The sequence below is a fragment of the Lactobacillus rodentium genome, from assembly GCF_003423665.1.
In the GTDB taxonomy this organism is placed as follows: Bacteria; Bacillota; Bacilli; order Lactobacillales; family Lactobacillaceae; genus Lactobacillus; species Lactobacillus rodentium.
In genome coordinates, this window is record NZ_BFBY01000012.1 from 1 (window position 1) to 40,780 (window position 40,780).

At 33.5% G+C, this 40,780-nt stretch carries 36 protein-coding genes; 32 read left to right on the plus strand and 4 right to left on the minus strand.

Annotation, left to right across the window (positions count from 1 at the left end; translation table 11 throughout):
• On the plus strand, nucleotides 1-229 hold a 229-nt coding region (locus tag LrDSM24759_RS06555), incomplete at its 5' end, for an IS3 family transposase (RefSeq protein WP_157964250.1).
• A gap of 44 nt (nucleotides 230-273) precedes the next feature.
• On the opposite strand, the gene LrDSM24759_RS06560 is transcribed toward LrDSM24759_RS06555, so the two are convergent.
• Both LrDSM24759_RS06560 and LrDSM24759_RS06565 read right to left on the minus strand, forming a co-directional pair.
• Nucleotides 274-891, minus strand: coding sequence for a DsbA family protein (locus LrDSM24759_RS06560; RefSeq protein WP_117118695.1), 618 nt, complete (start codon nucleotides 889-891; stop codon nucleotides 274-276).
• 82 nt (nucleotides 892-973) lie between these two features.
• Entirely contained in the window at nucleotides 974-1,597 is a 624-nt protein-coding gene (locus LrDSM24759_RS06565; protein WP_117118696.1) for a CYTH domain-containing protein, read from the minus strand.
• Nucleotides 1,598-1,688: 91 nt separating this feature from the next.
• On the opposite strand from LrDSM24759_RS06565, the gene yjbM reads away from it, so the two are divergent.
• The 3 genes from yjbM to LrDSM24759_RS06580 are packed head-to-tail and all read left to right on the plus strand — an operon-like array spanning nucleotide 1,689 to nucleotide 4,020.
• Entirely contained in the window at nucleotides 1,689-2,315 is a 627-nt protein-coding gene (gene yjbM / locus LrDSM24759_RS06570; protein ID WP_194008000.1) for a GTP diphosphokinase, read from the plus strand.
• Entirely contained in the window at nucleotides 2,315-3,124 is an 810-nt protein-coding gene (locus LrDSM24759_RS06575) for an NAD kinase (protein ID WP_117118698.1), read from the plus strand. The genes yjbM and LrDSM24759_RS06575 overlap by 1 nt, the downstream gene beginning before the upstream one ends.
• On the plus strand, nucleotides 3,124-4,020 hold the full coding sequence (locus LrDSM24759_RS06580; RefSeq protein WP_117118699.1) for an RluA family pseudouridine synthase: 897 nt from the start codon (nucleotides 3,124-3,126) through the stop codon (nucleotides 4,018-4,020). The genes LrDSM24759_RS06575 and LrDSM24759_RS06580 overlap by 1 nt, the downstream gene beginning before the upstream one ends.
• A 27-nt stretch (nucleotides 4,021-4,047) precedes the next feature.
• Here the strand turns inward: LrDSM24759_RS06580 and LrDSM24759_RS06585 are convergent, their stop codons facing one another.
• Nucleotides 4,048-5,064 (minus strand): lactonase family protein, encoded by a 1,017-nt coding sequence (locus tag LrDSM24759_RS06585; protein ID WP_117118700.1) that lies wholly within the window; start codon nucleotides 5,062-5,064, stop codon nucleotides 4,048-4,050.
• Between the two features lie 155 nt (nucleotides 5,065-5,219).
• Here LrDSM24759_RS06585 and LrDSM24759_RS06590 point away from each other — a divergent pair, with 155 nt between their 5' ends.
• The 12 genes from LrDSM24759_RS06590 (at nucleotide 5,220) to LrDSM24759_RS06645 (ending at nucleotide 19,138) form a co-directional block, all read left to right on the plus strand.
• Nucleotides 5,220-6,407, plus strand: a complete 1,188-nt coding sequence (locus LrDSM24759_RS06590) for an AI-2E family transporter (protein WP_117118701.1) — start codon at nucleotides 5,220-5,222, stop codon at nucleotides 6,405-6,407.
• Nucleotides 6,408-6,478: 71 nt separating this feature from the next.
• Nucleotides 6,479-7,045 (plus strand): tRNA (cytidine(34)-2'-O)-methyltransferase, encoded by a 567-nt coding sequence (locus LrDSM24759_RS06595; RefSeq protein WP_117118702.1) that lies wholly within the window; start codon nucleotides 6,479-6,481, stop codon nucleotides 7,043-7,045.
• Nucleotides 7,035-7,469: a DUF1149 family protein gene (locus LrDSM24759_RS06600; RefSeq protein WP_117118703.1), complete on the plus strand. Its 435-nt coding sequence runs from the start codon at nucleotides 7,035-7,037 to the stop codon at nucleotides 7,467-7,469. The genes LrDSM24759_RS06595 and LrDSM24759_RS06600 overlap by 11 nt, the downstream gene beginning before the upstream one ends.
• A 12-nt stretch (nucleotides 7,470-7,481) precedes the next feature.
• Nucleotides 7,482-9,980, plus strand: coding sequence for a DNA translocase FtsK (locus LrDSM24759_RS06605; RefSeq protein WP_117118704.1), 2,499 nt, complete (start codon nucleotides 7,482-7,484; stop codon nucleotides 9,978-9,980).
• A gap of 2 nt (nucleotides 9,981-9,982) precedes the next feature.
• Complete coding sequence (locus LrDSM24759_RS06610; RefSeq protein ID WP_117118705.1) at nucleotides 9,983-11,197, plus strand: insulinase family protein; 1,215 nt, start codon at nucleotides 9,983-9,985, stop codon at nucleotides 11,195-11,197.
• Nucleotides 11,198-11,208: 11 nt separating this feature from the next.
• Nucleotides 11,209-12,432, plus strand: coding sequence for a M16 family metallopeptidase (locus LrDSM24759_RS06615; RefSeq protein WP_245953353.1), 1,224 nt, complete (start codon nucleotides 11,209-11,211; stop codon nucleotides 12,430-12,432).
• Nucleotides 12,429-13,157, plus strand: coding sequence for an elongation factor P 5-aminopentanone reductase (gene ymfI / locus LrDSM24759_RS06620; protein WP_117118707.1), 729 nt, complete (start codon nucleotides 12,429-12,431; stop codon nucleotides 13,155-13,157). Before LrDSM24759_RS06615 ends, ymfI begins: the two co-directional genes overlap by 4 nt.
• Nucleotides 13,158-13,210: 53 nt before the next feature.
• On the plus strand, nucleotides 13,211-14,329 hold the full coding sequence (locus LrDSM24759_RS06625) for a helix-turn-helix domain-containing protein (RefSeq protein WP_117118708.1): 1,119 nt from the start codon (nucleotides 13,211-13,213) through the stop codon (nucleotides 14,327-14,329).
• Nucleotides 14,329-14,904, plus strand: a complete 576-nt coding sequence (gene pgsA, locus LrDSM24759_RS06630) for a CDP-diacylglycerol--glycerol-3-phosphate 3-phosphatidyltransferase (protein ID WP_117118709.1) — start codon at nucleotides 14,329-14,331, stop codon at nucleotides 14,902-14,904. Before LrDSM24759_RS06625 ends, pgsA begins: the two co-directional genes overlap by 1 nt.
• A gap of 163 nt (nucleotides 14,905-15,067) precedes the next feature.
• A complete protein-coding gene (gene recA, locus LrDSM24759_RS06635) occupies nucleotides 15,068-16,141 on the plus strand; it encodes a recombinase RecA (RefSeq protein WP_117118710.1) in 1,074 nt (357 codons plus the stop codon).
• A gap of 125 nt (nucleotides 16,142-16,266) precedes the next feature.
• On the plus strand, nucleotides 16,267-17,898 hold the full coding sequence (gene rny / locus LrDSM24759_RS06640) for a ribonuclease Y (RefSeq protein WP_117118711.1): 1,632 nt from the start codon (nucleotides 16,267-16,269) through the stop codon (nucleotides 17,896-17,898).
• 118 nt (nucleotides 17,899-18,016) lie between these two features.
• Entirely contained in the window at nucleotides 18,017-19,138 is a 1,122-nt protein-coding gene (locus LrDSM24759_RS06645; protein WP_117118712.1) for a glycosyltransferase family 4 protein, read from the plus strand.
• 27 nt (nucleotides 19,139-19,165) lie between these two features.
• Here LrDSM24759_RS06645 and LrDSM24759_RS06650 read toward each other — a convergent pair whose 3' ends face one another.
• A complete protein-coding gene (locus LrDSM24759_RS06650; protein WP_117118713.1) occupies nucleotides 19,166-19,831 on the minus strand; it encodes a YigZ family protein in 666 nt (221 codons plus the stop codon).
• 49 nt (nucleotides 19,832-19,880) lie between these two features.
• On the opposite strand from LrDSM24759_RS06650, the gene LrDSM24759_RS06655 reads away from it, so the two are divergent.
• From LrDSM24759_RS06655 to whiA, 16 genes are all read left to right on the plus strand, one after another.
• Entirely contained in the window at nucleotides 19,881-21,164 is a 1,284-nt protein-coding gene (locus LrDSM24759_RS06655; RefSeq protein ID WP_117118714.1) for a helicase-related protein, read from the plus strand.
• A gap of 2 nt (nucleotides 21,165-21,166) precedes the next feature.
• Nucleotides 21,167-21,850 carry a ComFC family protein gene (locus tag LrDSM24759_RS06660; RefSeq protein ID WP_117118715.1) on the plus strand — a complete coding sequence of 228 codons (684 nt, stop codon included), beginning with the start codon at nucleotides 21,167-21,169 and terminating at the stop codon, nucleotides 21,848-21,850.
• A gap of 72 nt (nucleotides 21,851-21,922) precedes the next feature.
• Entirely contained in the window at nucleotides 21,923-22,468 is a 546-nt protein-coding gene (hpf, locus tag LrDSM24759_RS06665; RefSeq protein WP_117118716.1) for a ribosome hibernation-promoting factor, HPF/YfiA family, read from the plus strand.
• Nucleotides 22,469-22,608: 140 nt separating this feature from the next.
• A complete protein-coding gene (secA, locus tag LrDSM24759_RS06670) occupies nucleotides 22,609-25,008 on the plus strand; it encodes a preprotein translocase subunit SecA (protein ID WP_117118717.1) in 2,400 nt (799 codons plus the stop codon).
• Between the two features lie 42 nt (nucleotides 25,009-25,050).
• A protein-coding gene (gene prfB / locus LrDSM24759_RS06675; protein WP_117118718.1) for a peptide chain release factor 2 occupies nucleotides 25,051-26,167 on the plus strand; the annotation gives its coding sequence in 2 pieces (ribosomal slippage) (nucleotides 25,051-25,122 and nucleotides 25,124-26,167; 1,116 coding nt in all).
• A 49-nt stretch (nucleotides 26,168-26,216) separates the two neighbouring features.
• Nucleotides 26,217-27,161 carry an HPr(Ser) kinase/phosphatase gene (gene hprK, locus LrDSM24759_RS06680; protein WP_117118719.1) on the plus strand — a complete coding sequence of 315 codons (945 nt, stop codon included), beginning with the start codon at nucleotides 26,217-26,219 and terminating at the stop codon, nucleotides 27,159-27,161.
• 11 nt (nucleotides 27,162-27,172) lie between these two features.
• Nucleotides 27,173-28,012, plus strand: a complete 840-nt coding sequence (gene lgt / locus LrDSM24759_RS06685; RefSeq protein WP_170133369.1) for a prolipoprotein diacylglyceryl transferase — start codon at nucleotides 27,173-27,175, stop codon at nucleotides 28,010-28,012.
• Between the two features lie 24 nt (nucleotides 28,013-28,036).
• On the plus strand, nucleotides 28,037-29,047 hold the full coding sequence (locus tag LrDSM24759_RS06690) for an NAD(P)H-dependent glycerol-3-phosphate dehydrogenase (protein ID WP_117118721.1): 1,011 nt from the start codon (nucleotides 28,037-28,039) through the stop codon (nucleotides 29,045-29,047).
• A gap of 64 nt (nucleotides 29,048-29,111) precedes the next feature.
• Nucleotides 29,112-30,065, plus strand: coding sequence for a thioredoxin-disulfide reductase (trxB, locus tag LrDSM24759_RS06695; RefSeq protein WP_117118722.1), 954 nt, complete (start codon nucleotides 29,112-29,114; stop codon nucleotides 30,063-30,065).
• A 126-nt stretch (nucleotides 30,066-30,191) separates the two neighbouring features.
• Nucleotides 30,192-31,919, plus strand: a complete 1,728-nt coding sequence (locus tag LrDSM24759_RS06700; protein WP_117118723.1) for a phospho-sugar mutase — start codon at nucleotides 30,192-30,194, stop codon at nucleotides 31,917-31,919.
• Between the two features lie 95 nt (nucleotides 31,920-32,014).
• A complete protein-coding gene (gene uvrB / locus LrDSM24759_RS06705; RefSeq protein WP_117118724.1) occupies nucleotides 32,015-34,060 on the plus strand; it encodes an excinuclease ABC subunit UvrB in 2,046 nt (681 codons plus the stop codon).
• Nucleotides 34,050-36,893 carry an excinuclease ABC subunit UvrA gene (gene uvrA, locus LrDSM24759_RS06710; RefSeq protein WP_117118725.1) on the plus strand — a complete coding sequence of 948 codons (2,844 nt, stop codon included), beginning with the start codon at nucleotides 34,050-34,052 and terminating at the stop codon, nucleotides 36,891-36,893. The genes uvrB and uvrA overlap by 11 nt, the downstream gene beginning before the upstream one ends.
• A gap of 41 nt (nucleotides 36,894-36,934) precedes the next feature.
• Nucleotides 36,935-37,477 carry an HdeD family acid-resistance protein gene (locus LrDSM24759_RS06715; RefSeq protein WP_117118726.1) on the plus strand — a complete coding sequence of 181 codons (543 nt, stop codon included), beginning with the start codon at nucleotides 36,935-36,937 and terminating at the stop codon, nucleotides 37,475-37,477.
• A gap of 117 nt (nucleotides 37,478-37,594) precedes the next feature.
• Complete coding sequence (gene rapZ / locus LrDSM24759_RS06720) at nucleotides 37,595-38,479, plus strand: RNase adapter RapZ (protein WP_117118727.1); 885 nt, start codon at nucleotides 37,595-37,597, stop codon at nucleotides 38,477-38,479.
• 11 nt (nucleotides 38,480-38,490) lie between these two features.
• Nucleotides 38,491-39,525 carry a gluconeogenesis morphogenetic factor MgfK gene (gene mgfK, locus LrDSM24759_RS06725; RefSeq protein ID WP_117118728.1) on the plus strand — a complete coding sequence of 345 codons (1,035 nt, stop codon included), beginning with the start codon at nucleotides 38,491-38,493 and terminating at the stop codon, nucleotides 39,523-39,525.
• Entirely contained in the window at nucleotides 39,525-40,475 is a 951-nt protein-coding gene (gene whiA / locus LrDSM24759_RS06730) for a DNA-binding protein WhiA (protein ID WP_117118729.1), read from the plus strand. Before mgfK ends, whiA begins: the two co-directional genes overlap by 1 nt.
• The last annotated feature ends 305 nt before the right edge of the window (nucleotides 40,476-40,780 follow it).

A 40,780-nucleotide genomic window follows, 5' to 3' on the forward strand; every position in this document is an offset into this window, starting at 1 on the left:
CCAGAGTATGTCTAGAAGAGGAAATTGTCATTACAATGCGGCTATGGAGAGCTTCTTCCATACTATGAAAGTTGAAATGTACTTTAATCAACATTATCAAACTAAAGAAAAGTTAATCAAAGCAATAAAGAAATACCTAAGATATTACAACTTTGAGAGAATTCGCCATACATTAAAAGGCAAGACTCCAATGGAATATTGGAATCTTGCCTTAGAAAAATATATTTAAAACTAACGTCCAGTTTTAGGGGTTAGCTTCATGTCCTTTTATTATTACAATAAATGTAAATTAGTTTGTCCGCCAAATTGACTTGCGGTATTAGCCAAATCATCTTCATGTAAGACAATATCAACATCGTCTTCCGTTACTTTACCCTCAATACGATAATTACAATTAGCATGATCATAATCATAAAATAATGTAGTTGGGGTAGTTTGAACATTAAATTTTTTGGCCAATTGTGAATCCTTATTCATTGAAAAGAGAACGTATTTTGACATTCTGGTCTCTTCAAATGCAGAAGGATTTATACTATATTTTTGCAAAAATTCGTTGACTAAATCCTTTGAGTATTTTTTATCGTTTTCATTAACAGCAGTCTGCAAATCGAAAATAAATTTTCTCGCAGTCTTGTTACCCTTAATTAGCTTTACTGCATGATAGTCTTTAATAGCATTAAAGGTACGGCGACTAAATTTGTTAAACAAATTTAAATCGCAAGTCGGCAAATTCCGCGCTAGAAGATCATTGCGTATGGTAGTCATATTTGCCATTGGAATAAAATGATAGTCGACCTTTTTCTGTGAATCATCAATACCATTAAATATTGCTTTTTCATTTTGATAGCAATTAATACCTAAAGGATTCATAAAGAAGAAGATTTCAAACATATCTTTTCCTCCATATGTTCTTCCACGATATAATCTACTTAATACTCTATCAGATTTTTAGTCAAAAATAAACCTAAACGGCTTATTTGGCATGACTATAGGCACGCTGAACTTTATTTTGATTAGTATTTTCTGGTGTAGATTTAAAATCAAATTGTTTTTCTAATTCATTGAGAACCTTCTTTATTAGTTGTGGATCATCATTTTCAATTTCTAATTCAAAATCAGTAAAACCATCTTCATAGATTGTCATATCTAATGTAAGATCACAATTATCAGGACCAGGTGCAATAATTCGGCGAGTTTTGCTCCAAGTGCGTAATTCTAAATCATTAGCAATATCTTTACCAAAATGTTCAAGTAAATATTTTTCTACATCTCCACCAAAGCTAAAGTGTTCACCACGTTGAGCTGCATTTACCATTTGTTCTCCTTGGGCAAGAGAAAGGAGATCATTTATTTCGACTACTTCATGATAAGTATTTTGTTGTGGTTTTTCTTCTTTTGCTTTTAATGTTTGTTCAGCGCGGTCAACGTAAATTCTAATGCGAACACTAGCATCGTTATTAGCCAAGTCTAAACTTGGGGTATCAAAATAAAAATTTTGTTGATTATAATCTGAACGAGAAGCAAATTTGGCTCTCATTTTTTCATATGTTCCTTGATCAATCAAAGTTTTTGATTCTATTTCAATATTTTTTGACATAATTTTAACCTCCAAAGTCAAAACATCTTCTTCAATATGTCTTCCTCTATATGTTAGAATAATTTTGGCAAAAACGGAAAGGATATAACTGATGAAAGATTGGGATACATTTCTCTGGCCGTATAATGAAGCTGTTTCAGAATTAAAAGTTAAGTTTCGTTCATTGAGACAAAGTTTTTTGAATAAAGGTGAACATTCACCTATTGAATTTGTGGTTGGCCGAGTAAAAACTGTAGATTCAATTAAAGAAAAAATGGAAAGACGCGTTATTGCGCCTGAAGTAATTGAAACAGATATGCAAGATATTGCTGGTATTAGAATTATGTGTCAATTTGTGGATGATATTTACAAGGTGGTAGATTTAATTCATGAACGACAAGATATGCAAGTTGTCGAAGAACGGGATTACATCAAAAATGCAAAACCTTCTGGATACCGTTCATATCACATGGTTATAGAATACACAGTTTATTTGCCAGAAGGTCCCAAAAAAATTATTGCAGAAATTCAAATTAGAACTTTAGCGATGAATTTTTGGGCTACGGTCGAACATACTTTAAATTATAAGTATCAAGGTGAGTATCCTGAAGATATATCTGAAAGATTAAAAACAACTGCTGAAGCTGCTTATAAACTTGATGAAGAAATGTCGTCAATCAAAGATGAAGTTCAAGAAGCACAAAAAATATTTACTAAAACAAAGGGAAAAGAGCACTAATGAAAGTTGCAATTGTAAATAATGATCGGGTTGAAACACAAGCTGTAGTTAAAAATCTAGAAAAATTACTTGCTAGTAAAAAAATTGAAATTGATGAAGAAAATCCAGATGTCATAATTAGTGTTGGTGGTGATGGAACTTTAATCTCTGCCTTTCATAAATATGTAAATATCATAGATCAGGTGCGTTTTATTGGCGTTCACACTGGTCACTTAGGTTTTTATACTGATTGGCGCAATTATGAATTAGGAAAGTTAGTTGATAACTTAACTAAAAAGCAACCATCTACTTCTTCTTATCCTTTACTTGAATTAGTAGTTACACGAAAAGATAAGAGCAAGAAAAAAATACTAGCTTTAAATGAAGCAACTATTAAACGAGTTTCTAAAACTCTTACTGCCGATGTGTTTATTCGTGACCAATTTTTTGAAAGTTTTAAGGGAGATGGATTATGTGTATCAACTCCTACTGGGTCAACAGCTTATAGTAAATCACTTGGGGGTGCGGTAATTCACCCACGGTTAAAAGCACTTCAAATGACAGAAATTGCATCTATTAATAATCGAATTTTTAGAACACTTTCATCCCCAATTGTAATTTCACCTGATGAATGGATAACTATTAAACCGGCTGAAGCCCATCATGATGATTATGTGGTAACTTATGATGGATATAGTATTCGTGGTAAAGATATCAAAAAAATCGAGTATCGTATTTCCCAGCATGTAATTCGTTTTGATAAATATCAACATACTCATTTTTGGAATCGAGTAGAGGATGCCTTTATTGGTCATGATCGAGAAGTATAATGCAATATTTTAAATTGATTTTTAAACAAAAAACTCCCCAACAATTGGGGCGTTTTTTAATGAAAAATGGATTTTCCCATCGAGCACTTACTAATAGTCGGCATCATGGAGGTATGATGCTTGTTAATCATAAACGTCGCTATAGTAAATATTTGCTGCATGAGGGAGATGAAGTGATTTTTATTGTGGGGCGTGAGAAAGAGAATAAATGGTTAAAAGCCTCTTATAATCCAATTAATATTGTACTGGAAGAAAAAGACTATTTAATTTTGAATAAACCAGCCGGAGTTTTATCTATTCCGTCACGTTATGAAGATAGTGACGCTTTGGTAAATCGCTTATTAGGGTATTTTGACCAAAAAAATATTGATATTAAACCTCATGTGATTACTCGCTTAGATCGTGATACTTCAGGGTTAGTATTAATTGGCAAAAATGCAATTGCTCACGCGCGTTTTAGTGAATTAGGAAAAGACAGTTTAATTAAAAAGTATCATGCCATTGTTCATGGAAATTTTGCGGAAAATGAGTTGAAAGGTATCATCGATGCCCCGATAGGGAAAAAAGATAATAGTACTAAGCATTATGTTTTGGCTAATGGAAAAGCATCACGAACTAAATATCGGGTCCTAGATCAAACTAAAGGTGCTTCTTTAGTAGAATTACAATTATTTACTGGACGTACACATCAAATTAGAGTACATATGAACTATCTTGGACATCCACTTTATGGTGATCATCTTTATGGTGTAGAGGATAATTTTGCTCGTCAAGCCTTGAACTGTTTCTTTTTAAGTTATGATGATCCGTTTTCAAATCAAAAAAAAGAGATAAAAATTCCTGAACCCGCAGATATGAAAAAATTATGGAAACAACTAAAAAATCCATCATGTTAATTACATGATGGATTTTTTGTAGGTATTTTAAAGAAATTGAACACAAGTAGCTTCAGGAACATAGATATCTTTTTGAAGCACGGTTAAGGTGCCAGTATCTGAGTTACGGCGATATAGAGTAGCATTATTAGTCGTCTGATTAGCTACTACTACAAAATCTTGATGGGTATCCCAGTTAAAATCTCTTGGGAAGGAACCAAAGGTTGAAATTCTTTGAACAAGTTCTAATTTTTGAGTTGGCAAAACTTTGAAAACAACTAATGTATCTTCACCACGATTAGATGCATATAAAAATTTGCCATCGTTTGATAAACGAATTGCAGCCGCTCCATTTTTATCAGTAAAACTGTTAGATATGGTTTTATAGGTACCAATATTATTAAAGGACCAATCTGTCTCGTTTAAATTCACGACATTAATTTGACTCGATAGTTCGCCAATAATGTACATTGTTTTGCCATTAGGTGAAAAAGACAGATGACGAGGACCGAATCCCTTTTCCAATTGATAACCAGCTAGATGGATTAAAGTGCCATTTTGTAATTCGTAAAAATCAACTGTATCGGTTCCTAAGTCACAAGAAACTAAATGTCCACCAGGTGTACGATCAAAAAAGTGTGGATGAGCAGTATCTTGTTCTGGACGAGGACCGTGTCCGGTATGTTTAGTTTCAGTAATAAAGGTTAATTTTCCTTTGTTATTATACTGAAAGACACTGAGGGTTCCTAAGTGATAATTAGCTGTATAAATAAGTTGATTGTCCTCATCTAGACCAATATAAGCGGGTGCAGCTCCCTTATGAAAATATAAATCTTGTTGTTCATATTGATTATTTTTCTTTAAATAAGTTGCAATACCAGCTTGATCACCTTTTTGAGCAATTGTGATAAGTAAATCTTTGGTTACTCGAAAATATGATGGCCTATCTACAGTAATAATATTTTTGATATTTTGAAGTTGAGGTGAAGAGTCATTGGTTTTTAAATTACCTGCGTATATTCCCTTTGAAGCATTATTAGTATAACCACCTAGTAAAACTTTCATGAAATCGCTTCTTTCTATTTTTACAATTTATTAGCAGTATAGCATAAAGAAGGCTTTAGAGATTATTACCGCCAGAAGCAGAATACTAAAAATTAGGTTTATGGTAAAATTTATACAGATATTAGAAATTAAGCAAGATATGGAAGATTTAACTAATGGAAACTAAAAAAAATAAAGAGCAATACAAAAATAATGTATTTGTAAAATGGTTTTTAAATAATCGTTTAAGTATAGCTCTATTAAATATTCTCTTACTATTTTTGATTCTTTTAGTATTTAATAAAATATCATTTATTTTAAATCCAGTATGGACATTTTTTAATGCAATTTTGCCACCGCTTTTAGTAGCATCAATTCAATTTTATTTGATGAACCCTATAGTAGATTTTCTTGAAAAGAAATGGCATATTCCACGGATAATTACTATAATTTTGCTGTTTTTAATTGTGATAGGTTTAATTATCTGGATTATTGCAATTTTAGTTCCAATTGTGCAAAGACAAACTACATCATTAATTAATAATTGGCCTGATTATTGGAAAGAAGCACAAAAAAGTTTTAATCATATGATTCGGGATCCCCGTCTTAGTGGCGTCCGTAGTAATATTAATGATGCGATTGCAAATGCTCAAAGTAAGTTATTTACAACTAGTAAAGATAGTATTGATATTGCGGTAGCTAATGTAACTAATGCAGTAAATGTTATCACTATGATTGTAATGACTTTATTAACGGCTCCATTTGTTTTATTTATCATGTTAAAAGATGGACATAAATTTAAACCTTATTTAGCCCAATTTGCTCCTCAACGCTTACAAAAAAGTTTTGCTAGCTTGCTTCATGATATTAATAATGCGATAGCATCATATATTCGAGGTCAAATCACTGTCGCATTTTGGGTTGGAGTAATGTTTAGTATTGGTTACTCAATAATTGGGTTACGTTATGGCATTACACTAGCTGTTTTAGCTGGTTTTCTTAATTTAATTCCTTATTTTGGTACTTTTATTGCCCTTATTCCCGCATTAATAATTGGAATCATGACATCACCATTGATGTTGTTGAAAGTAATTATTGTTTTTGCCATTGAACAAACTATCGAAGGGCGACTTATTTCACCATTAGTTATGGGGAATAAGATGAATATGAATCCAGTAACAACAATTTTACTTTTAATTGGTGCTAGTGCTGTTTCTGGTTTATGGGGAGTAATTTTTGCTATCCCTATTTATGCCGTAATTAAGATTATCCTAGTTCGACTATTTAATTATTATCGTGATATTTCTGTACTTTATAATGAAAAAGATAATTCGACTAGTGATAAAAAATCATTAGAAGAGTAAAATTGTAATAGACAAATCAACGTGGTACTTGATTATTCCAAGTGCTACGTTTTTTTACGAGGAGAGGCTTTATGACTAATCATGTAGTTTTATTTGAACCAGTGATGCCAGCCAATACTGGTAATATCGCACGTACTTGTGCCGGTACTGATACGGTACTAGATTTAATTGAACCACTAGGTTTTCAAATTGATAATAAAAAAATGAAGCGGGCTGGTTTGGATTATTGGGATAAGGTAGATATTCATTTACATGATGATCTTGATGCGTTTCTTAATACCTTGGGTCCTAATGATGAAATGTATTTAATTTCAAAATTTTCATCAAAAAATTATGCTCAAGTTGATTATACCAATCCAAATAAAAATTATTATTTTGTATTTGGAAAAGAGACGACAGGCCTACCAGAAACTTTTATGCGTGAATATTATGATCGCAATTTAAGAATTCCGATGTCTGATAAAATTCGTTGTTATAACTTATCTAACTCTGTAGCGATGGTGCTTCTAGAGGCACTTAGACAACAAGGATTTCCAGATTTAGAAACTTCCCATCATTATGAAAATGATAAATTAAAGGATGATTATAATCGTCCTGAACGTTATGAACGGAATTTAGGAGAAAATAATGGAAATTAAAAAAATGACGCCAGTTTTGGCTCAACATTTTCACTATGATTTAAATGAAGAACCACATATCAAAAACGAATTAAATGTGTCTTTGCGTCAAGTTTTTCAAACTGATGAGCAAGGAAATCAAGATGAAGGTAAAGAGGGACATTATTTTGAAATTGCAATTCCCTTTGAAATTGCGCCTGCTCCAGGTCAATTTTCTGTTTCTGGATTAGTAAGTCAAGTTGTCCAATTAATTGATTATTTTGGTGAAGGAAGAGATTTAAACCCAAATGATTATGAATTAATTTCACGTCCTCTAGTTGAAGAAATAGAAACCTTAACTTATCAAATTACACAAATTACTCTGGATCAACCAGTAAATTTAAACTTTAAATCAAATTTTGACCAACTTAACTTTCAAGAAAATCAAAATACAGATAAAAACTAGGAAGGATATCCTATGCCTAAAAGCAAGAAAAGAAAAAAGAGAAGAAAAACAACCAAAAAACAAACTCAGGATATGACAAATGTTTTAATTGGGATAGTTTTGGTCTTAATTAGTCTCTTCTCTTGCTTACATTTTGGTATTTTTAGTCGACAATTAGTTAATTGTTTACGTTTTTTAGTAGGAAATACCTATTATCTAGCAAGTTTTATTTTGGCTATCTATGGGTTAGTGATGATTATTTATAATCAAAAACCCAATTTAGGAATTAAACGAACATGTGGTGTACTGCTTGCTTATGGTGGCATCATGTTATGGCAAAGTGGTAATTTTTTTACCAATTTAATGATTAATCATGGATTTGTTAATAGCTTCGTGAATATTATTGATGATGAATTTCGTCGCGGGCAAAATACTGTTAGTGTAGGTGGAGGAATAATTGGTAGTGTCTTATATCAAATTGTTTTTCCAATTTTTGGCCATTTTGGAGCATTAACACTTGCCGTTGTGGGAATGATTTGTGGAGTTTTAATGATATTCAATGTAAAATTTGCAGATATTGTTAGAATTTTTCAAAAGTTTTCTCAATTATTTATTCAAAAAAATAAAGCTGCTGGTAGTGCTTTAAGTGATAAGATTCAAGATACATATTCTGATTTTGTGGAGAAAAGAGAACAGAGAAAAGATAATCGTGAGAAGTTAAAGGATCCATATAATTCTAACGATGAGTTTTTCCCTAATACTGAGGATTTTCAGAACTCTTCAAAAAAAGAAGATTTATCTGACGTATCAAAAAACGAATCTGAGTTAATAGATGATCCTTTTCAACCTGTTCCAATTGAGGATTCGAATGAACGTCATAATGAGCAATCAGAATTAAGCTCTAATTCTCAATTGCCTAAAGAAAATGCACTAGAAGAATCTACTGGTGGAGCGATAATACAGCATCAAAATAATGGAGGAAATCTGCCTAGATCCCACTCATTTGAAGACGAGGATAATAAAATTCGTCAGGAACTTAGTGGAATTAATCATGGTGATTTTGATCAAAATAATACGCCTAAGAAATCTAATAAAACTTATGTTTTACCCCCATTGAATTTACTGGCTCCTATTCAAAATGTTGATCAGTCACAAGATAAGCAGTTAATTCAGCATAATACTCAAGTTTTAGAGTCTACATTTAAGAGTTTTGGTGTTGATGTAAATGTTAAAAAAGCAGTTTTGGGCCCTACCGTTACACGATATGAAGTTCAACCTGCAGTGGGAGTAAAAGTTAGTCGAATTGTTAATTTGGCTGATGATTTGGCCTTAGCTTTAGCAGCAAAAGATATTAGAATTGAGGCTCCAATTCCAGGTAAGCCTTTAATTGGAATCGAGGTTCCTAACCGTACAACTTCAGCTGTTTCATTCAAAGATGCCATGTTGCATCAAGATAGAAAGGCAAAGGCTTCTGATTTAACTGTTCCTTTGGGGAAAAATGTTTCTGGTGATATTATTTCGGCCGATTTAAGGAAAATGCCCCATTTGTTAATTGCTGGTTCAACTGGATCTGGTAAATCAGTTGCTATTAATACCATAATTACAAGTATTTTAATGAAATCACATCCAGAAGATGTCAAATTAGTTTTGATTGATCCCAAGATGGTTGAATTATCAGTCTATAATGGTATTCCTCATCTGCTAATTCCAGTGGTGACAGATGCGAAGCTCGCAGCTAATGCATTAAGAAAAACAGTTAAAGAGATGGAGCGACGTTATAAGCTATTTGCTGCAAGTGGCGTTCGTAACATTACAGAATATAACCAAAAAGTTGAAACTAATAATCAAGATAAAGATAATCCAGTAATGGAAAAATTGCCCTATATAGTTGTAATTGTTGATGAGTTAAGTGATTTAATGATGGTTGCAGGTCACGATGTAGAAGATGCGATTGTTCGTTTAGCTCAAATGGCGAGGGCAGCTGGTATTCATATGATCTTAGCAACTCAACGACCAAGTGTAGATGTAATTACAGGTTTAATTAAAGCAAATGTTCCTTCTCGAATTGCTTTTGCAGTATCTAGTGGAGTGGACTCGCGAACAATTTTGGATCAAGTTGGGGCCGAAAAATTACTTGGTCGAGGAGACATGCTCTTTCTGCCGATTGGTGCTTCAAAACCTGAACGTGTTCAAGGTGCCTTTATTTCTGTAGATGAAGTAGAGAAAGTAGTGGATTGGGTAAAACAACAACAAGAAGCAGAATATGATGAAAACATGATTCCTTCCCAACAAGATGCCAATGGTAGTGGGGATGATGAAGAACCTGAAGATGAATTTTATGATCAGGCTGTTGAGCTAGTGCGCAAACAGCAATCAGCTAGTGTTTCAATGTTACAACGACGATTTAGAATCGGCTATAATAGAGCTGCAAGGATTGTAGATACAATGGAAGCTAAAGGAATTGTCGGTCCATCTGAAGGTTCCAAACCACGACAAGTTCTCTTGCCTCCTGAAGAAAGTGGAGATAGTTAATAATGACCAATATCCAAATTGAACCTAATTATAAATTTAAAACAGCCAGTGTTGGCTGTTTTTTGCGCTTACCCTTAAATCAAAAAAATCTTGCTCTAGCAAATGTTTTATGTGTCATGCAAAGTAATGCCAGTTTGCTTTATCCTGGGGTTAGTTTGCAGGCAAAGGCTTTAGAGGAGAAGTATGATTCGCAATTAGAAATTTTTCCTCAGGTTTTTGGAAATCAGATTATTATTTTTTACTCACTTAACTTTATTGAGCCAAGAGAAATTTTAAATCCTGATTATAATTATGCAGAAATAATTAAAATGTTTTTGGGCATAATTAAAAAACCACTTTTTAATCCATCATTGTTATATTTGGCTAAGAGTCAATTATCTAGTGTGCGCGCACAATATTTAGACATTCCATCAAATTATGCCTTAAATCGCTTTTTTGAATACTGGTACCGTAATGAATCTCAATATAAAGATAATATGTTTGGGGATATGGAAGTAATAAAAAATTGTACAATTGAACAAATAAAGAGTTTTTTTGATAATTTGAAAACTTACCCGGCAGTATGTTTAGGATTAGTTGAAAATCCAGATATGATGACAGATTTATTACAGGAACAACTAGATTGGCCAGGCTTCTTCAGATCCTTTGACACAGATGAACTAACGATTCCAGCTCATTTTGCTCCTTTTACAAAAAATGAAGAGGGAGAGCATGGGCAAACTCAGTTATTAATGGGATTTGGTTATGATGCAAGCTTACCTTTGGATTTACGGCAATTTGGAGGATTAATTCTCAGTCAATACTTGGCGGGTGATGAATCTTCTAAACTATTCACATCAATTCGGGAAGATCTAGGCGCTGCCTATGCAATTGAAGTTAATAATTTATTAGATGATTCATTATTATTGATTTCTGCCGGAATTGATAAGGATAAATTACTTGCAACTAAAGCAAAAATCAATCAATCCATTAGGGAGGTTGCAAAGGGAAATATTGATAAAACTTTATTTAAAAGAGCACAAAATGCTTTAAAAAGGACTTATCAAAGTAATGAAGATCAAGAAAGTTTATTATTAATGCAATTATTGGCTAATACCTTGCGTGGACGCAGTTTAACAATTGAAGAACGGATAAAAAAAGTGGTAAACTTCACTCCTGAAAAATTAACTAGATTTGCCCAGTCATTATTTTTAAATGAAAGTTATTGCTTACAATGAGAAAATTAGAAATGTTTACACGTGCTTATCCCTCCGGATTTAAAGCAAAAGTGATTCAACGACCAAATTTTTACAAGAAATTTATGGGAATTATTGTGGATTTTGGAGGTAGTGATCCTCAAAGTTTAAGTGGAGGAGCACACTTTTTGGAACACAAGTTATATGCCAAAAAAACAGGAGACATTTCTCAAAAAATAGAGGCACTTAATGCGACGACTAACACTTTTACCTCCTATAATGAGACAATGTTTTATGTGGAATTTTTGGAACATTGGCGACAAGTGCTACCCTTATTATTTGAATTAGTTGGAACTACACATTTTACCCAAGAAAATATTGCAAAGGAAGCAAAAATTATTTCCCAGGAATTAGCGATGTATCAAGATGATCCTAGTTGGCAAGTAACACATGATTTACTAGGAAAAATGTTTCCTAAAAGTAAATTAGCGGAAGATTTAACGGGGACACAAACTTCTTTGCAAGAAATGACACCCCAAATCTTGAGTGAGATATATCAGAAAAATTATTATAGTGGAAATCTTGAATTTGTTGCTTGTGGTGGATTTAGTGATAACCAAGCTAAAAGTATTTTGCGTGAAGTTGGGAAACTGCAAAAACAATATTTTAGAAATGAAAAAAAGCAGAGAATTGCAGAGCAAGCTTTTACCGCTACGACAGAAAAAGAAAGTAAAATTGCTGGAAATGTAACAATTCCATTGGTGGGAGTGGGAATAAAACTTCCTAGTTTTGAAACTTTAAATTCGAATTTAACAAAAGGACAACTTCAAATTCTTATTGAGATGATGCTTGAAGCCAGACTTGGTTCAAGTAGTAATTGGTTTGAGAATAGTCAAAAATCTGGACTTGTTGATATCCCTCTCTCGATCAGTGTAACTTATACTAGACAAGGAAATTTTGCCATTATAAGTGGTAGTACCCATAATCCAGGCGATTTAGTAACACAAATTAAGCAACAAATAAAATTTGGAAGAATTGTTGCAAGTAATTTTGATCTACAAAAAAAGAATTTTATTTCTAACAGTATTCGTGAACTTGATCAAGTTGAAAACTTGGCAATTGAAGAGGCTGAATACTCGCTAGATAACGAAAGTAGAAGTAAATTATATCAGAAAATTCAAACTTTAAGTTTTAGTGAATTTTGTGAGGTTTATGAAGAAATAGTAGCGAAAAGTGATATATTTACTACGATTCTTGAAAGTGAAAATGAAAAATGAAACGAGCAGTAATTTTTGGAGCAACAGGTGGAATTGGAAAAGAAATTGCTCTTGATTTAGCTAAAGCCGGTTGGTCATTATACTTACATTTTGATAAAAGTAAGCATAGGGCACTAGCTTTGCAAAAACAATTAATAAAATTATATCCGCAACAAGAATTTTTTCTCTTACATTTATCATTTCTTGATCAAGATAAAAAATTATTAAACTTAGATAAGACGTTATTTCCAATTAATGCCCTGATTTTTGCCCAGGGAATAACCGATTATGATTTTTTGGGTAACCAATCTTTAAAAACTATTGATAATATTTTAAAGGTGAATTTAATTACTCCTATTAAGCTAACCCGTTTATTAGAACCGTTACTCTTAAAACATGAGCATAGTCGAATTATTTATTTGGGCTCTGTTTATGGTCAGCAAGGAAGTGCTTTAGAAAGTGTGTATAGTGCAAGCAAAGGTGGAATCACCCGCTTTGCTCAAGCCTATGCTAGAGAAGTTGCGGCTAGTAAATTAACTGTTAATGTTCTAGCTCCTGGTGCTGTAAATACACCGATGAATGAAATTTTTTCAACAGAAATTTTAAATCAAGTAAGAGATGAAATTCCAGCGAATCGTTTAGCTAATCCCCAAGATATATCTTTTTGGGTTGAGAATTTACTTGCTCCACAATCAGATTACCTTACAGGGCAAACTATTTATATTGATGGCGGCTGGCTTGTTTAATCAGGGAGCAATTTGTTATACTCTAAGTAAATACGCAGAATTGAGAGGTTATTATGTCAGATATTGGTGATAAACTTCGTAAAGCAAGAGAAGAAAAAGGAATGTCTCTTAAAGATATTGAAAAAATCACTAAAATTCAATATCGTTATCTTGAAGCGTTAGAAAAAGATGATTTTGATCAGCTTCCTGGAGATTTTTATGCACGGGCATTTATTAAACAATATGCTCAAGTAGTAGGTCTCAATGGAAATGAATTATTAAATGATTTACATGCTGATGTTCCAGAATCGAAACCTGAAGAATATGTAGAAAACTCAATCGATAATAAACGTGAAGAAGTACGTCGAACCACTAATAATAAAAAAGGATTATGGCGGGCTTATCTTCCTAAGGCAGCAGCAATAATCGGTATCTTTTTAGTGATTTTTGTTGTTTATCTTTTATATAGTCATTTCTTTGCAGGTAATAGTAATCAACAATCGGCCAACCAGGCTAATAATATTACTGTTTCTTCTTCATCAGAAGCTACAAGTAAATCTGTCAAAACATCTAAAAAGCATTCAGCTACCTCAAAAATTCGACTTGAAAGTTTAGGAAACAATACCTACCGAGTAAGAGATTGGAGTAAGGCAAAGAATCGCGACTTGAAACTCTCTACGGGGGCAACATCAACCTATGCACAAGTTACAGTTGATGGGAATGTAGTTTGGCAAGGTACAATTAATAGTAATGATTCACATACTGTTAAATTAGGTAAAGATATTGGAAATGTGTCAGTTCTTTTCGGCAACACCCAATCTACTAAATTAATCTTAGATGGTAAAAAGGTTAAGGCACAAGATGAAAGTAATCCTTCTGCTTCAATGACTATTAACTTCATTTTTAGAAACTCAAGTTCTAGTCAAGATTCAAGTGGAACTAGTTCAAGTACTTATAGTCAAAGCAGTAATTCGGCTTTAACAGGCTCACAAAATACAACTTCATCTCAAAACAGTCAAACAACTAGAAATAATGGTAGTCAAGCCAGTTCAGCTACTAGTGGTTCACAGTCAAGACAACCTGTGCAATCGGAGCAGCCACAACAATCAGCGGCTACAACTGAACAACCTACTCAAAATACTCAAACTACTGGTCAAACCCAGAATACTACTGGAGGAAATACTAATAGATAATGAATTTACCAAATAAACTTACAGTTTTTAGAATCTTTTTAATCCCCGTCTTTATGCTTATTATTATTTTTGGTGGTCATGCAGGAGTTGATATTGGCCAATGGCATCTCACCTGGAGCTGGGTAATTGCTGCGATTGCATTTGCAATTGCTTCATTTACTGATTGGTTAGATGGCCATATTGCTAGATCAAGAAACTTAGTTACTAATTTTGGTAAATTTGCTGATCCCATTGCTGATAAAATGTTAACTATGACAGCTTTTGTATTTATAGTTGATTTATATTCTAAATCAAGTTGGCAAGCTCCTGCATGGGTTATTGCAATTATAATTTGTCGTGAACTTGCTGTTAGTGGATTGCGCGAAATAGTAGTTGAAAATAACGGTGAAGTAATTGCAGCAAAAATGCCTGGTAAAATTAAAACAACTTGCCAAATGTTATCAATTATCTTTTTATTAGTAGGAAACTTTTTCTACATCGGAACTATCTTACTTTATCTTGCTTTAATATTTACTATTTATTCTGGGTGGGATTATTTCCATAGTTCTTGGAACATTTTTAAAGATTCAATGTAGCAATAAAAAGAAGTCGATTATTCGACTTCTTTTTTAGTAGAAAAAATTAGTTTTTGCGTAATTAAAATTAGATAAAAGTAGCGAAAAAACATTTGTTCGCTTTTGTCTTGATTTTTATAATAGAAACCAAGTATAATTAAAAAGTATATTAAGGAGGACTAAATTGGCTAAAGATGAAAAACAAGCGGCTTTAGATGCTGCACTTAAAAAAATTGAAAAGAATTTTGGTAAGGGCGCAGTTATGCGAATGGGTGCTAAAGCTGATACCCAAATTTCTACCGTACCTAGTGGATCTTTAGCACTTGATGCTGCATTAGGTGTAGGTGGATATCCTCGCGGAAGAATTGTTGAAATTTATGGCCCTGAAAGTTCTGGTAAAACTACAGTTGCCTTACATGCAGTAGCAGAGGTTCAAAAACGTGGTGGGACAGCTGCGTATATTGATGCTGAAAATGCAATGGATCCTGCTTATGCAGAGGCTTTAGGCGTAGATATTGATTCTTTGATTTTATCTCAACCTAATACTGGAGAAGAGGGACTGGAAATTGCTGATACTTTAATTTCAAGTGGAGCTATTGATATTGTAGTTGTCGATTCAGTTGCTGCACTTGTTCCTCGCGCAGAAATCGAAGGCGATATGGGAGATTCTCATGTTGGTTTGCAAGCTCGATTAATGAGTCAGGCTTTAAGAAAATTATCAGGAACAATTTCAAAGACTAAGACAATTGCTTTGTTTATTAATCAGATTCGTGAAAAAGTCGGAGTAATGTTTGGTAATCCTGAAACAACTCCTGGTGGTAGAGCTTTGAAGTTTTACTCGACTATTCGTCTTGAAGTAAGAAGAGCAGAACAAATTAAACAAGGTTCAGATGTGATTGGTAACCGAGTTAAGTTAAAGGTGGTAAAAAATAAAGTTGCCCCTCCATTTAAAGTGGCTGAAGTTGATATTATGTACGGTCATGGAGTTTCTCAAACTGGTGAATTGATCGATATGGCTGCAGATAAAGATATTATAAACAAGGCTGGTTCTTGGTATTCATATGGCGATGATCGAATTGGTCAAGGACGTGAAAATGCCAAACAATATCTTGCAGATCATCCTGATGTTTATGATGAAGTGATGGCAAAAGTACGAGCAGCTTACGGTATTGATGAGGAATCGATAGCTGAACGTGAAAATCCAACTAAAGAAGAAAAAGATAAAGCGAGTAAAGCCAGCAAAACAAAGTCAGAATAAAGAAATTAATTTAGATCTTGGTATTTAAACCAAGATCTATTTTTCTCTATGATTGACTTTATTTGTTTGGACTCTTATTATATTTATTGTGTGAATAATTCTAATTAAAAAAGGCGATAGTAAATATGATAAATACAATTTTTATATCCTGTGCTGTCGCTATTGTTTCAATTCTGATCGGTGGTTTTGTAGGTTACAGTATCCGTAAAAATAAATGGGAAAAGGCTGTTCAAAATGCACAAAATGATGCCGCCCATATAATTGCAGATGCTCAAACTAAGGCTAAAGCTGTACAAGATGAAGTAGAACATCAAAAGCAATTAACTGCCTCACTAAAAAAAGAAGCAGAAGATACAAAAAAAGAAAAAATATTAGAAGCTCAAGAACAAATTCATCAATATCGAGAACGGATCGATAGTGAACTAAATGAGCGGAGACAAGAAATTTCTAAACAAGAAAACCGTTTATTGCAACGTGAAGATGCAATTGATCATAAGGACAATTTATTAGATCAAAAAGATGCTCAACTCACACAAAAAGAAAATCAAGTTAAGCAATTACAAGTCAAGGTTTCCGAAAAGGAACAACAGGCCGATGACTTAATAGCACAACGACGCGAAAAATTATATGAGGTAGCAAAATTAGATCCTTCAGAAGCAAAGAAAATTATTCTGGATGATTTATCTGATCAATTAATTACTGAAAGAGCAGAACTAATTAAAGAAAGCAACGAGCAAGTAAAAGCAAAGGCTGACCGTTTTGCTCAAAAAGTAATTATAGATGCTATCCAAAGTAGCGCCGCAGATACTGTGTCAGAAAAAACTGTTGCAGTTGTAAATTTACCAAATGATGATATGAAGGGACGAATAATTGGTCGAGAAGGCCGTAATATTCGATCATTTGAAGCTTTAACGGGTGTAGATTTAATTATTGATGATACACCGGATGTTGTAGTTTTAAGTGGATTTGATCCTATTAGACGTGAAGTCGCTAAAAGAGCGTTAGAACGCCTAATTAAGGATGGAAGAATTCATCCAGCTCGAATTGAAGAGATGGTAGACAAAGCAAGAAAAGAAGTAAATGATGATATTTATGAAGCTGGGGAAAGTGCATTAATGGAACTTGGTATTCATAAAATGCATCCTGAACTTGTAAAGTTGCTAGGTCGCTTAAAATATCGGACATCCTATGGTCAAAATGTTTTAGCCCATTCTATTGAAGTTGGTAAGTTAACTGGTGTAATGGCAGCTGAACTTGGATTAGATGAAAAAATAGCCGTACGCGCGGGATTATTACACGATATAGGAAAGTCAATCGATCATGAAATCGAAGGCTCTCATGTAGAAATTGGTGTAGAGCTTGCCCGTAAATATCATGAATCTGATATTGTTATAAATGCAATTGCGGCTCATCATGATGATGTACCAAAATTATCATTTATTGCAGAATTGGTAGTAGCAGCTGATACCATTTCATCTGCTCGTCCTGGAGCAAGAAGTGAATCTCTTGAAAATTATATAAAACGTTTAGAAGAACTTGAAACGATTGCTAAAGGCCATCAAGGTGTAAGTCAAGCTTATGCAATTCAAGCTGGTCGAGAAATTAGAGTAATGGTAGAACCAGATAAAATTTCGGATGAACGAACAGTAATTTTAGCAAGAGAAATTAAAAAACAAATAGAAGCAAATATGGAATATCCTGGTAATATTAAAGTTACCGTGATTCGTGAGAAACGGGCTATTGCGATAGCCAAATAGAAAAAAGTACTAAGTTACAAACTTAGTACTTTTTTTATAGAGTAATTTTCATGACTTTATTGTGTTTGTTGAAACCTCTTTGTATAATAAAAAAAGATATTTAAGAAAGTAGCAAATTATGTTTCAGACAATTGTTAAATTATTTTTACTTGTTATTATTTCGGCAGCCATTACGCCTTTTATTCGAAAATTAGCTTTTGTTCTGGGAGCTGTAGATAATCCTAACGCTCGACGTGTGAATAAACGCCCAATGCCAACAATAGGTGGTCTTGGGATATTTATTGCCTTTAATATCGGAACATTCATCCTTTTACGGAATAAATTTCCAACTCATGAACTTTTTTCAATTTTACTTGCGGCCAGTATTATAATACTAACCGGGTTAATTGATGATATTAACGAGTTAAATCCCAAGCAAAAAATGTTTGGAATTTTATTGGCAGCTTTAGTAATTTACTTTTTAGCTGGCATTAAAATGAATGAGATTTCTTTGCCTTGGCTTGGTACCATTCAGTTAGGTTGGTGGAGTTTGCCAATTACAGTTTTCTGGATTTTGGCTTTAACTAATGCCGTAAATTTAATCGATGGACTCGACGGTCTGGCAACAGGGGTCTCAATGATTTCACTTATTACCATGGGCATAGTGGGATACTTCTTTCTTCATACTTGGCAACATTATGTTCCTTTAATGTGTATCATGCTGGCTTGTTGTTTGTTGGGCTTTTTACCTTATAATTTTCATCCCGCTAAAATATTTTTAGGAGATACCGGTGCATTATACATTGGATTTATGATTTCAATTCTTTCTGTAAAGGGTTTAAAGAATGTAACTTTTATTTCAATGTTAGTACCAATTATTATTTTGGGAGTACCAATAACTGATACTGTTTATGCAATGATAAGACGGAAGCTAAATAAAAAACCAATTTCATCAGCTGACAAGCACCATTTACACCATCAATTAATGAAAATGGGTTTATCTCACCGTCAAACTGTATTAGCTATTTATGGTATTTCCTTAATTTTTTCTTTTGTTTCTTTACTCTTTATAAGTGCTCCTAGTTGGGGAATTTGGCCTTTAATTCTAGGACTGTTATTTGCATTAGAACTCTTTGTAGAAACAATTGGCCTTTTAGGGGAAAAATATAAACCTTTATTACATTTTTTACAGAAAAATATTAATAAGATGATGCGTGCGGATCCGGAAGTTAAACCCAAGGATCACAATGATGACAAATAAAAGACCTGAGTATAATGCTCAGGTCTTTTATTTGTCGTGAAAATTATTATTTTTGAGAAGAGTTTCGTTAAAACGTTGTTCTCCCAACTTGAAACTGACATTACCAGATAAAAAATTAGTAAGCTTTTTCTGAAAATCATCAATTTTTTCAATATCAAGAAAAATTGTATAAGTGACATCAGTACCATAGGTTTGGTCCACAATAGCAATATTTTCTTGCTGTAAAAAATGATTGACAGAATCAACATTAGAATAACTAATCGTAAAATTTAGTTCTTGTTGTAAACTGCAACGAACCACTCCAATTTTTTCTGCAGCCTCTGTTACAGAATTTGAATATGCGCGAATAAGTCCACCAGCACCCAACTTTGTTCCACCAAAATATCTGGTTACAACTGCGGTAACATTTTTTAAATTCATTAGCTGCAAGGCCTTCAACTCTGGAATTCCGGCAGTTCTACTGGGTTCACCATTATCGCTTGCTTTGACCTGGTTATCATTAAGGCCAAGCGTATATGCATAAGTATTATGAGTTGCATCGTGATATTTTTTGGTAATTGTTTCAATAAATTTTTGAGCTGCGTCAACATCTTCAGTTCGAGCTAGATTACAAATGAAACGACTTTTTTTGATAACTATTTCATTACTACCATTTTCTTTAATAGTTAAATAAGCTTGTGGATTAATGGACAAAAATTTTCCTCCTTTTGACGTAATATAAATTGAGGTGAAAGTTGAAAATATGGAAAAAGATGAAAATCTATTTGGACGTCAATGGGTCATAGAGCAATCTAACAATACCATAATGGATCAAACAACAAAAGTTAGGGCAATCAAAGATAAAGTTTGTCAACGTTGTCAACAAACTGTTACTGGGATGTTACCCAATAATAAATCTTATTGTCGTAAATGTATAGGCTTAGGTCGAATTGATGATTCTAATTGGTTAGTGCGGTATAAGGAGCAAGAAAAAAGTGGTTATCCAGTTAGTGATGACAAAATTTTAAGTTGGAGAGGAAAACTTACTCCAGAACAAGCAATCGTCTCCCAAAAATTACAGCAATCATTAAAAGAGCGACGAAATCATTTAGTTCATGCCGTTACAGGTGCAGGCAAAACTGAGATGTTGTTTGAAGTGATCAATACGGCGTTAATGCGAGGACTTAGAGTAGCTCTTGCTACACCACGAATTGATGTCGTAAATGAACTTTATCCCAGATTATCGACGGCCTTTAATACGATAGAAATTGGAAAATATCATGGGAAAACTTTTAATGAACCGAAAAATCACCAATTTATAATTTGCACTACTCATCAATTATTAAAGTTTTATCATACTTTCGATTTATTGATTATTGATGAAGTAGATTCATTTCCCTATGTGAACAATCCTATGCTTTTGGCTGGTGCAAAATTTTCAGTTAAAAAAGATGGAGTGCAATTTTTTCTTACCGCAACACCTGATTCACATTTGTTAGCACAGGCAAAAAGTAAGAAAATTGATTATTCAGTGCTAAATCGAAGATTTCATGGAGGATTATTACCGATTCCCCAAAACCAATTTTATTTAAAACCATTCATTACTAAGAAAAAAATAAATTATAAGTTATTGAATACTATTAACCGGCTTTTAAAATTAAACAAACCAATTTTGATTTTTTTACCAAGAATAGCAGAATTAAATGATTACAAAGTGAGTTTAGAAAAATCCTGCCCAAAATTACGAGTTGAAAGTGTTTATGCTGGCGATAAACAACGCGAAGAAAAAGTTCAAAAATTTAGAAATAATAAAATTGATTTGCTTTTAACTACTACGATTTTGGAAAGAGGAGTAACTTTTCCACATGTTCAAGTAATTGTTGTTGCAGCTGATGATCGAATTTATACTACTCCTAGTCTGGTACAAATTGCAGGTAGGGTAGGACGTAGTAAAGATGATAAAGAAGGAAATGTGATCTTTTGTTATCACCGTTATACTAAAAACATCCGCCTTGCTAATCAGCAAATTAGGAAAATGAATCAATAAAAATGAATGAGTGTTTAATTTGTTTTAATAAATTTACTTGGTCAATAAATTATAGTGAAATATTTTTATTTAGAAAAAATACTCGTCACTATATTTGTCATGCTTGTAAAAGTAAATTTTCTAGGATAGAAAAAAACAGCTGTCAAAATTGCTCAAAGCCTTTGAAGAAAGTAACATCACTATGTGAAGATTGTCGTTATTGGAAGAATTTATATCAAGGTAAAATATTAAAAAATACTTCGTTATATCGTTATAACGAAGTATTTCATGACATCATGGTGCAATATAAACGGTATGGAGACTATGAAATGCGTTTAGTTCTACAATCATTACTAGCTAAAATTCCTAAAGCTGATCTTTATATTCCGCTCCCATCTTCACCCACACATTTAAAAAAGCGAAGTTTTGATACTATTAGGAGTATATACGAGGATAAAGTTAAATTATGTCAGTTATTAGAAAAAAATGATTCAGAGAGTGCACAGGGAGAAAAAAATAAAGCAGAGAGACTGAGGACTAAACAAACTTTTACGATAAAACAAGATATTTCTATAAAAAATACTCCACAAAAGATTTTGCTGCTTGATGATATTTATACTACGGGACGCACTTTATATCATGCTAGGGATGCTGTAAATAAGCTTTTTCCACAAAGTGAAATCCAAAGCTTAACTCTAGCTCATTAAAATTTGATATCGCTTACATATTTGATATAATAAAGATGAAGGTTGATTTAGGGCATGTAGAAGGAGACTATTATGATTAAATATAATGTACGTGGCGAAAACATTGAAATTACGGATGCTTTAAGAGAATATGTTGAAAAACGTCTCGAGAAGTTAGAAAAGTATTTTGAAACTAACACTGATGTTATTGCACATGTAAATATGCGTGTTTATCCTGATCATTCAGCTAAAGTAGAAGTAACGATTCCTCTACCTTACTTAGTATTACGTGCAGAAGATGTTACTGATGATATGTACAAGAGCATTGATTTTGTATCAGAGAAATTAGAACGTCAAATTAGAAAGTACAAAACTAGAGTAAATCGTAAGAGTCGTGCAAAAGGAATTAAAGATTTCTTCTATGAAGATTTAGAAGAAGAAAAAGAAGTTCCTGAAAAATTTAATATTGTTCGTAATAAACGCTTGAATTTAAAGCCAATGGATCCAGAAGAAGCAATTTTACAAATGGATATGTTAGGACATGACTTTTTCATCTTTCAAGATGCAGACACTAATGGAACCAGTATCGTTTATAAACGTAATGATGGTCGATATGGCTTAATAGAAACAAATGAATAATTAAATATCTCTAAAGGTTCTTATCTTAAAGATGAGAACCTTTTTTTATTAGACCATTTTATTTTTAGCAATAAAATGTTAAAATTGCATGGTATATCTATTTAGATTTGTGCACAATTTTTAAATTAAGGATCGATTTAATGGCTAATATTTTAAGAAAACTTTATGACACCGATAAAAGAGAATTAAAAAGATTTGAAAAATTAGCAGATAAGGTTGAATCCTATGCTGATGAATATGAAAAGTTAAGTGATGAAGAATTAAAGGCAAAAACACCCGAATTCCGCAAAAGATTGGAAAACGGGGAAACCTTAGATGATATTTTGCCGGAGGCTTTTGCAACTGCTCGTGAAGGAGCAAAAAGAGTTTTAGGTTTGTATCCTTATCGAGTACAAATTATCGGGGGAATTTCACTTCATTTTGGTAACATTTCCGAGATGATGACTGGTGAAGGTAAAACTTTAACAGCTACAATGCCTGTATATTTAAATGCTTTAACTGGTAAAGGGGTTCATGTTGTAACTGTTAATGAATATCTTTCTTCTCGTGATGAAAGTGAAATGGGCCAACTTTATAAGTGGCTTGGCTTAACAGTAGGTTTGAATTTGAATTCAATGTCACCTGATGAAAAACGTGAAGCCTATAATTGTGATGTTACTTATTCCACTAACTCAGAATTAGGTTTTGATTATCTGAGAGATAATATGGTGGTTTACAAGGAACAGATGGTTCAACGTCCACTTAATTATGCAATTATTGATGAGGTTGACTCAATTTTGATTGATGAAGCTAGAACGCCATTAATTATTTCTGGTCAAGCTACTCAATCAAATGGAGATTACATTCGTGCTGATCGCTTTGTTAAAACCTTAGTTGAAGATAAAAGTGACGATGATGTTGATGATGATGAAGATCATGGTGATTACAAGATTGATTGGCCTACTAAGACGATCAATTTAACTAATCAGGGGATTGAAAAAGCATGTAAACATTTTGGCTTAAAAAACTTGTATGATATTGACAATCAAGTTTTAGTCCACCATATTGATCAGGCGCTTCGTGCTAACTATATTATGTTAAAAGATATTGACTATGTAGTTAAAGATGGAGAAGTAATGATTGTTGATTCCTTTACTGGACGTGTAATGGAAGGTAGACGTTATTCTGATGGTTTGCACCAAGCTATTGAAGCAAAAGAAGGTGTGCAAATTCAAGAAGAATCTAAGACTCAAGCAACTATTACTTATCAAAACTTCTTCAGAATGTATAAAAAACTTTCAGGAATGACTGGTACTGGTAAAACAGAAGAAGAAGAATTCCGTGAAATTTATAATATGCAAGTTATAACTATTCCTACTAACCGACCTAAGGCTAGAGTTGATATGCCCGATCGTTTATATCCAAACTTGGATTCTAAATTCCACGCCGTAGTAGAAGAAATTAAAGAACGCCATGCCAAAGGACAACCAGTTTTAGTAGGTACTGTTGCTATTGAAAGTTCTGAGCGATTAAGTAACTTACTTAATGAGGCAGGAATTCCGCATGCTGTGCTTAATGCCAAAAATCATGCTAAAGAAGCTGAAATTATTATGAATGCTGGTCAAAAAGGTGCAGTTACAATTGCCACCAACATGGCTGGACGTGGTACTGACATTAAACTTGGGCCTGGAGTAAAAGAACTAGGTGGTTTAGCTGTTATTGGGACTGAACGACACGAATCTCGTCGTATTGATAATCAGTTGCGTGGTCGATCAGGACGTCAAGGAGATCCTGGTGTAACGCGTTTCTATCTTTCATTAGAAGATGATTTAATGAAGCGCTTCGGTTCAGAAAGAATTAAAGCATTCTTAGATCGTATTTCCGATAACGATGAAGATAAAGTAATTGAAAGTAAAATGATTACTAATCAGGTTGAATCTGCCCAAAAGCGTGTAGAAGGTAATAACTACGATACACGTAAGCAGACTTTACAATATGATGATGTTATGAGAACTCAACGTGAAATTATTTATGGCGAAAGAATGCAAGTGATTAATGAAGAAAAATCTTTACGTCACATTTTAATGCCAATGATTAAACGTACAATCTCACATCAAGTTGATCTTTATACTCAAGGTGAAAAGAAGGATTGGCGCAATGATCAATTAAGAGACTTCATTGCCTCAAGTATTACTGATGAAAAAACTGCGAAGAGTATCGATCTAGGTAAATTAACTGCTGATGAATTAAAAGAAAAACTTTATCAATTAGCAGAAGATAACTATAAAGAAAAAGAGGAACAGCTAGCTGATCCAGCACAAATGTTAGAATTTGAAAAAGTAGTTATTTTACGTGTGGTTGATGATCGTTGGACAGATCATATTGATGCAATGGATCAATTACGTCAATCTATTTCATTACGTGGTTATGGTCAATTAAATCCACTTGTTGAATATCAAGAAGCTGGTTATCGGATGTTTGAAGAAATGATCAGTAACATCGAATATGATGCCACCCGATTATTTATGAAAGCACAAATTAGACAAAACTTAAGTCGTTAATATTATGGGAGGTGAAATGCCTCCTTTTCTTATAGGTGAAATATGGAAATTAGTGAAATACAAAATAATATAAATCAATTACAACAAAAATTAAACCACTTTAGGGGGTCTCTTTGACTTTGATTCTTTAAATGAGGGAATTGCTATTAACGAACAAAAAATGGCAGACCCAGACTTTTGGAATGATCAAGAGTTAGCTCAAAAAATAATTAATGAAACTAATATTATGAAAGAAAAAAGTAATAAATTTAAGGAACTTGAACAAAGTTTTGAGGATGTAGAAGTTACTTTAGATTTAGTAAAAGAAACAACAGATTCAAATTTAGAAACTGAATTAATCGATAATTTATCGAAACTAAATCAAGCATTTCAAGATTATGAATTAAATTTATTGCTTTCAGGAAAGTATGATCAACATAATGCACTTTTAGAAATACATCCCGGTGCTGGTGGAACGGAAGCAATGGATTGGGCTGAGATGTTACTTCGGATGTATCGCCGATACTGTGAAAGTCATAATTTAAAATTTGAAGTTGAAAATTTTGAAGCTGGTGATGAAGCTGGTGTGAAAAGCGTAAGTGTACGAGTTGAGGGAACTAATGCCTTTGGTTTACTAAAATCAGAAAATGGAGTTCATCGATTAGTTAGAATTTCGCCATTTGATTCTGCTAAAAGAAGACATACATCTTTTGCTTCAGTAGAAGTAATACCGGAAATTGATCAAAGTATTAATATTAAAATTAATCCCGATGATTTACGAATTGATGTTTTCCGTTCAAGTGGAGCTGGTGGACAGCATATTAATAAAACTTCTAGTGCCGTACGAATTACACACTTGCCCACAGGAATTGTCACTTCTTCTCAGGCTCAACGTTCACAAATTCAAAATCGTGAAACAGCAATGAATATGTTACGGGCTAAACTTTTTCAATTAGAAGAAGAAAAAAAGCGTAAACAGACGGAAGCATTAAAAGGTGATCAGCAAAATATTAATTTTGGATCTCAAATCAGGTCTTATGTTTTTCATCCGTATAACATGGTTAAAGATCACCGGACTAATTTTGAAACTAGTGATATTAACGGCGTAATGGATGGAAAATTGGATGATTTCATCTATGCTTATTTACAATGGCAATTAAGCCAACAAAATCCAAATTAAAGTATAATAACTTATAAATGAATAAATATAATTATTGAGAGGCATAGACATGGTTGAACCTGTTACAGTGAAAGAATTAGTTAAAGCCAATCCTACTTTGAAAGTTATTGAAGGCGAGAATTTTTTAGATCAACGCGTGATTTCAGTCTCTGATATTTCACGACCTGGTTTGGAGTTAACAGGATATTTTGATTTCTATCCTAAGGAAAGAATTCAGCTTTTAGGTAGAACTGAGATTTCTTATAGCAAAAATTTAAACCATGAAGCACGTCAAAAAGTATTTAAGCGAATGGCGACTCCAGAAACTCCTTGTTTTGTGATTGCTCGTGATTTATCAGTTCCCCAAGAATTAATAGAAGCTTGTAATCAAGCCAAAATTCCGGTACTTCAAAGTAAACTGGCGACAACAAGACTTTCTAGTTTGTTAACGGATTACTTAGATGAAAAACTTGCACCTCGTAAAAGTATGCACGGTGTTCTAGTTGAAATCTATGGCATGGGAGTTATGATTATTGGAAATTCAGGGGTCGGAAAATCAGAAACCGCCTTGGATCTTATTAAGCGAGGACATCGTTTAATTGCCGACGATCGGGTAGATGTATTTCAAAAAGATGAAAAAACTGTTGTCGGTGAAGCTCCCAAAATTTTAAAACATTTAATGGAAATTCGGGGAATTGGTATCATTGATGTAATGAATCTTTTTGGGGCTGGATCGGTTAGAGATCAGAGCGAAATTCAATTAATTATTAAACTTGAAAATTGGAATCCTGATTCAAACTATGAACGGTTAGGATTAAATGAAAACAAAAAAGAATTAGTTGGCGTTTCAGTTCCCCAAATAACCATCCCAGTAAAAGTTGGACGAAATATTGCAATTATTATTGAAGTAGCTGCAATGAATTTCCGCGCAAAAAGAATGGGATATGATGCAAGTAAAAAATTTAAAGAAAATCTTGCTGAGCTAATTTCTGATAATTCTAAAGAAGAGAAGTAAAGGATAAAATAATGACTTTAGTAATTAATCCAGTTGCTTTTAGTATTGGGTCTTTATCGGTTAAATGGTACGGTATAATTATGGCTACAGCTGTTCTAGTAGCGACAATTATGGCTATTAGAGAAGGAAAAAGAAGACAAATTATGCCGGATGATTTTATCGATTTGTTATTATGGGCTGTCCCAATCGGTTTTATTTGCGCCAGAATTTATTATGTGATATTTGAGTGGGGCTATTTTTCACAACATCCGAATGAGATAATAGCGATTTGGAATGGTGGAATCGCAATTTATGGTGGTCTTCTTGGTGGACTAGCTGTATTAATTATTTTTTGTAAAAAAAGAAATTTATCAGTTTGGTTAATGTTAGATATTATTGCACCAGGAGTAATGGCCGGACAGATTATTGGCCGTTGGGGTAATTTTATTAATCAAGAAGCACATGGCTCGCCTACTTCTCTAGCATTTTTAGAAAGTTTGCATTTACCAACTTTTATCATTCAACAAATGAAAATTAACGGAATATATTATCAGCCCACCTTTTTATATGAATCCTTTTTTAATTTAATTGGATTAATTATAATTTTGAGTTTGAGACATAAAAAGCATCTTTTTAAACAAGGTGAAATCTTTTTAACATATGTGATATGGTATTCGTTAGTAAGATTTTTTGTTGAAGGGATGCGAACTGATAGTTTGTATCTTGCTAATACAATTAGAGTTTCACAAGCCTTAAGTGTAGTACTATTTATATTAGCAATTGCAACATGGATTTACCGTCGCCGAGTAGTTAAACCTAACTGGTATCTAGCAGGAAGCGGCTTGAAGTATCCATATGAACGAGTTAAATAAAATTATAGATTTGGAGTATTAAAAATGACAAAAATTGCAGTTTTAGGAAATGGTTCCTGGGGTTCTGTATTAGGTTCAATGTTAGCGGATAATGGGAATGATGTAATTTTTTACGGTAATATTGAAGCAGTAAATAAAGAAATAAATGAACATCATACTAATTCACACTATATGAAAGATTGGCATTTGAATCCTACCACTTCTGCTACGGGAGATTTAGCAAAAGCTCTTCAAGATGCTGAAATTGTACTTTTTGTACTTCCAACAAGTGCTGTACGTATTGTTGCCAAGCAAGTTAAAGAGGTTTTAGATCAAAGTGGAAACAAGCCATTGTTAGTTACGGCAACTAAGGGAATTGAGCCCGGTAGTAAGAAATTAATTTCAGATATTTTAAAAGAAGAAATTTACCCTAACGATAGTGATAAAATTGTGGCAATTTCTGGTCCTAGTCATGCTGAAAATGTGGCTCAAAAAGATTTAACTGCAATTGCATGTGCTTCAGACAATGAAGAAAATGCTAAAAAAGTGCAAAAGGCATTTTCTAATAATTATGTGCGTTTTTACACTAATTCTGACCTTGTCGGTGTTGAAGTCGGTGGTGCAATTAAGAATGTTATTGCTATCGCTGCAGGTATTTTAGCTGGTAAGGGTTATGGAGACGATGCCAAAGCTGCTTTAATGACTCGTGGTTTAGCGGAGATTTCTCGCTTAGGGGTAGAATATTTTGGAGCACAAGCTAAAACCTTTAGTGGGTTATCTGGTATTGGTGATTTAATTGTAACTTGTACCTCTGTGAATTCACGTAACTGGCGTGCCGGTAAACAAATCGGAGAAGGCAAAAGCTTAGATTACGTTTTAAAAAATATGGGCCAAGTAGTAGAAGGTGCTACAACTGTAAAAGCAGTGCATGAATTAGCAGAAGAAAAAAATATTGATATGCCAATTAATGAAGCGGTATATCATGTTCTCTATGAAAATGCTGATGTAGATGAAGAAATTGCCCGGATGATGGGAAGAAGTCCAAAAGCAGAATAATTGTAATTAAGAATAAAAGACAGTACGATAATTTTACAAGGCTAGAATTAAAAGAGGGTATTTTATGACAACAAAATATGATGTAGTAATTATTGGTGCTGGTCCTAGTGGATTAACCGCTGCTTTATATGCTGCTCGAGCTAATCTGAAAGTATTGATTTTAGATCGTGGTATTTATGGTGGACAGATGAATAATACTGATATCATTGATAATTACCCAGGCTTTAGTGAAATTACTGGTCCTGAATTGGGCGAAAAAATGTATCAAACTACAATGAAATTCAAACCAGACTTTAAGTATGGTGAGGTTAAATCAGTTTCACTTGAAGGTGATAAAAAAATCATTAAAACTGAAACTGAAGAGTATGTAACTAAGGCACTTATTATTGGAACTGGAGCTAATCATAAAAAGTTAGATATTCCTGGTGAGAAGGAGTATGAGGGCCGCGGTGTATCATATTGTGCTGTTTGTGATGCGGCCTTTTTTAAAGATGAGGATGTAGCCGTAATTGGTGGTGGAGATTCTGCTGTAGAAGAGGGGATATATCTTGCTCAATTAGCAAAGTCAGTTACCGTTATTCATAGACGTGATCAGTTAAGGGCTCAACCGATCTTACAAAAAAGAGCTTTTGCTAATAAGAAAATGCATTTCATATGGAATGCCCAGGTACTAGAAATTGTTGGTAACGAAAATAAAGTCGAAGGTATTGTTTATCGTGATAAATTGACTGGAGAACAAAAGACGTTGCCTGTGGCTGGTGTATTTATTTATGTAGGTGTTAAACCACAAACTGATGCCTTTAGGGATTTGGGTATTTTAGATGAACAAGGTTGGATTCCCACGGATGATAAGATGCATACGAAAGTAGCGGGAATTTTTGCCATTGGTGATGTAAGGGCAAAAGATTTACGTCAAATAGCAAATGCCGTTGGTGATGGCAGTATTGGTGGGCAAGAAGCCTACAATTACATTCAGGGCTTAAATGATAATATGCTAGATAATAAAAATTTAAATTAAAGTGGAAAGAGGGGAATTTTATTTAATTTCTCTCTTTTTTTAGAAATTACGAATATCTCAACTGTAAGAGGTAAAAAAATAGTAAAATAAGTTCAGAAAGTAGTAAATAGAATAGAGGTTAATTTTATGAACGCACAAGATGCTCTTAAACAGTGGCAACAGGCTAGTGTTTTACCTGATTACTTAAGTGATCAACTTAATACTTTGAGTCAAGACAAAGGTTGGGTAGAGGATGCCTTTGGTCAGGATATTAATTTTGGTACTGCCGGTATGAGAGGAAAATTAGAACCTGGTACTAATAGAATTAATTTATTTACTATTGGTAAAGTTACTGAAGGTTTAGCTCGTTTAATTGATGAAAATGGTGATGAAGCTAAAAAACGAGGCGTTGCTATTTCCTTTGATTCTCGTTACCATTCACGTGAATTTGCAGAATATGCCGCTCGTGTTTTGGGAGCTCATAAAATTAAAGTATATTTATTTGATGACTTAAGACCAACACCGGAACTCTCTTTTGCAGTACGCTATTTAAAGACTTTTGCAGGAATTAATATTACTGCTTCTCATAATGCTAAACAATATAATGGGTATAAAGTTTATGGCGAAGATGGGGCACAAATGGCACCTGAGAATGCGGATCGTTTGTTTGCTTATGCTCAAAAAGTAACCGATATTTTTGGTGTTGAAGCTGCTCCAGTTGAAGAATTGCGCGCAAGTAATACTTTGCAATTAATAGGTGAGGATGTTGATGAGGCATATCTAGCTCACCTCAAAGAAGTAACCTTTGATCCAGAAATGGTTAAAAATAATGCTGATAAGCTAAAAATTATTTATACTCCCTTACATGGGACAGGAAAGATGCTTTATGATCGAGCATTTAGACAGGGTGGATTTGATAATGTGATTCCTGTACCTAGTCAATCAATTATCGATCCTGAATTTCCTACAACAATTAAACCTAATCCAGAATATCGTGATGTATTTGAACCAGGTTTTAAGTTGGCTAATGAAGTAGATGCAAACGTAATTATTGCAACCGATCCAGATGCTGATCGTATGGGAGCTGCGGTGAGAAAAGCAGATGGTAATTTCCAAGTTCTTACTGGTAATCAAATTGCTACTTTAATGGCATATTATCTATTAGAACATATGAAGGAAAACGGTACTTTAACTTCTGATTATGAATTAGTGACTTCAATTGTTTCTAGTGCGTTACCATTTAAGATTGCTAAGGATTTTGGCATTCGGACTAAGCACGTGTTAACCGGTTTTAAGTATATTGGTGAAGAAGTTGATCGGATGAATAAAGAAAATGACGGCAAATTCTTAATGGGCTTTGAAGAAAGTTATGGTTATTTATTCAAGCCATTTGCACGCGATAAAGATGCAATGCAAGGTGCTCTAATGTTTGGTGAAGTAGCTAGTTACTATGCCTCAAAAGGAATGACCGTCTTTGATGGACTTCAAGAAATCTGGCAAAAGTATGGAGTTTCTTATGAAATTACTCGTGCGATTGAAATGCCAGGCATTGGCGGTCAAAAGAAAATGGCAGCTTTAATGGAAAAATTGCGTAATGAACATCTTGATGAAATCAATGGAACTAAAGTAGTTAAGATTGAAGATTTTGAAACTCAAACATCAATTGATAGTAATGGTGAAAAAGAATTAACCGGGTTCCCGGTTTCTAATGTTTTGAAGTATTACTTAGAAGATGATACTTGGGTAGCTCTTAGACCATCAGGAACTGAACCTGTTATTAAAGCTTATGTTGGCGTAAATAAACCTACTGTTGAAGAAGCTAAAAAAGCTGCAGAAGACTATCAAGATGCCCTAGGTAAATTACTTAAGAATTAATCAAATATAATGCGAAAATATGTTCGCTGTAGTAAAATAAGTATACAAAATAAAAAGTTGGACCTTGGTCCAACTTTTTTTGCGGAGGACAAATTATGATTAGACGACAAAAAGATAAGAAATTTGAACTTGTCTCTAAATATAAGCCAGCTGGAGATCAAGCTCAAGCAATCGATAAACTTACTACTGGTTTTCAAAATGGTAAAAAAGAACAAATCTTACAAGGTGCTACTGGAACTGGTAAAACTTTTACCATGGCAAATGTAATTGCGAACTTAAATAAACCTACTTTAGTTCTTTCACATAACAAGACTTTAGTTGGCCAATTATATAGCGAATTCAAAGAATTTTTTTCCCATAATGCAGTAGAGTACTTTGTTTCTTACTATGATTATTATCAACCAGAGGCTTATGTACCTAGTTCTGATACTTATATTGAAAAAGATTCTTCAATTAATGATGAAATTGATCAATTAAGACATGCAGCTACTTCCGCTTTAATGGAACGTAATGATACGATTGTGGTAGCTTCAGTATCAAGTATCTTTGGTTTGGGTGATCCACGAGAATACGCAAGAAGTGTGATTTCACTACGTGAAGGTCAAGAATATGGGCGTGATACCTTATTGCGTGATTTAGTAAATATTCAATATGATCGTAATGATATTGATTTTCAACGTGGACGCTTCAGAGTAAGGGGAGATGTAGTTGAAATTTTCCCAGCTGGTAACTCAGAACATGCTTATCGAGTAGAGTTTTTTGGGGATGAAATTGATCGGATCGTCGAAGTTGATTCTTTAACTGGTGAAATAATTGGTGAAAGAGAACAAGTGTCACTCTTCCCAGCTACTCACTTTATGACTAATGAAGAAAATATGGCTCGAGCACTCGGCTCTATAAAAGATGAATTAGATCTTCAAGTGAAGAAATTCGAAGGAGAAGGCAAACTTCTAGAAGCGCAACGTATTAAGCAAAGAACCACCTATGATATGGAAATGATGAGTGAAGTGGGATACACAAATGGTATTGAAAATTACTCACGTCACATGGATGGCCGTAAACCAGGACAACCACCTTATACTTTACTTGATTTCTTTCCAGATGATTTTTTAATTTTAATTGATGAATCACATGCAACAATGCCGGAATTAAAGGCTATGTATAATGGTGATCGCAAACGTAAAGAAACCTTAATTGATTATGGGTTTAGATTACCATCAGCACTAGATAACCGTCCCTTAAAGCTAGAAGAATTTGAAAAACATGTTAATCAAATAATGTATGTTTCTGCTACTCCAGGTGATTACGAACTCAATCGGACTGATAGTGTAGTAGAACAAATTATTCGACCAACAGGATTATTAGATCCAAAGATTCAAGTACGACCAATTAATGGTCAAATTGATGATTTAGTTGGAGAAATTAATAAACGAATTCAAAAAAATGAGCGTGTTTTCGTAACTACTTTAACTAAAAAAATGTCAGAAGATTTAACTGACTATTTAAAAGATTTAGGCATTAAAGTTCGTTATCTTCACTCTGATATCAAAACATTAGAGAGATTACAAATAATTAGAGATTTGCGTTTAGGAAAATTTGACGTTTTAGTTGGAATTAATCTTTTAAGAGAAGGAATTGATGTTCCAGAGGTATCTTTAGTAGCTATTCTAGATGCTGATAAAGAGGGCTTTTTACGTTCAACCAGACCATTAATTCAGATTACTGGTCGAGCAGCTCGTAATGCACATGGAGAGGTAATTATGTATGCTGATACAATTACTGATTCAATGCGAGTTGCAATTGATGAAACAAATCGTCGTCGTCAACTGCAAGAACAATTTAATAAAGAACATGGAATTACTCCAAAAACAATTGTTAAACCAATCAGGGATGTAATCTCTGCTACTAAAGCAGTTGATGATAATGAAGAACAAACCGAGAGCTTTAGTGACCTCAATTTTGATGAATTAACAGTTAAACAAAAGAAGGCAATGATTAAAACCTTAACTGATCAAATGCAAACCGCTGCGAAGAAGCTTGATTTTGAAGAAGCAGCTAATTTACGTGATGCAATTCAAGATTTACAAAATCAAGTTCATACTAAGAAAACTAAAAAGGGAGGTAGTTTAAGTGGCAAATGATAAAATTGTTGTTCATGGTGCACGTGAACATAATTTAAAAGATATTAATGTGACTATTCCAAAAGATAAATTGGTGGTTATTACTGGTTTATCTGGATCAGGAAAGAGTTCGCTTGCTTTTGATACTTTGTATGCAGAAGGTAGAAGACGTTATGTTGAGTCCCTATCTAGTTATGCACGTCAGTTTCTAGGCCAAATGGATAAGGCGGATGTAGATTCTATTGATGGTTTAAACCCAGCAATTTCAATTGATCAGAAAACTACCTCTCATAATCCTCGTTCTACTGTTGGAACAGTAACAGAAATTAATGATTATTTACGTTTACTTTGGGCACGTGTTGGACACCCAATTTGTCCTAACGATGGTACTTTGATTGAGAGTCAAACTGTTGATCAAATGGCTGATCGCATTATGGCCCTACCAGAAAGAACAAAGATTCAAATTTTATCACCTATAATACGAGATAAAAAAGGTGAACATAAAGAAGTTTTTAAGCGAATTCAGAGAGCAGGATATGTACGTGTAATTGTTGATGGAGAAATGCATGATATCAGTGAAGATTTTGAATTAGAAAAAAATAAACGCCATTCTATTGATATCGTAGTAGACCGATTAATTGTAAAAGATAGTATTCGCAGTCGTCTTTTTGATTCAATTGAAGCTGCTTTACGTTTATCAGATGGATATATGGATGTAGATGTAATTGACGGAGAAAAAATGAATTTCTCTGAAGAATATGCTTGTCCAGTTTGTGGTTTTACCGTTGGTGAATTAGAACCACGTTTATTTTCTTTTAATGCGCCTTTTGGAGCTTGTCCTGATTGTGATGGATTAGGAATGAAACTAGCAGTAGATGAAGATTTAGTAGTTCCAGATAAAAATCTAACATTAGCCGAAGGCGCACTTGCTCCTTGGAAGAACTCAAAGTATTATACTCAAATGCTAGAACAAGCTTGTGAAGCATTAAAAATTCCAATGGATAAGCCTTTTAAGAAGTTAACTAAACGTCAGCGTGAGCTTGTTCTTCATGGTTCTACTAAGAAGATAAAGTTTCATTTAAATGGTGATTTTGGCGTTAATGATACTACTCAAGCTTTTGAAGGAGTAATGAACAATGTTGATCGTCGTTACCATCATCCAATGTCCAGCTTTATGAGAGATTCAATGAGTAAGTATTTAACTGAACTTACTTGTACAACTTGCAAAGGCAAAAGATTAAATGAGAAGGCATTGGCAGTGAAGGTTAATGGTACAGATATTGCGGCAGCATCTGATCTCCCAATTGAAAAAGAAATCGAATTCTTTAAAAATGTTGATTTAAGTGAACAAGAAGCAGTCATTGCTAAACCAATTCTTAAAGAAGTAGAAGATCGCTTAACTTTCTTAAGTAATGTGGGATTAGACTACCTAACTTTATCTCGTTCTGCAGGTACTTTATCAGGTGGGGAAGCACAACGGATTCGTTTGGCTACTCAAATTGGGTCAAATTTATCTGGAGTTATGTATATTCTTGATGAACCTTCAATTGGTCTTCACCAACGTGATAATGATCGTTTAATTTCTTCTTTAAAGAAAATGAGAGATTTGGGTAATTCATTAATTGTGGTTGAACATGATGATGAAACAATGCGCCAAGCTGATTATGTCCTAGACATTGGTCCAGGAGCAGGAGTTTATGGTGGAAAAGTAATGGCTGCTGGAACACCAGAAGAAATTATGAAAAATCCTAACTCATTAACTGGACAGTATCTTTCAGGCAAAAAATTTATTCCCGTACCATTAGAACGAAGAAAAGGTTCTGGTAAGAAAATTAGTGTTAAAGGTGCTGCTGAAAATAATTTAAAAGATATTAATGTAGATTTCCCTTTAGGTAAATTTACTGTAGTAACTGGTGTATCAGGATCAGGAAAATCTACTTTAGTAAATATGATTTTAAAGCGAGCTTTAGCACAGAAATTAAATAATAATTCAGCTAAGCCTGGTAAATATAAATCAATTACAGGATATAAAAATATCGAAAAAATTATTGATATTGACCAAAGTCCAATTGGTAGAACACCAAGATCAAATCCAGCTACATACACTTCTGTCTTTGATGATATTCGCACGCTTTTTGCACAAACAAATGAGGCAAAAATGCGTGGTTATACTAAAGCTAGATTCTCATTTAATGTTAAAGGTGGACGTTGTGAGGCATGTCATGGGGATGGAATCATTAAGATTGAAATGAACTTTTTACCTGATGTCTATGTCCCATGTGAAGTTTGTCATGGTAATAGATATAATTCTGAAACCTTAGAAGTGACTTATCGAGGTAAAAATATTGCCCAAGTTTTAGATATGACAATTAATGAAGCTACTGAATTTTTTGAAAATATTCCTAAGATTCATCGTAAATTACAAACTATTGTTGATGTAGGATTGGGTTATGTAAAATTAGGTCAATCAGCTACAACCTTGTCTGGTGGTGAAGCTCAGAGAATGAAACTAGCTTCAGAATTGCAAAAATTATCAACTGGAAAGAATTTCTATATTCTTGATGAGCCAACAACAGGATTACATACTGATGATATCAAGCGCTTACTTGAAGTACTTCAACGTTTAGTAGATGATGGCAATACAGTACTTGTAATTGAACATAATCTTGATGTTATTAAGAATGCTGATTGGTTAATTGACTTAGGTCCTGAAGGAGGAGAAGGTGGCGGTCAAATTGTTGCTACTGGTACTCCAGAAGAGGTGGCACAGGTTAAGGAAAGTTATACAGGACAGTATCTAAAACCAGTTTTGGAAAGAGATACTATATTAACTAATAACGCTTGCAAAAAATAACGGTCTTCTAGTAGAATTGTCTACGAGGAGGAAATACAATTATGAATAATTTTTCTAGTTCTGATGAACATCGTGGTTTTGACTGGGGTGCATTCATCGGAGGGGTTTTATTAATTATTGCAGGTTTTATTGTTATGGCTTACCCAGACCGTAGTTTTAGAACTTTTGTTTACTTATTTGGTATTATCTCAATTTTACAAGGTATCTTATGGATTTATGCTTATGCAAAATTTAGAGATGTTTTTAGTATGAGTTGGGTAACCATTCTTTCAGCCATTATAGATATTATTATTGGTATCTTATTCTTGTGCTCGAACTTGATTGGTGGCTTAACCTTAGCTATTCTATTTGCCATTTGGTTCTTAGCTGATTCAATTATTGGAATAATTTTCTCAGTTCACCTTAGAGCATTTTCAACTGGATACTTTATTTTTAGTTTGATTTTAAGTATCATCAGTTTAATTATTGCTATTGTTTTACTATTTAATCCAATGTTAGCTGCTTTAACTATGGTATACTTAGTTGCTTTCTGGTTATTAGTATTTGGATTCAATGAACTTATGGTTTCTTGGATGCACCGTTAATAAAACGATTAAAGCTTTAAATTATGGAATTTACCGTAATTTAAAGCTTTTTTTATTATCTCTAAGTAAAAATGAAACGCCCGGTATGTTATAATTCCTTCATAAGGAGGCATCAAAATGGCTGATAAAAAGAAACAGTTATTAATTGTGACTGGTATGAGTGGAGCAGGTAAAACGGTTGCCATTAAAGCTTTAGAAGATATGGGATATTTTGTAGTAGATAATTTACCACCCGAATTATTAGGAAGCTTCTGGGATTTAATTAATAGCTCTGATGATTTTAGTAAAGTTGCAGTAGTAATTGATTTAAGAGTACGCAGCTTTTACAAGGATTTAGTAGATGAAATTAATTCACTTGAAGATAGTCAAAATGTCCAATCAACTTTGGTATTTTTAGATGCCTCAGATGATGTTTTAGTATCGCGATATAAGGAGACTCGTCGGCTTCCGCCTTTAGCACAAAAAGGTAGATTACTAGATGGGATTCAAAAGGAAAGAGAAGTATTAAATCGAGTAAAAAATGTCTCAAACTATATTATTGATACCTCTAATCTTTCAAAAAAAGAATTAAAAGAAAAATTAGTAAAAACATTTAGTGATAGTGAAACTCATACCTTCTCAATTGAAGTAATGAGTTTTGGCTTTAAGTATGGCATTCCCATTGATGCCGATATAGTGATGGATGTCAGATTTTTACCAAATCCTTTTTATATTCCCCAATTAAAACCTTTTACTGGGTTAGATCGAAGAGTATTTGAATATGTGATGGAAAAAAAGGAGACTCAAGAATTTTATCAAAAATTCTTAGAAATGCTTGAAACGGCTATTCCTGGTTATATTGAAGAAGGAAAAGAAAAATTAACAATTGCAATTGGTTGTACTGGTGGTCAACATCGCAGTGTATCAATTGCTCGTCAACTTGCGATTGATTTAGCCAAAAAGTACCCTGACCATCCTGTAGATATTTCCCATCGAGAAATTAGTCGTTATATTAAAAAATAAAGGAGAATTTTATGACATATGGTGAAAATAGAATTGTCCGTGTCATAAAAGGACGACGGCCAAAAATTGTAGTTATTGGTGGAGGAACAGGCTTACCAGTAATTTTAAATGCGTTAAAGGAACAAAATGCTGATATTACAGCTATTGTTACTGTTGCAGATGATGGCGGATCTTCCGGAGCAATTCGTAATTATATTAATGTAGTTCCTCCTGGAGATATTCGGAATGTTTTAGTATCTTTGTCCGATATTCCAGAAAAGGAAAAAGAAATTTTTCAATATCGTTTTAATTCATCAGATTCCTTTTTTGCTGGTCATGCGATCGGCAATTTGATTATTGCTGCGCTAAATGAAATGCAAGGTAATATTTTTGATGCAGTGCAATCCTTATCTAAGATGATGCACGTTGACGGTAGAATTTTTCCAGCTTCAAATGAGCCGTTGACTTTAAATGCAGAGTTTGTTGATGGTACTACTGAAGCTGGTGAAACTGAAATTACCGCTCAAGATAAACAAATCAAAAGAATCTGGGTTACTAATACTAACTCAAGTACTCAACCAGAGGCGGTTTTACCAGTCTTGGCTGCGATTATGCAAGCTGATGCAGTAGTCTTGGGACCAGGTAGTTTGTTCACTTCAATATTACCTAATTTAGTAATTCATAATTTAGGCGAGGCTGTACGACAAACAAAGGCTGAAGTGATTTATATTTGTAATATTATGACTCAAAAGGGCGAAACTGATCACTTTAGTGTAGCGGATCATGTCCAAGTTATTAATGATCATTTAGGTGGAAATTATATCGATACTGTCCTTGTGAATGGGGCAAAAATTGACATGACGAAGTTTAATCCTGCTGACTATGATGAGTATTTAGAGCCGGTAAGAAATGATTTTGAAGGGTTGCGGAAACAGGGATGTCGAGTGATTACAGCCGACTTTATTGATCAACATAGTGGGTTAGTATTTCATGATGGGAAAAAAGTTGTCGATGAAATACTAAATATCGCATTTGATGCTTATTGTCGTCGAAAACAGGAGGAATAATGAGTTCATATGCTAGCGATGTAAAAAAAGAATTAACTAGTTTACCAGTACATCCAGAACATGCAAAGGCGGAATTAGCAGCATTTTTGCGGATGAATGGGAGTCTAAGTTTACATAATCATCAATTTAGTTTAGATATTGTTACTGAAAATCCTGCCATTGCGCGCAGGATCTTTTCATTAATAAAAACTGCTTATGGAATTGAACCGTTACTAATCGTTTCTAAAAAAATGAAATTAAAGAAAAATTATCAGTATTTAGTGCGGCTCCAGCAAAATGTAAATGAAATTTTAAGAGATTTAAGAATTATTGATGAAAAAATGGGCCTTGTTACGGGAATTCCAACATATATTATAAATTCTGAACAGAGAGCTATGTCATATTTACGTGGAGCTTTTTTAGCAGGTGGAAGTGTAAATAATCCGGAAACAAGTCGTTACCATTTGGAAATTTACTCACTTTATGAAAATCATAATCAAGATTTAACCAATTTGATGAATAAGTATTTCTTCTTAAATGCTAAAAAGACTAAGAGACGTAGTGGTTATATCGTATATTTAAAAGAAGCAGAAAAAATTGGTGATTTTCTCCATGTTGTTGGAGCAGTAAATGCGATGTTGGCTTTTGAGGATTTACGAATTATGCGCGATATGCGTAATTCAGTGAACCGTTTGGTTAATTGTGATACGGCAAATTTAAAGAAAGTTGCGAAAGCAGCAGCCCAACAAGTAGAACAAATACAGTTAATTGATGAAAAAGTGGGTATTGATACTTTGCCAGAAAAGTTGGCAACTTTAGCCAGATTTAGATTGGAGCATGCGGAGTTATCTTTGAAGGAAGTTGCCGAACAATTGCCAGGAGGTCCTATTTCAAAATCAGGTGTAAACCATCGTTTTCAAAAAATTAAAGAAATTGCGCTGAAATTAGAAAATGAAGCACTAGAAAAATAAAAAAGAGGATTCGTTTTTACGAATCCTCTTTTCTACGTAAAGTCAAGCACAATGCGATATTTGGCTTTGCTTTTTGTTTAAATTTAAGTTTAAGTATTTTGTAGTATCGATTTATTTTTATCATTAAGCATGACAAATAAGCCAAAATATATCTGATTTTTGGGCTTAGCGTTATAATGTACTTGATCAATTAATTACGACTAAAGTCTTTTTGGTTATGTGTGGATACGTTGTAATCATATATTTGATCATTGATAATCAAGGCATAAATAGTTCTGATTAGTTTATGTATTGAAGCAATAGCT

Bases quoted from the DNA above. Each gene is read 5' to 3' on its own strand.
- LrDSM24759_RS06615 (WP_245953353.1), top strand. From the start codon at position 11,209: ATGTTTACACGTGCTTATCCCTCCGGATTTAAAGCAAAAGTGATTCAA.
- hpf (WP_117118716.1), top strand. From the start codon at position 21,923: ATGATTAAATATAATGTACGTGGCGAAAACATTGAAATTACGGATGCT.
- LrDSM24759_RS06610 (WP_117118705.1), top strand. From the start codon at position 9,983: ATGACCAATATCCAAATTGAACCTAATTATAAATTTAAAACAGCCAGT.
- LrDSM24759_RS06580 (WP_117118699.1), top strand. From the start codon at position 3,124: ATGCAATATTTTAAATTGATTTTTAAACAAAAAACTCCCCAACAATTG.
- LrDSM24759_RS06715 (WP_117118726.1), top strand. From the start codon at position 36,935: ATGAATAATTTTTCTAGTTCTGATGAACATCGTGGTTTTGACTGGGGT.
- LrDSM24759_RS06700 (WP_117118723.1), top strand. From the start codon at position 30,192: ATGAACGCACAAGATGCTCTTAAACAGTGGCAACAGGCTAGTGTTTTA.
- LrDSM24759_RS06565 (WP_117118696.1), bottom strand. From the start codon at position 1,597: ATGTCAAAAAATATTGAAATAGAATCAAAAACTTTGATTGATCAAGGA.
- lgt (WP_170133369.1), top strand. From the start codon at position 27,173: ATGACTTTAGTAATTAATCCAGTTGCTTTTAGTATTGGGTCTTTATCG.
- LrDSM24759_RS06660 (WP_117118715.1), top strand. From the start codon at position 21,167: ATGAATGAGTGTTTAATTTGTTTTAATAAATTTACTTGGTCAATAAAT.
- yjbM (WP_194008000.1), top strand. From the start codon at position 1,689: ATGAAAGATTGGGATACATTTCTCTGGCCGTATAATGAAGCTGTTTCA.
- trxB (WP_117118722.1), top strand. From the start codon at position 29,112: ATGACAACAAAATATGATGTAGTAATTATTGGTGCTGGTCCTAGTGGA.
- hprK (WP_117118719.1), top strand. From the start codon at position 26,217: ATGGTTGAACCTGTTACAGTGAAAGAATTAGTTAAAGCCAATCCTACT.
- LrDSM24759_RS06585 (WP_117118700.1), bottom strand. From the start codon at position 5,064: ATGAAAGTTTTACTAGGTGGTTATACTAATAATGCTTCAAAGGGAATA.
- LrDSM24759_RS06645 (WP_117118712.1), top strand. From the start codon at position 18,017: ATGTTTCAGACAATTGTTAAATTATTTTTACTTGTTATTATTTCGGCA.
- rny (WP_117118711.1), top strand. From the start codon at position 16,267: ATGATAAATACAATTTTTATATCCTGTGCTGTCGCTATTGTTTCAATT.
- ymfI (WP_117118707.1), top strand. From the start codon at position 12,429: ATGAAACGAGCAGTAATTTTTGGAGCAACAGGTGGAATTGGAAAAGAA.
- LrDSM24759_RS06605 (WP_117118704.1), top strand. From the start codon at position 7,482: ATGCCTAAAAGCAAGAAAAGAAAAAAGAGAAGAAAAACAACCAAAAAA.
- secA (WP_117118717.1), top strand. From the start codon at position 22,609: ATGGCTAATATTTTAAGAAAACTTTATGACACCGATAAAAGAGAATTA.
- rapZ (WP_117118727.1), top strand. From the start codon at position 37,595: ATGGCTGATAAAAAGAAACAGTTATTAATTGTGACTGGTATGAGTGGA.
- LrDSM24759_RS06590 (WP_117118701.1), top strand. From the start codon at position 5,220: ATGGAAACTAAAAAAAATAAAGAGCAATACAAAAATAATGTATTTGTA.
- LrDSM24759_RS06575 (WP_117118698.1), top strand. From the start codon at position 2,315: ATGAAAGTTGCAATTGTAAATAATGATCGGGTTGAAACACAAGCTGTA.
- LrDSM24759_RS06655 (WP_117118714.1), top strand. From the start codon at position 19,881: ATGGAAAAAGATGAAAATCTATTTGGACGTCAATGGGTCATAGAGCAA.
- LrDSM24759_RS06595 (WP_117118702.1), top strand. From the start codon at position 6,479: ATGACTAATCATGTAGTTTTATTTGAACCAGTGATGCCAGCCAATACT.
- LrDSM24759_RS06625 (WP_117118708.1), top strand. From the start codon at position 13,211: ATGTCAGATATTGGTGATAAACTTCGTAAAGCAAGAGAAGAAAAAGGA.
- LrDSM24759_RS06600 (WP_117118703.1), top strand. From the start codon at position 7,035: ATGGAAATTAAAAAAATGACGCCAGTTTTGGCTCAACATTTTCACTAT.
- pgsA (WP_117118709.1), top strand. From the start codon at position 14,329: ATGAATTTACCAAATAAACTTACAGTTTTTAGAATCTTTTTAATCCCC.
- LrDSM24759_RS06560 (WP_117118695.1), bottom strand. From the start codon at position 891: ATGTTTGAAATCTTCTTCTTTATGAATCCTTTAGGTATTAATTGCTAT.
- whiA (WP_117118729.1), top strand. From the start codon at position 39,525: ATGAGTTCATATGCTAGCGATGTAAAAAAAGAATTAACTAGTTTACCA.
- mgfK (WP_117118728.1), top strand. From the start codon at position 38,491: ATGACATATGGTGAAAATAGAATTGTCCGTGTCATAAAAGGACGACGG.
- LrDSM24759_RS06690 (WP_117118721.1), top strand. From the start codon at position 28,037: ATGACAAAAATTGCAGTTTTAGGAAATGGTTCCTGGGGTTCTGTATTA.
- uvrB (WP_117118724.1), top strand. From the start codon at position 32,015: ATGATTAGACGACAAAAAGATAAGAAATTTGAACTTGTCTCTAAATAT.